The 55,970-nt window shown below is 71.7% G+C and carries 57 protein-coding genes and 1 riboswitch (1 of these 58 running past the window's edge); of the genes, 21 read left to right on the forward strand and 36 right to left on the reverse strand.

What is annotated here, in order from left to right; genetic code table 11:
• Nucleotides 1-11: 11 nt before the first annotated feature.
• Together RR49_RS07435 and RR49_RS07440 are read right to left on the reverse strand one after the other, a co-directional pair.
• Nucleotides 12-734 (reverse strand): SDR family NAD(P)-dependent oxidoreductase, encoded by a 723-nt coding sequence (locus RR49_RS07435; RefSeq protein ID WP_045247450.1) that lies wholly within the window; start codon nt 732-734, stop codon nt 12-14.
• Complete coding sequence (locus tag RR49_RS07440) at nt 731-1,441, reverse strand: SDR family NAD(P)-dependent oxidoreductase (RefSeq protein ID WP_045247451.1); 711 nt, start codon at nt 1,439-1,441, stop codon at nt 731-733. Before RR49_RS07440 ends, RR49_RS07435 begins: the two co-directional genes overlap by 4 nt.
• Nucleotides 1,442-1,553: 112 nt before the next feature.
• Between RR49_RS07440 and RR49_RS07445 the strand changes: the two genes are divergently transcribed.
• Nucleotides 1,554-2,492, forward strand: a complete 939-nt coding sequence (locus RR49_RS07445) for a LysR family transcriptional regulator (RefSeq protein WP_045247452.1) — start codon at nt 1,554-1,556, stop codon at nt 2,490-2,492.
• Nucleotides 2,493-2,555: 63 nt separating this feature from the next.
• Here the strand turns inward: RR49_RS07445 and rlmN are convergent, their stop codons facing one another.
• The gene (rlmN, locus tag RR49_RS07450; protein ID WP_045247453.1) at nt 2,556-3,797 is read right to left on the reverse strand and encodes a dual-specificity RNA methyltransferase RlmN; all 1,242 of its coding nucleotides are present in this window, start codon (nt 3,795-3,797) and stop codon (nt 2,556-2,558) included.
• Nucleotides 3,798-3,847: 50 nt separating this feature from the next.
• Between rlmN and RR49_RS07455 the strand changes: the two genes are divergently transcribed.
• Both RR49_RS07455 and RR49_RS07460 read left to right on the forward strand, forming a co-directional pair.
• On the forward strand, nt 3,848-4,483 hold the full coding sequence (locus RR49_RS07455) for a LysE family translocator (protein WP_045247454.1): 636 nt from the start codon (nt 3,848-3,850) through the stop codon (nt 4,481-4,483).
• A gap of 42 nt (nt 4,484-4,525) precedes the next feature.
• The gene (locus tag RR49_RS07460; protein WP_045247455.1) at nt 4,526-5,362 is read left to right on the forward strand and encodes a Cof-type HAD-IIB family hydrolase; all 837 of its coding nucleotides are present in this window, start codon (nt 4,526-4,528) and stop codon (nt 5,360-5,362) included.
• A gap of 66 nt (nt 5,363-5,428) precedes the next feature.
• Here RR49_RS07460 and RR49_RS07465 read toward each other — a convergent pair whose 3' ends face one another.
• From RR49_RS07465 to RR49_RS07490, 6 genes are all read right to left on the reverse strand, one after another.
• On the reverse strand, nt 5,429-6,268 hold the full coding sequence (locus RR49_RS07465) for an SDR family oxidoreductase (protein ID WP_045247456.1): 840 nt from the start codon (nt 6,266-6,268) through the stop codon (nt 5,429-5,431).
• Between the two features lie 26 nt (nt 6,269-6,294).
• Nucleotides 6,295-7,065: an enoyl-CoA hydratase/isomerase family protein gene (locus RR49_RS07470; protein WP_045247457.1), complete on the reverse strand. Its 771-nt coding sequence runs from the start codon at nt 7,063-7,065 to the stop codon at nt 6,295-6,297.
• A complete protein-coding gene (locus tag RR49_RS07475) occupies nt 7,062-7,823 on the reverse strand; it encodes an SDR family NAD(P)-dependent oxidoreductase (protein WP_045247458.1) in 762 nt (253 codons plus the stop codon). The genes RR49_RS07470 and RR49_RS07475 overlap by 4 nt, the downstream gene beginning before the upstream one ends.
• 166 nt (nt 7,824-7,989) lie before the next feature.
• Nucleotides 7,990-9,501 carry a glycerol kinase GlpK gene (glpK, locus tag RR49_RS07480; RefSeq protein ID WP_045247459.1) on the reverse strand — a complete coding sequence of 504 codons (1,512 nt, stop codon included), beginning with the start codon at nt 9,499-9,501 and terminating at the stop codon, nt 7,990-7,992.
• Nucleotides 9,502-9,542: 41 nt separating this feature from the next.
• The gene (locus RR49_RS07485; RefSeq protein ID WP_045247460.1) at nt 9,543-10,298 is read right to left on the reverse strand and encodes an MIP/aquaporin family protein; all 756 of its coding nucleotides are present in this window, start codon (nt 10,296-10,298) and stop codon (nt 9,543-9,545) included.
• A 118-nt stretch (nt 10,299-10,416) separates the two neighbouring features.
• Nucleotides 10,417-12,138 (reverse strand): glycerol-3-phosphate dehydrogenase/oxidase, encoded by a 1,722-nt coding sequence (locus RR49_RS07490; RefSeq protein ID WP_425411860.1) that lies wholly within the window; start codon nt 12,136-12,138, stop codon nt 10,417-10,419.
• Nucleotides 12,139-12,266: 128 nt separating this feature from the next.
• Between RR49_RS07490 and RR49_RS07495 the strand changes: the two genes are divergently transcribed.
• The gene (locus RR49_RS07495) at nt 12,267-13,241 is read left to right on the forward strand and encodes a sugar-binding transcriptional regulator (protein WP_048809066.1); all 975 of its coding nucleotides are present in this window, start codon (nt 12,267-12,269) and stop codon (nt 13,239-13,241) included.
• A gap of 4 nt (nt 13,242-13,245) precedes the next feature.
• Here the strand turns inward: RR49_RS07495 and RR49_RS07500 are convergent, their stop codons facing one another.
• The 3 genes from RR49_RS07500 to RR49_RS07510 all read right to left on the reverse strand — a co-directional run bounded on the left by RR49_RS07500 (nt 13,246) and on the right by RR49_RS07510 (nt 16,141).
• Nucleotides 13,246-14,031 (reverse strand): energy-coupling factor transporter transmembrane component T family protein, encoded by a 786-nt coding sequence (locus tag RR49_RS07500; protein ID WP_045247463.1) that lies wholly within the window; start codon nt 14,029-14,031, stop codon nt 13,246-13,248.
• On the reverse strand, nt 14,028-15,524 hold the full coding sequence (locus tag RR49_RS07505; protein ID WP_048809067.1) for an ABC transporter ATP-binding protein: 1,497 nt from the start codon (nt 15,522-15,524) through the stop codon (nt 14,028-14,030). The genes RR49_RS07500 and RR49_RS07505 overlap by 4 nt, the downstream gene beginning before the upstream one ends.
• The gene (locus RR49_RS07510) at nt 15,521-16,141 is read right to left on the reverse strand and encodes an ECF transporter S component (protein ID WP_045247464.1); all 621 of its coding nucleotides are present in this window, start codon (nt 16,139-16,141) and stop codon (nt 15,521-15,523) included. Before RR49_RS07510 ends, RR49_RS07505 begins: the two co-directional genes overlap by 4 nt.
• A riboswitch (TPP riboswitch) is annotated at nt 16,136-16,245 on the reverse strand. It overlaps the preceding gene by 6 nt.
• Nucleotides 16,246-16,281: 36 nt before the next feature.
• On the opposite strand from RR49_RS07510, the gene RR49_RS07515 reads away from it, so the two are divergent.
• Complete coding sequence (locus RR49_RS07515; protein ID WP_052672024.1) at nt 16,282-17,832, forward strand: hypothetical protein; 1,551 nt, start codon at nt 16,282-16,284, stop codon at nt 17,830-17,832.
• 12 nt (nt 17,833-17,844) lie between these two features.
• Here RR49_RS07515 and RR49_RS07520 read toward each other — a convergent pair whose 3' ends face one another.
• Genes RR49_RS07520 through RR49_RS07535 form a run of 4 tightly spaced genes read right to left on the reverse strand, consistent with a single transcriptional unit; the run spans nt 17,845 to nt 21,168 of the window.
• Entirely contained in the window at nt 17,845-18,780 is a 936-nt protein-coding gene (locus RR49_RS07520) for a J domain-containing protein (protein ID WP_045247465.1), read from the reverse strand.
• Entirely contained in the window at nt 18,777-19,289 is a 513-nt protein-coding gene (locus RR49_RS07525) for a hypothetical protein (RefSeq protein ID WP_045247466.1), read from the reverse strand. Before RR49_RS07525 ends, RR49_RS07520 begins: the two co-directional genes overlap by 4 nt.
• Nucleotides 19,286-20,104, reverse strand: a complete 819-nt coding sequence (locus RR49_RS07530) for an LssY C-terminal domain-containing protein (RefSeq protein ID WP_045247467.1) — start codon at nt 20,102-20,104, stop codon at nt 19,286-19,288. Before RR49_RS07530 ends, RR49_RS07525 begins: the two co-directional genes overlap by 4 nt.
• A complete protein-coding gene (locus RR49_RS07535) occupies nt 20,101-21,168 on the reverse strand; it encodes an enoyl-CoA hydratase/isomerase family protein (RefSeq protein WP_048809069.1) in 1,068 nt (355 codons plus the stop codon). The genes RR49_RS07530 and RR49_RS07535 overlap by 4 nt, the downstream gene beginning before the upstream one ends.
• A 92-nt stretch (nt 21,169-21,260) precedes the next feature.
• Between RR49_RS07535 and RR49_RS07540 the strand changes: the two genes are divergently transcribed.
• Complete coding sequence (locus RR49_RS07540; RefSeq protein ID WP_048809070.1) at nt 21,261-22,460, forward strand: ABC transporter ATP-binding protein; 1,200 nt, start codon at nt 21,261-21,263, stop codon at nt 22,458-22,460.
• Nucleotides 22,457-23,263: an ABC transporter permease gene (locus RR49_RS07545; RefSeq protein WP_045247468.1), complete on the forward strand. Its 807-nt coding sequence runs from the start codon at nt 22,457-22,459 to the stop codon at nt 23,261-23,263. The genes RR49_RS07540 and RR49_RS07545 overlap by 4 nt, the downstream gene beginning before the upstream one ends.
• 9 nt (nt 23,264-23,272) lie before the next feature.
• Here RR49_RS07545 and RR49_RS07550 read toward each other — a convergent pair whose 3' ends face one another.
• Nucleotides 23,273-23,671 (reverse strand): hypothetical protein, encoded by a 399-nt coding sequence (locus RR49_RS07550; protein ID WP_045247469.1) that lies wholly within the window; start codon nt 23,669-23,671, stop codon nt 23,273-23,275.
• 104 nt (nt 23,672-23,775) lie between these two features.
• On the opposite strand from RR49_RS07550, the gene cofG reads away from it, so the two are divergent.
• From cofG to RR49_RS07600, 10 genes are all read left to right on the forward strand, one after another.
• Nucleotides 23,776-26,151, forward strand: coding sequence for a 7,8-didemethyl-8-hydroxy-5-deazariboflavin synthase CofG (gene cofG / locus RR49_RS07555; protein ID WP_084603842.1), 2,376 nt, complete (start codon nt 23,776-23,778; stop codon nt 26,149-26,151).
• Nucleotides 26,148-27,674 carry a flavin-containing monooxygenase gene (locus tag RR49_RS07560; protein ID WP_048809072.1) on the forward strand — a complete coding sequence of 509 codons (1,527 nt, stop codon included), beginning with the start codon at nt 26,148-26,150 and terminating at the stop codon, nt 27,672-27,674. Before cofG ends, RR49_RS07560 begins: the two co-directional genes overlap by 4 nt.
• Entirely contained in the window at nt 27,671-28,684 is a 1,014-nt protein-coding gene (gene fgd / locus RR49_RS07565) for a glucose-6-phosphate dehydrogenase (coenzyme-F420) (protein ID WP_045247470.1), read from the forward strand. The genes RR49_RS07560 and fgd overlap by 4 nt, the downstream gene beginning before the upstream one ends.
• The gene (gene cofC, locus RR49_RS07570) at nt 28,681-29,301 is read left to right on the forward strand and encodes a 2-phospho-L-lactate guanylyltransferase (RefSeq protein ID WP_048809073.1); all 621 of its coding nucleotides are present in this window, start codon (nt 28,681-28,683) and stop codon (nt 29,299-29,301) included. Before fgd ends, cofC begins: the two co-directional genes overlap by 4 nt.
• Before the next feature lie 108 nt (nt 29,302-29,409).
• The gene (locus RR49_RS07575; protein WP_045247471.1) at nt 29,410-29,655 is read left to right on the forward strand and encodes a hypothetical protein; all 246 of its coding nucleotides are present in this window, start codon (nt 29,410-29,412) and stop codon (nt 29,653-29,655) included.
• A gap of 13 nt (nt 29,656-29,668) precedes the next feature.
• Nucleotides 29,669-29,962, forward strand: a complete 294-nt coding sequence (locus RR49_RS07580) for a hypothetical protein (protein WP_045247472.1) — start codon at nt 29,669-29,671, stop codon at nt 29,960-29,962.
• Between the two features lie 87 nt (nt 29,963-30,049).
• Nucleotides 30,050-30,454 carry a YbaB/EbfC family nucleoid-associated protein gene (locus RR49_RS07585; protein WP_052672025.1) on the forward strand — a complete coding sequence of 135 codons (405 nt, stop codon included), beginning with the start codon at nt 30,050-30,052 and terminating at the stop codon, nt 30,452-30,454.
• A 10-nt stretch (nt 30,455-30,464) separates the two neighbouring features.
• Nucleotides 30,465-30,782: a hypothetical protein gene (locus tag RR49_RS07590; protein WP_045247473.1), complete on the forward strand. Its 318-nt coding sequence runs from the start codon at nt 30,465-30,467 to the stop codon at nt 30,780-30,782.
• Nucleotides 30,783-30,789: 7 nt separating this feature from the next.
• A complete protein-coding gene (locus tag RR49_RS07595) occupies nt 30,790-32,166 on the forward strand; it encodes an ADP-ribosyltransferase (RefSeq protein ID WP_045247474.1) in 1,377 nt (458 codons plus the stop codon).
• Entirely contained in the window at nt 32,163-33,035 is an 873-nt protein-coding gene (locus RR49_RS07600) for a hypothetical protein (protein ID WP_045247475.1), read from the forward strand. Before RR49_RS07595 ends, RR49_RS07600 begins: the two co-directional genes overlap by 4 nt.
• A 37-nt stretch (nt 33,036-33,072) precedes the next feature.
• On the opposite strand, the gene RR49_RS07605 is transcribed toward RR49_RS07600, so the two are convergent.
• Nucleotides 33,073-33,741, reverse strand: coding sequence for a MarR family winged helix-turn-helix transcriptional regulator (locus RR49_RS07605; protein ID WP_245610969.1), 669 nt, complete (start codon nt 33,739-33,741; stop codon nt 33,073-33,075).
• A 192-nt stretch (nt 33,742-33,933) separates the two neighbouring features.
• On the opposite strand from RR49_RS07605, the gene RR49_RS15705 reads away from it, so the two are divergent.
• Nucleotides 33,934-34,083, forward strand: coding sequence for a hypothetical protein (locus tag RR49_RS15705; RefSeq protein WP_048809076.1), 150 nt, complete (start codon nt 33,934-33,936; stop codon nt 34,081-34,083).
• A gap of 368 nt (nt 34,084-34,451) precedes the next feature.
• On the opposite strand, the gene cofD is transcribed toward RR49_RS15705, so the two are convergent.
• The 11 genes from cofD to hemE all read right to left on the reverse strand — a co-directional run bounded on the left by cofD (nt 34,452) and on the right by hemE (nt 44,073).
• Nucleotides 34,452-35,414 carry a 2-phospho-L-lactate transferase gene (gene cofD / locus RR49_RS07610; protein ID WP_045247476.1) on the reverse strand — a complete coding sequence of 321 codons (963 nt, stop codon included), beginning with the start codon at nt 35,412-35,414 and terminating at the stop codon, nt 34,452-34,454.
• Nucleotides 35,411-36,739 carry a glutamate-1-semialdehyde 2,1-aminomutase gene (locus tag RR49_RS07615; protein WP_045247477.1) on the reverse strand — a complete coding sequence of 443 codons (1,329 nt, stop codon included), beginning with the start codon at nt 36,737-36,739 and terminating at the stop codon, nt 35,411-35,413. Before RR49_RS07615 ends, cofD begins: the two co-directional genes overlap by 4 nt.
• Before the next feature lie 17 nt (nt 36,740-36,756).
• Nucleotides 36,757-37,740, reverse strand: coding sequence for a porphobilinogen synthase (hemB, locus tag RR49_RS07620; protein ID WP_045247478.1), 984 nt, complete (start codon nt 37,738-37,740; stop codon nt 36,757-36,759).
• On the reverse strand, nt 37,737-38,540 hold the full coding sequence (locus tag RR49_RS07625) for a uroporphyrinogen-III synthase (protein ID WP_045247479.1): 804 nt from the start codon (nt 38,538-38,540) through the stop codon (nt 37,737-37,739). The genes hemB and RR49_RS07625 overlap by 4 nt, the downstream gene beginning before the upstream one ends.
• Nucleotides 38,541-38,550: 10 nt before the next feature.
• Complete coding sequence (gene hemC, locus RR49_RS07630) at nt 38,551-39,537, reverse strand: hydroxymethylbilane synthase (protein ID WP_045247480.1); 987 nt, start codon at nt 39,535-39,537, stop codon at nt 38,551-38,553.
• Nucleotides 39,538-39,550: 13 nt separating this feature from the next.
• A complete protein-coding gene (gene hemQ / locus RR49_RS07635; RefSeq protein WP_045247481.1) occupies nt 39,551-40,237 on the reverse strand; it encodes a hydrogen peroxide-dependent heme synthase in 687 nt (228 codons plus the stop codon).
• Between the two features lie 64 nt (nt 40,238-40,301).
• Entirely contained in the window at nt 40,302-40,574 is a 273-nt protein-coding gene (locus RR49_RS07640) for a hypothetical protein (RefSeq protein ID WP_045247482.1), read from the reverse strand.
• On the reverse strand, nt 40,567-40,971 hold the full coding sequence (locus RR49_RS07645) for a phage holin family protein (protein ID WP_045247483.1): 405 nt from the start codon (nt 40,969-40,971) through the stop codon (nt 40,567-40,569). Before RR49_RS07645 ends, RR49_RS07640 begins: the two co-directional genes overlap by 8 nt.
• Nucleotide 40,972: 1 nt before the next feature.
• A complete protein-coding gene (locus RR49_RS07650) occupies nt 40,973-41,398 on the reverse strand; it encodes a hypothetical protein (protein ID WP_045247484.1) in 426 nt (141 codons plus the stop codon).
• A 120-nt stretch (nt 41,399-41,518) separates the two neighbouring features.
• Nucleotides 41,519-42,997: a protoporphyrinogen oxidase gene (gene hemG, locus RR49_RS07655; RefSeq protein ID WP_045247485.1), complete on the reverse strand. Its 1,479-nt coding sequence runs from the start codon at nt 42,995-42,997 to the stop codon at nt 41,519-41,521.
• A complete protein-coding gene (gene hemE, locus RR49_RS07660; RefSeq protein ID WP_045247486.1) occupies nt 42,994-44,073 on the reverse strand; it encodes a uroporphyrinogen decarboxylase in 1,080 nt (359 codons plus the stop codon). The genes hemG and hemE overlap by 4 nt, the downstream gene beginning before the upstream one ends.
• 58 nt (nt 44,074-44,131) lie before the next feature.
• Here hemE and RR49_RS07665 point away from each other — a divergent pair, with 58 nt between their 5' ends.
• Together RR49_RS07665 and RR49_RS07670 are read left to right on the forward strand one after the other, a co-directional pair.
• Nucleotides 44,132-45,439: a glutamyl-tRNA reductase gene (locus tag RR49_RS07665; protein WP_045247487.1), complete on the forward strand. Its 1,308-nt coding sequence runs from the start codon at nt 44,132-44,134 to the stop codon at nt 45,437-45,439.
• On the forward strand, nt 45,436-46,002 hold the full coding sequence (locus RR49_RS07670) for an HhH-GPD-type base excision DNA repair protein (protein ID WP_045247488.1): 567 nt from the start codon (nt 45,436-45,438) through the stop codon (nt 46,000-46,002). The genes RR49_RS07665 and RR49_RS07670 overlap by 4 nt, the downstream gene beginning before the upstream one ends.
• Before the next feature lie 110 nt (nt 46,003-46,112).
• Here RR49_RS07670 and RR49_RS07675 read toward each other — a convergent pair whose 3' ends face one another.
• From RR49_RS07675 to RR49_RS07685, 3 genes are all read right to left on the reverse strand, one after another.
• On the reverse strand, nt 46,113-48,638 hold the full coding sequence (locus tag RR49_RS07675) for an ATP-dependent Clp protease ATP-binding subunit (RefSeq protein WP_045247489.1): 2,526 nt from the start codon (nt 48,636-48,638) through the stop codon (nt 46,113-46,115).
• A gap of 100 nt (nt 48,639-48,738) precedes the next feature.
• Nucleotides 48,739-50,205, reverse strand: coding sequence for a cardiolipin synthase (cls, locus tag RR49_RS07680; protein WP_045247490.1), 1,467 nt, complete (start codon nt 50,203-50,205; stop codon nt 48,739-48,741).
• A 93-nt stretch (nt 50,206-50,298) separates the two neighbouring features.
• Nucleotides 50,299-50,484 carry a hypothetical protein gene (locus RR49_RS07685; protein ID WP_045247491.1) on the reverse strand — a complete coding sequence of 62 codons (186 nt, stop codon included), beginning with the start codon at nt 50,482-50,484 and terminating at the stop codon, nt 50,299-50,301.
• A 135-nt stretch (nt 50,485-50,619) separates the two neighbouring features.
• On the opposite strand from RR49_RS07685, the gene RR49_RS07690 reads away from it, so the two are divergent.
• Nucleotides 50,620-51,663, forward strand: a complete 1,044-nt coding sequence (locus tag RR49_RS07690) for a DUF4192 family protein (RefSeq protein ID WP_045247492.1) — start codon at nt 50,620-50,622, stop codon at nt 51,661-51,663.
• Here RR49_RS07690 and lysS read toward each other — a convergent pair.
• The 4 genes in view from lysS to RR49_RS07710 are tightly spaced (at most 32 nt apart) and all read right to left on the reverse strand, a layout consistent with a single transcriptional unit that may run on beyond the window.
• Nucleotides 51,656-53,179, reverse strand: coding sequence for a lysine--tRNA ligase (gene lysS / locus RR49_RS07695; protein WP_045247493.1), 1,524 nt, complete (start codon nt 53,177-53,179; stop codon nt 51,656-51,658). The two genes, RR49_RS07690 and lysS, sit on opposite strands and share 8 nt — an antisense overlap.
• Nucleotides 53,180-53,211: 32 nt before the next feature.
• The gene (locus RR49_RS07700) at nt 53,212-53,883 is read right to left on the reverse strand and encodes a formylglycine-generating enzyme family protein (RefSeq protein WP_045247494.1); all 672 of its coding nucleotides are present in this window, start codon (nt 53,881-53,883) and stop codon (nt 53,212-53,214) included.
• Nucleotides 53,884-53,886: 3 nt separating this feature from the next.
• Nucleotides 53,887-54,636, reverse strand: a complete 750-nt coding sequence (locus tag RR49_RS07705) for a DUF2520 domain-containing protein (RefSeq protein ID WP_045247495.1) — start codon at nt 54,634-54,636, stop codon at nt 53,887-53,889.
• Nucleotides 54,633-55,970, reverse strand: the 3' portion of a protein-coding gene (locus RR49_RS07710) for a PH domain-containing protein (protein ID WP_048809078.1). Its footprint extends 294 nt past the window's final position; the window shows 1,338 of its 1,632 coding nt (coding positions 295-1,632); the start codon falls outside the window, past its right edge; it ends in the stop codon at nt 54,633-54,635. Before RR49_RS07710 ends, RR49_RS07705 begins: the two co-directional genes overlap by 4 nt.

Raw genomic sequence — 55,970 nt, forward strand, 5'->3', positions numbered from 1 at the left:
CTTCCAGGGGGTCAGTGGGCGGTGAGTCCGCCGTCGATGGCGTAGACCGCACCGGTCACGAACGAGGCGTCGTCCGAGAGCAGGTAGTCCACGAGGGGGGAGATCTCCTCCGGGCGCGCGCGACGGCCGAGCGGGGTCGCGTCGCTCGTGCCGCCGGCAGGTTCGTCGTCGTTCATCGCGGTGGCGACGCCGCCGGGGCAGATGACGTTGACGCGCACCTCGGGGGCGAGCTCGATCGCGGTGGCCCGAGTGAGTCCGATGAGCGCGGACTTCGTGGTCGCGTAGCCGGCGTAGCCCGCCGAGCCGACGAGCGCGGCCGTCGACGACACATTGACGATCGCGCCGCGGGACTCGCGCAGCAGCGGCGCGAACGCGCGCGTGCCGAGCAGGGGGCCGAGCACGTTGACCCGCTGCTGCAGATCCCAGTCGGCGACGGTGACGTCGGCGAGCGCCGCGTACCGCAGCACGCCCGCGTTGTTGACGAGACCGACGACGGATGCCGCGGCCCCCAGCTCGTCTGCGAGTTGCTGCCAGGACGTCTCGCTGGTGACATCCAGATGGCGGTACTCGGCGTCGAGGCCGTCGGCGCGCAGCTCGGCGGCGGCCGCCTCGCCGGCCTCATCGAGCACGTCGGCGAGGATGACCCGCACCCCGCGCCGCGCAAGGCGGGCCGCGTGGGCGGCGCCCTGGCCGCGCGCGGCGCCGGTGATCACGACCGTCCCGGCGGAGCTCATCGGATCACGTCTCCACCCGAGAGCACCACGGTCTCGCCGGTCATGAACGCGACCGATGCCGGGTCGACGAGGATGCGCACCCACGCGGAGATCTCCTCCGGGCGGGCGACGCGACCCAGCGGGATCGACGCGGCCGCGGCATCCATTCGTCCGGTTGCGGCGTTGCCGGGGGTGGCCACCCAGCCGGGGGCGATGCCGTTGACCCGAATGCCGGCGCCGGCGAGCTCGAGGGCGAGCGACTTGGTGAGCATCGTGACGGCCGCCTTCGAGGCCCCGTACAGCAGCTGGCCGCGGGAGACCTCGTAGGCATCGACCGAGGCGAAGTTCACGATCGCCGAGCCGTCACCGAGGTAGGGCCGAGCGGCGGCGATCACGTTGAGCACACCGAGCACGTTGATGTCGAAGATGCGACGGTAGGTCGCCTCATCGTAGGTGTCGAGGGTCGTGGGCGGGTAGATGCCGGCGATGTTCGCGATCGCGTCGATGCGGGAGCCGGGGGCGAGGGCTGCGGCGAGCGCCGCCTCGAGGGCGTCGCGGTCGCGCACATCGGCGACGAGTGGCACGAGCGCATCGGCGGGTCCGGTTGCAGGCGCGGTGATGTCGACAGCGAGCACGTGCCATCCGTCGGCGAGGAACGCCTCCACGGTGGTCAGCCCCATCCCGCTCGAGGAGCCGGTGATGAGGATGGTGCGGGGCGAGGCGGACATCGGCGGGGGACCTTTCGTCGGGGGTGTGAAGACAGTGCACCAGCAGACGAAAGACAGGGCAAGCCTGACTATCTTTTGATAGATATAGGCAGAGCCTTGAGAAGGAGATCCCATGGGACTGCCCACCGTGCGCCAGCTGGAGTACTTCGTGACCGCCGCGCGCCTCGGCACGTTCGCGGCCGCGGCCGCCGCGCATCACGTCGCACAGCCGAGCCTGTCTGAGCAGATCACCGTGCTCGAAAAGTCGCTTGACCTGGCCCTCTTCACCCGAACCTCACGTCGCCTGCTGCTCACCGACGCCGGCAAACAACTGCTGCCTCTCGCCGAACGCGCGGTCGCGAACGTGACCGAGGTCGCCGACATGAGCCGCCGGGTGAAATCGGTCGACCAGGGCACCGTGTCCTTCGGCACCTTCAACAGCGCACATCTCTATCTGCTGACCGACCTCATCAGGGAGTTCCGCACCCGGTTCCCCGGCGTGCGAATCCGAGTGACCGGTCTCAATTCCGCCGAGGTCGCCGACGCCGTCCGCGACGGCCACCTCGAAGCGGGGCTCGTGCAGCTGCCGATCGACGACCGCGAGCTGACCGTCACCCCGAGCGTCTTCGTCGACCAGGCCGTGTACGTCACCGTCGACCCCGACAACGCCCGCGGGCCGATCGACATCACGACGCTCGCCCAGCGCCGCCTCATCCTCTCTGAAGCACGGTGGTCGAACGACGATCCGCTGCGCGTCTCTCTGCTCGAGCGGGCGCAGAGCGCTGGCGTGACGGTCGAGCCGATCGTCGAGGTCGAGTTCCAGACGCACGCGCTCGAGCTCGCCGCCCAGGGCGTCGGCGACTCGCTGGTGTCGTTCCACGTCGGCCGATCGATGATCGCTCGGCGCGGGATGTTCTGGGCGCCACTCGACCCGCCCGTGGTCGAGCACTACGCGTTCGTGACGCGCCGGTCGGGGGCGATCTCGCCCGCGACCCGGGAGTTCATGCGGCTCGCGCAGCGCATCCTCGCCCGCGTCGAGCAGACGGCGCCATCGGTCGACCCACCCGCCTGAGCGGTGCCCCGGCACGGACATGCCGCCCGAGACGCGGCCTCCTCGCGCGCGGCGACGAGCGCGTCAGGCGACAGGCGCGCCCGCTGCGGCGGCCTCGTCCTCGGCGGTCGCGACAAGCTGCCCGCAGGCGCCGTCGATCTCCTTGCCTCGGGTGTCGCGCAGGGTCGTCGGCACCCCGGCGTCGTTGAGGCGGCGCACGAACTCGTCCTGCACGTCGCGCTCCGACGAGGTCCACACCGAACCGGGGGTGGGATTCAGCGGGATCGGGTTGACGTGCACCCAGCCGCGCCCGCGCTGGTTGAGCTTCTCCGCCAGCAGGTCCGCCCGCCACGCGTGGTCGTTCATGTCCTTGATGAGGGCGTACTCGATCGACACCCGCCGACCGGTCTTCTCGTAGTAGGCGTAGGCGGCGTCGAGCGCCTCGTCGACCTTCCACCGCGAGTTCACCGGGATGAGCTCGTCGCGCAGGTGGTCGTCGGGCGCGTGCAGCGACAGCGCGAACGTGACCGGGATGTTCTCGTCGGCGAGCTTGCGGATCGCGGGGACGAGACCCACCGTCGAGACGGTGATGCCGCGGGCGCTCATACCGAGACCGTGGTCCTTGTCGACCATCACCCGCACGGCCTGCATGAGGCGCGCGTAGTTGGCGAGCGGCTCCCCCATGCCCATGAACACGATGTTCGTCACGCGCTCATCGGGGTGGGCGGCCGTGCCGAAGCCGCCGTCCCGGATGAGCCGGTTCGCCCGCACGACCTGCTCGATAATCTCGGCGGCCGACATGTTGCGGGTGAGGCCCGCCTGCCCGGTCGCGCAGAACGGGCAGTTCATGCCGCACCCGGCCTGACTCGACACGCACAGGGTGATGCGGCCCGGATACCGCATCAGCACCGACTCGACGAGCGCACCGTCGTGCAGCTTCCACAGGAACTTGATCGTGTCGCCGCGGTCGGTCTCGAGGCGTCGCACCTCGGTCAGCAGGGGCGGGAGGAGTCCGGCGACGAGCTCGTCGCGGCCGGTCGCCGGCAGGTCGGTCATCGCCGCGGCATCCGAGGTGTAATGCCCGAAGTAGTGCTTCTCGAGCTGCTTCGCCCGGAACCCCGGAAGACCCAGCTCCACCGCCTTCACGACGCGCTCGGCCGGGGTGAGGTCGGCGAGGTGCACCGGCGGCTTGCCCCGCTTGGGGCTGGCGAACTGCAGCAGGGGGCGACCGGTGGCATCCTTCTTCTGCTGCCAGCCCTCGGTGCGCGGCCGCACCTGGCGCACGCCCGACGTCGCGGCGGGCTCGTTTGCGGCTGCGGGGGTCATGGTTCCAGGGTAGGGCGTCGGGCGGATGCCGCGGCCATTACGCTGTGCGGGTGGTTCCCGCCGACAGCCTCGTGGCGTTCGTCATCGCGGCGGCCGTCATCATCGTGGTGCCGGGCCCCGGGGTGCTGTTCATCATCGGACGCTCGCTCGCGCTCGGTCGCGTCGGCGGCCTCGTGAGCGTGCTCGGCGGCGCGCTCGGCCAGGTTCCTCTCGTCGTCCTCGTCGCGTTCGGCGTGGGAACGATCGTGGCCTCGTCGCCGCCGCTGTTCCTCGCGGTGCGCATCGCGGGCTCCGCCTACCTCGTCTACCTCGGCGTGCAGGCGATCCGTCATCGGCGGCGGCAGGCGTCGACGGATGCCGCGACCCTCCCGCCCGCGTCGCGGTGGCGGCAGCTCGGCGAGGGCTTCGTCGTCGGCGTCACGAACCCCAAGACCATCGCCTTCTTCGTCGCCGTACTGCCGCAGTTCGTCGCGCCGGCGGCGGGATCGGTGCAGCTGCAGCTGCTCGAGCTCGGTCTCGTGTTCGTCGCGATGGCGGTGCTCTCGGATGCCGTCTGGGCGCTGGTGGCCGCCGGGGCGCGCGCCTGGTTCGGACGCTCGCCCCGCCGCATCCAGACGTTGACGGCGACCGGCGGCGCCATCATCATCGTGCTCGGCGTCGCCCTGCTGTTCGTCGGAGGCCACTGACCGCGCCCGTAGGCTGGGAGCACGACCCCCTGGAGCCCCACAGTGACCGCATCGCGCCTCGTCTTCCTCGACATCGACGGGACCATCCTCGATCACGACCAGCGGTTCTCGCCGCGCGTGGCGGAGGCCGTGCACACGGCCCGCGGAAACGGCCACGTCGTGCTCATCTGCTCGGGCCGTTCGCCGGTCGAGATCTCGCATCGCATCCACGCGATCGGCTTCGACGGGGTCATCTCCGCCGGCGGCGGGTTCACCGAGTTCCAGGGCGAGCTGGTGGCCTCCCACACCCTCCCCGAGGACGCCGTGCAGCAGCTCATCGAGTTCTACTCGCGGCACGAGGTCGAGTTCACGCTGCAGGCGTTCGAGAACGTGTACCCGAGCGCGGGGCTGTTCGACCGCATTCGCCCGATCCTGCACGCGCGGGCGGGCGGCGACACCGAGGCCGAGCGCGCCGACCTCGCCCGTCTTGCCGACCGCTTCTCCCGCAGCGGCGCCGCACCCCTCACCGGCATCGCGAAGTCGACGTTCTTCGGCGTCGAGGCGACGACCTACGCGACCGTGCGCGACGGACTCGGTGACCGCTTCCACGTGATCACCGGCACCGTGCCCTACCTCGGCGAGGCCGGCGGCGAGGTCACCTACCCCGGCATCGACAAGGGCGCGAGCATCGTCGAGCTCGCCGAGCGCCTCGGTGTGCCGCTCGAGCGCACGATCGCGATCGGCGACGGGTCGAACGACATCGAGATGCTGGGTGTCGCCGGCGTCGGCATCGCGATGGGCAACGCGGATGCCGCGGTCAAAGCCGCCGCCGATGAGATCACCGCGAGCGTCGACGACGGCGGCGTGTACGCCGCGTTCGCCCGCCACGGGCTCGTCTGAGTTCGACGGTCAGGCGGCATCCGATCGCCGGCGGCCGCCCCGCGCAGGGACGACCGTCGGCGGCGATCAGTCGAGGAAGATGTCGGGGAACAGGTCGCTGTCGGGGGTTCCGGGTACCGCAGCGTAGGCCGAGAAGTCGGTGATGCCGGCGTCCTCGAGCACGTCCTCGACGATGAGGGTCTGCCCGGTGTACTCGCGCGACGGCTGCAGCAGCACCTCGTAGGCGGCGTCGGCGTAGATCTCCGGGGTGCGGCTGACCTTCATCATGCGGTCACCGCCGAGCGCGAACTGCACCGCGGCGGTCGCGATCGTCGTGCGGGGCCACAGCGTGTTCGCCGCGATGCCCGACGAGGCGAACTCCGCGGCGAGCCCGAGGGTGACCATCGTCATCCCGTACTTCGCGAGCGTGTACCCGGTGTGCGCGCCGAGCCACTTCGACGAGAGGTTCAGCGGCGGCGACAGCGACAGGATGTGCGGGTTCGGCGCGTCCTTGAGCACGGGAAGCGCGGCCCGCGACAGCAGGAACGTGCCGCGCACGTTCACCCCCTGCATCAGGTCGTACTTCTTGGTCGCGAGGTCGAGCGAGCCCGACAGGTCGATCACGCTCGCATTGTTGACGACGATGTCGATGCCGCCGAACTCACCCTGGGTCTTCAGCACCGCCTCGGTGATGTCGTCCTCGTTGCGCACGTCGCCGACGATCGGCAGGGCGCGTCCGCCCGCCGCCTCGATCGCGGCGGCCGCAGTGTGCACAGTGCCCGCGAGCTTCGGGTGCGGGGTGTCGGTCTTCGCGATCAGCGCGATGTTCGCGCCGTCGCGCGCCGCGCGCAGGGCGATCGCCAGGCCGATGCCGCGGCTTCCGCCGGACATCAGGATGGTCTTGCCGGCAAGGGATGCCTCGGTCATGTCTCTCCTCGTCGAGTGATGGGGCGTCAGCGCCGGGTTGCCGCCGCGGCGAACGCGGCGATGCGCGCCTGCGCCTCGGGGGTGTCGAAGGCGGCGCCGATCGACGCGGCCTCGTCGGCGACGGCATCGGCGAACGGCCGCCGCGTGCCCGCACGCACGAGACGCTTGGCCTGGCCATACGCGCCGGCGGCTCCCGCGATCCACTCGCGGGCCACCTCGACCGCGCGCGCCTGCACGCGGTCGGGCTCGACGACTTCGGCGACGAGCCCCCAGTCGAGGGCTTCCTCGGCGGGCAGCAGCCGCTCCTGCAGCACGAGCTGCAGCGCGCGACGCTCCCCCACGGCGCGGGCGAGCTGCGCCGTGACCGACAGATCGGGGGTGAGGCCCATGCTGGCGTAGCGGCTGCCGATCTTCGAGTTCTGTCCGACGATCGCGTAGTCGCTGGCGAGCAGGATGCCGAGCCCGCCGCCCGCCGTCGTGCCGTGCGCCGCGGCGACCACGGGCACGCTCGACTCGGTGAGCGAGAGGATGCCGCGCGAGATCACGTGCGCGAGTTCCTCGAGCGCGCGGGCCGAGCCGATGCCCGAGGCCATGGCGAGCACGTCTCCGCCCGCGCAGAAGGCGGGGCCGGCGGCATCCACCACGATCGCCTTCACATCGGGGCGCGCCGTCGCGTCGGCGGTCGCGTCGGCCCAGGCGTAGGCGAGCGCGTCGTCGAACGCGTTGAGCCGCTCGGGGCGGTTGAGGGTGAGCCGGGCGAGGCCGTCCTCGACGGAATAGAGCAGCGGGTCGCTCATCGCGGCGCCATCCGGATCGCCCCGTCGAGACGGATCGTCTCGCCGTTGAGGTAGCCGTTGCGCACGATCTCGGCGACGAGCGACGCGTACTCCGCGGGCTTGCCGAGGCGCTGCGGATAGGGCACTTGCTGACCGAGGGAGTCCTGCGCGGGCTGCGGGAGACCCGCGAGCATCGGCGTCTCCATGATGCCGGGAGCGATCGTCGTCACCCGGATGGCGTAGCGAGCGAGCTCGCGCGAGATCGGCAGGGTCATGGCGTGCACGCCGCCCTTCGACGCCGAGTACGCGGGCTGGCCGATCTGGCCGTCGAACGCCGCGACGCTCGCGGTGTTGACGATCACGCCGCGGTCGCCCGAGGCGGTCGGCTCGCTCACCGCGATCGCGGCCGAGGCCTGCGCGATGACGTTGTAGGTGCCGATGAGGTTCACGCGGACGATGCGCTCGAACGCCGCCAGCGGGCTCGGCGTGCCGTCGCGCTCGAGCACCTTCGCGGGCGGGGCGATGCCCGCGCAGTTGACGACGACCCGCAGCGGACCGGCCGCGACGGCGAGCTGCACGGCGGCCGCGACCGCTTCCGGGTCGGTGACGTCGGCGGGGGCGAACGACCCGCCGAGCTCCGCGGCGCGCTCCGCACCGGGAGACGACGGCAGGTCGACGATGGTGACGGTGGCGCCGAGCTCGGTCAGGCGCTGCGCGGTGGCGAAGCCCAGTCCGCTCGCGCCGCCGGTGACGAGCGCGCTCGCTCCGGTGATGTCCATGTGTTCTCCTTCGAACCGCCTGGGCGAGGGCCCGCGGCATCCGTCGTCAGCCTAGTCGCGGAATCGAGTCTCGACCAGCGTGGGACTCAGTATCACGCTGGATGCCGCGGCAACGACGAGGGCGCGGGCGGCCGAAGCCGCCCGCGCCCCGCGGTGACGTGTGCGCTCAGCGCACGTCGGCGTCGACCCAGTCCATCGACTTGGTGACGGCCTTCTTCCACAGACGCAGCTGACGGTCGCGTTCGTCGGCGTCGAGCTTCGGCTCCCAGCGTCGGTCCTCCTGCCAGTTGGCACGCAGGTCGTCGAGGTTCGACCAGAAGCCGACCGCGAGACCGGCCGCGTAGGCGGCACCGAGCGCGGTGGTCTCGGCCACGACCGGGCGCACCACCGGCACACCGAGGATGTCGGCCTGGAACTGCATGAGCGTGTTGTTCGCGATCATGCCGCCGTCGACCTTCAGCTCGGTCAGGTCCACACCGGAGTCGGCGTTGACCGCGTCGAGCACCTCGCGGGTCTGGAAGGCCGTGGCCTCCAGCGCCGCGCGGGCGATGTGACCCTTGTTGACATAGCGGGTCAGACCCACCAGCGCACCGCGGGCGTCCGGACGCCAGTACGGCGCGAACAGACCCGAGAACGCCGGCACGAAGTAGACGCCGCCGTTGTCCTCGACCGACTTCGCCAGCTCCTCCACCTCGGGAGCGCTGGAGATGAGGCCCAGGTTGTCGCGCAGCCACTGGATGAGCGACCCGGTGACGGCGATCGATCCCTCGAGCGCGTAGTGCGCGGGCTGGTCGCCGAGCTTGTAGCCGAGGGTCGTGAGCAGGCCGTTCTTCGAGTGGACGATCTCCTCGCCCGTCTGGAAGATGAGGAAGTTGCCCGTGCCGTAGGTGTTCTTGCTCTCACCCGGATCGAACGCCGCCTGGCCGAAGGTCGCGGCCTGCTGGTCGCCGAGGATGCCCGAGACCGGGGTCTCGCGCAGCAGCGACGAGTCCTCGACCGTGCCGTACACCTCGGAGGACGAACGGATCTCCGGCAGCATCGACAGCGGCACGCCGAAGTCGGCGAGGATGTCCTCGCGCCACGACAGCGTCTTCAGGTCCATGAACAGCGTGCGGCTGGCGTTGGTGACGTCGGTCGCGTGCACGCCGCCGTCGGGGCCGCCGGTGATGTTCCAGAGCACCCAGGTGTCGGTCGTGCCGAAGAGGAGGTCGCCCGCCTCGGCGCGCTCGCGGGCACCTTCGACGTTGTCGAGGATCCACTTGATCTTCGTGCCCGAGAAGTAGGTCGCCAGCGGCAGGCCGACGATCTCCTTGTAGCGCTCGGTGTCGCCCTTTGCCAGCTCGTCGACGATCGACTGCGTGCGGGTGTCCTGCCACACGATCGCGTTGTAGACGGGCTCGCCGGTGTTCTTGTCCCACACGACGGCGGTCTCGCGCTGGTTGGTGATGCCGACGGCGGCGATGTCGTGACGGGTCAGGTCGGCCTTCGCGAGCGCGATGCCGATGACCTCCTGCACGTTCTGCCAGATCTCGACGGGGTTGTGCTCGACCCATCCCGCCTTGGGGAAGATCTGCTCGTGCTCCTTCTGACCGGTGGCGATGATGCTGCCGGCCTTGTCGAAGATGATCGCGCGCGAGGAGGTGGTCCCCTGGTCGATCGCGATGACGTAGGTGCTCATAGTGGTGTGACTTCCTTGTCTGTGTCGAAGGATGGGATCGATCAGTGGCCGAGGTGCAGGAGCACGGGGGCCGCGAAGGCGGCGATGGCACCACCGATGAGCGGTCCGACGACCGGGACCCACGAGTAGGCCCAGTCGCTCGAGCCCTTGCCCTTGATCGGCAGCAGCGCGTGCGCGATGCGGGGGCCGAGGTCACGGGCGGGGTTGATGGCGTATCCGGTCGGGCCGCCGAGCGAGGCGCCGATGCCGACCACGAGGAGGGCGACCGGAACGGCCGTCAGCGGGCCGAGGCCACCGGGGACACCGATCTGGATGTCGCCGTAGTCGGCGAAGGCGAAGATCACGAAGACCAGCACGAAGGTGGCGATGATCTCGGTGACCAGGTTCCAGAAGTACGAGCGGATCGCGGGGCCGGTCGAGAAGACTCCGAGCTTCGCCGCCGGGTCGGGCTCGGCATCGAAGTGGTCGCGGTAGGCGAGCCAGGTGAGCACCGCACCGATGAACGCACCGAGGAACTGGCCGCCGACGGCGGTGCCGAACTCTGCACCGTCGATCTTGCCGGCGATGAGCAGACCGAACGAGACGGCCGGGTTCAGCTGCGCACCGGAGTACGCCGAGGCGAGCACACCCGCGAACACCGCGAGGCCCCAGCCCCAGTTGATCATGAGCGTGCCGCCACCGAAGCCCTTGTTCTTCGCCAGGATGACGTTGGCGACGACACCGCAACCGAGCAGGATGAGCATCCCCGTGCCCACCACCTCGGAGAGGAAGTACAACCCCAGGTTGACTGATGACATGTCGACGTTGACCTTTCGTTTTCTCCGGTACGACGCCTCTGCCTCGACGGCGCCGGCCCGGCTCTATGAGTGACCTGAGTGATGTGTCCGCCGGTGTCAGGTCGCACCGGAGCTGGTGTCAGGCGGCGTGGAAGGCGACGCCTGATCGGGTGACGTCGATGCGGTGGGCCTCGGAGAGCGTGCGCACGGTCTCGGCGACCTGCGACTGCACCTCCTCGTCGCTCCAGTGCATCGACTCCTGGATGCTGCGGCCGATCTCGTCGAGCGCGGCGAGGGTGAGACCCCCGACGAACGCGATCGAGGTGCGGCGCAGCAGCAGATCGAGAAGGCTGACCACGTCTTCGGATGCCGCGAGGTGCGCGAGCTCGGAAGCGGTGTAGCCGGGAACCTGACCCAGGTCGGCCTCGCCGACCGGAAGTGCAGCGAGCAGCGGCGCGGCCTTGGTGCCGTAGCGCTCGAGCATGCGGTCGACGAAGGCCGCGTCGTGCCCTGCCGCGTGGTCGATGATCCACGAGCGACGCTCTCCGTCGGAGCGGGGATAGCCCTTGCCGCCGCCGATCTGCAGGGTGGCGGTGGAGGCGGTGCGCGTGACGCCGAGGATGGTGGTGACATCCGTGCTCACGTGCTCGGAGAGCGCACGGAAGGTCGTCCACTTGCCGCCGACGAGGCTGAGCACCGGGGTGCCGCCCAGGGCGCCCTTCTCGATGCGGTAGTCACGGGAGACGAAGCCGGGGGCGAGGTCGTCGTGACGCGGGAGCGGGCGGATGCCGGAGAACGTGTAGACGATCTGCGAGCGGTCGACCGCGATGCCGGGGAAGACGTGACCGACGAGGTCGAAGAAGTAGTCCACCTCGTCGTCGGTGCACACCACGGGCTTGCTCGGGTCTGCGTTGATGTCGGTGGTGCCGACCATCACGCGATCCTTGAGCGGGTAGATCAGCACGATGCGGCCGTCGGAGTGCTCGAAGAAGATCTCGTTGCCCCGCGTGGCCGCGAGCAGCTCGGGGTTGTCGAGCACGATGTGCGAGCCCTTCGTCCCTCCCATGAAGCGGGTCGGGGTGCCGAGGGCGTCGTTGGTGAGGTCGGTCCAGGGGCCGCTCGTGTTGACGATGACCTTGGCGGTGAAGGAGAAGCGCTCGCCCGAGACGGTGTCGCGCAGCACGACCGACGAGCCGTCGGAGGCGGCGGCTTCGAGATAGTTCGCCGCCCGTGCACGGTCGCCGCCGACCTCACGGCCGTCCTGCAGCACGTCGTACGCCAGACGCTCGGGGTCGTGCATCGAGGCGTCGTAGTAGGTCGCGGTGTAGGCGACGTCGGGGTTCATGTCGGGGAACTCGCGCAGCGACGACGCGCGGCGGGCGAAGCGGTGACGTGGAACCGTCCCGCCGTCGCGGGAGAAGGTGTCGTAGATCATGAGCCCGACCTTGATCAGCAGGGCGCCGCGCTCGCTGGGCTTGCCGGTGCCGTGCGTGACGAGCAGACGGAAGGGGGCGGAGAGGATGCCCGCGAAGGTGCGGAAGATCGGGATGGTGGTCTGCAGCGGCCGCACGTAGTGGGGAGCGGTCTTCAGCAGGCGGTTGCGCTCGGTGACGGCCTCCTTCACGAGGCGGAACTCGCCGTTCTCGAGGTAACGCACGCCACCGTGCACCATGTGGCTCGAGGCGGACGAGGCACCCGAGACGAAGTCGCCACGCTCGACGAGCGCGACATCCACGCCCTGCAGGGCCAGGTCGCGGAACGTGGCGAGACCGTTGATCCCGCCACCGATGATGAGCACGTCTGCCGTCGGGCGCTCGCGAAGGGCGGCGACGGACGAACGTAGGGGGGTCGGCTCTGACACGCTCACGGTGAAACTCCTCATTGACAGACACCCTCAGAGTGGACCCGTTCGCACGTTCGTGCAACCAAAGTGCAAGAATGTGCATCCCGGGGAATCGACTGCACATTCGTGCGAAGAGGATGGTCGCAATGTCAGAGGATGCGAACGCCACGCGCTCGCGCGACGCCCTGCGGGCCGCACAGCTCTATTACCTGCAGGACCGCAACATGGACGCGATCGCGAACGAGATGAAGATCTCGCGCTCCTCCATCTCGCGCCTGCTCGCGTACGCGCGCGAGAGCGGACTCGTCGAGATCACCGTGCACTCCCCACAGGAGGCGGCGAGCCACCTGACCCAGCGGCTCGGCGAGCGCTATGGCGTCACCGTGCACGTCGTGCCCACCCGGCCACGGGTGACCGAGGCCGAGCGGCTCGAACGCACCGCGATGTCGGCGGCGCGGATCCTCGCGATGATGGCCGACTCGAATATGGTCATCGGCGCCGCCTGGGGCGCCACCCTCTCAGCCATCGCCCGCAACCTGCCGCGCAAGGCGCTGCACAACAGCCACGTCGTGCAGATGAACGGGGCGGCGAACGTCGAGACATCCGGCATCGGCTACGCCGGGGAGATCCTGGACCGCTTCGGGCGCGCGTTCGATGCGCGGGTGCACTACTTCCCCGTTCCCGCCCTCTTCGACGACCCCATGACCAAGCAGGCGATGTGGCGGGAGCGCTCGGTGCGCTCCGTGCTCGACGTGCAGGCGCGGGTCGGGCTGTTCGTGTTCGGCCTCGGCTCCCCCAAGGCCGACGTCCCCTCCCACGTCTACGCCGGCGGCTACTTCACCGCCGACGACATGCACACCCTCGCGCGCTACGACGTGGTGGGCGACTGCGCGACGGTGTTCTACCGCGGCGACGGCACCCCCGACGGCATCCCTCTGAACGGTCGCTCGAGCGGCCCCGACTTCGAAGCCGTCAAGCGCATCCCGCATCGCCTGTGCGTCGTGTCGAGCGAGTCGAAGCTCGATGCACTGCGCGGCGCACTGCGCGCCGGGATCATCACCGATCTCGTCGTGGAGGAGACCGTCGCGCGGCGGCTCTCGGCGACCGTCGACGCCCCCTGACGGCTCAGAGGGTCAGCACGAACCGCCACGATCCGGTGGCGAGGGCGATGCCGACGGATACCGCGGCCACCGCGAGCCCCAGCAGCACCAGCACCGCGTCGCCCGCCGTCAGCCGCGACGTGCGCGCCCACGTGCGGGTGACGGGCGCGTCGAAGCCGCGCGCCTCCATCGCGGTCGCGAGATCGGAACCCCGCCGGATCGCCAGCACGAACACCGCGAAGGCCTGACCGAGGAAGCGGCGCACCCGCCCGTTGTCGGCGATCCCTCTCGCGCGACGTGCACGGGCGAGCTCGTTCCAGTCGTCGATGAGCAGGCCCACGAGCCGCATGCCCGCGAGCGCGCCGATGACGAACCGGGCCGGAAGATTCGCGAGCTTGGCGAGCGCGTCGGCGAGATCGGTGGGGTCGGTGGTCGCGAACAGCACGACACTCGGCACCGCGATCGCGAGCACGCGCAGTGCGATGGCGGCCGCCAGCAGCAGCGACCCGTCGGAGACGTGCACGAGTCCCCACTGCAGGTAGGTCTCGCCGCCGGCGCGACCGTACAGCACCGTGGCGGCCGCGGCGATCAGGGCCGACACCACGATCGGCCACAGCCGCAGCCACAGGCCGCGCGCCGACAGCCGGGCGAACGGCAGCAGCACGAGCACGGCGGCGAGCGCCACCGCGGCCGACACCGGATCGATCGACAGCAGCAGCGGCACCCCGACGACGGTCGCGGCGACGAGCTTCGCGAGGGCGTTGCGACGGCCGAGCACCCCGGTGCGCTCGTCGAGGGTGGCGAGGCTCATCCGACACCTCCGGGGGCGGATGCCGCGGCCCCGAGCGCCACCACATCGTCGGCGAGCTGCGCGACGAGGGCCTCGTCGTGGGTGACGGTGACGATCGCGGTGCCCGCGGCACGCAGGTCGCCGAGCAGCCGCACGAGCTGCTCCCAGGTGCGGGCGTCCTGCCCGAAGGTCGGCTCGTCGAGGACGAGCACGCGGGGGCGGGTCGCGAGGGCGGCGGCGACCGTGAGCCGCCGCTTCTCGCCACCGGAGAGGGTGAACGGGTTCACGGCGGCGAGACGCGACATCCCCATCTCCTCCAGCAGCGGGTCCACGCGGGCGGCGACCTCTGCCGGGGGCAGCCGCAGGGCGCGCGGGCCGATCTGGAGCTCACCGCGCACGGTGCGGGCGGCGAGCTGGTGGTCGGGGCTCTGGAAGACGGTGCCGATGCGGGTGAGCAGCTCCCGCGAGCGCCAACGCAGCGGATCGGGGCCGATCGTCGCCCGGCCCGCGGCGCGCAGCTCGTCGGAGGCCACCACGGCACCGGCCGCGGGGGCGAGCAGCCCCGCGACGGTCAGCGCCAGCGTCGACTTGCCGACGCCGTTCGGGCCCGTCACGGCCAGCACGCGTCCGGCCCGGGCGGCGAGCGCGATGCCCGACGCCGCCACGACCGCCTCGCGCGCCCCGAACGGGCGCCGACCCACGGCGAGGCCGTGCGTCGACAGCAGCGCGGGGGACGCGGCATCCGCCGCCGCGGTCAGCGCCGGATGGGGATGCCGCCCGGGAACCCACACCCCGGCCTCGGCGAGCACGTCGCCATGGGTGCGGAACACCGTGTCGGGCGCGCCGTCGGCGAGCACGCCACCGCCGGCCGCCAGCACGACGACCCGGTCGACGTGCGCCGCCCACACGTCGACGCGATGCTCGACGACGACCAGGGTCGCCCCCGTCGCGGCGACCGCGGCGATCACCGCGTCGCGCACCTCGACGACGCCGGCGGGATCGAGGTTCGCGGTCGGCTCGTCGAGGAGCAGCAACCCCGGGCGCATCGCGAGCGCCCCCGCCAGCGCGAGACGCTGCTTCTGGCCACCCGAGAGAGCGGATGTCGCGTGCTCGAGCCCCACGCGCAGCCCGACCGCGTCGAGCGCGTCGCCGACGCGCGGCCAGATCTCGTCGGCAGCGACCCCCAGGTTCTCGCAGCCGAACGCGACGTCGTCGCCCACCCGGGCGAGCACGACCTGACTGTCGGGGTCCTGCAGCACGAGACCGGCGACGCCGCGGGCGCGTGATGCCGGCCGGTCGCCGACGGTCAGTTCGCCGCGCTCCTCGCCGTCCTCGTCGCCGCCGAGGACACCCGCGAGGCCGCGCAGCAGCGTGCTCTTGCCGGCGCCGCTCGCGCCCAGCAGCAGCACCCGTTCGCCGGGGGCGATGTCGAGGTCGAGCCCGTCGACGGCGAACCGTCCGCGTCCGGAGTGGCGCCAGCCCCACCCCCGGGCGCGGACGGCCGCAGCGCTCACGCGTCGGAGGCGGTGCCGCGCACCTCGCGTCCGGCGGCGAACCGGTCGAGGGCACCGGTCGCGGCGAGGCCGCGCACGATCAGCCACGACACGAGTCCGGCGAGCACGATGCCCGAGATCACCGCCGAGACGGCGTAGATCGTTCGGGGGCCCAGGTCGTAGGCGGCGACCGACGAGAACGTCGTGTCCATGAACGCGACCGCGACTCCCGCGAGCGCGCCGGAGAAGAGGGCGACCGGCAGGTTCCAGCGGCGGTAGCGCACGATCGCGAACGCGAGCTCCGCTCCGATGCCCTGCACGATGCCCCAGATCAGGACGGTGTAGCCCCACTGGGTGCCGACCGCCATCGAGACGACGGCGGCGACGACCTCGGCATAGAGCGCGGCGCCGGGCTTGCGGATCACGAGACCGCCCAGCACGCCGGCGAACAGCCAGCCGCCGGCGAGAAGTCCCTCGAGACCCGGCAGGAACGCCAGTGCGGTGCTCAGCGGGGTCCACGCCTGTCCCCAGGCCCAGAAGACGACGCCCGCCGCGACGCCGATGACGCTGGCCACGACGATGTCGACGACCCGCCAACGCAGACGCACACCGGTGGCGGATGCAATGGTGGAATGCACGAAATACTCCCTTCCTGCGCTGGCATGACCCAGATCAGGTTCGACGGTCGAAGCGCGATCCGCTTCCTCTCAGCCCGGCACACCGGACTCCCGTGGTTGACATCGCGAGTATAGCCACGCGGACGCGCTATTTTCGTGGGATGACCTCGACTCCGCCGCCCGGTTCTCGGCGCGCTCGACGCCAGCAGGGCTCCACCGGCGAGATCGAGGTCGCGACCGCCGAGACCGGCGACATCCCGATCCTTCTCGACGGGCCGCTCGCCCCCGAGGCCACCGCGCTGCCCACCGTCCCGCGCGACGGGCTCGCCGTTCCCAGCATCGTGCCGGTCATCGTCGAGGAACCGCACATCGAGGCGCTCACCTGGGTCTCGCCGGCGCAGGTGGCTGCACGTACCCGCGGGCGAGAGCTCACCATCGGCTCCGCGCCGGTCACCGAGGCGCCCGTGGGTGACGTCGACCTCATCGCGGCACCCCGGCGACGCCGCCGCCGGCCGAAGATCGCCGTCATCGCGCCGATCGTGACGGCCGTGGCCGCCGTGGCGGCGTATGTGATCGCCGCGCTCGTCTGGCCCCTCAGCGCGATCCCCCCGACCGTCACTCCGGCGACGCTCACGGGGGCGGCGGCCCCGGCCGCGGCGGTCCCGTGGCCCGCGGTCGGCGCCGGAGCGGTGGGCGTGCAGGGCATCGGCTCCGGGCTCGCGTCGACCTCGACCCCGCAGGAGATCGCGAGCATCTCGAAGGTCGTCACCTCGCTCATGATCCTGGAGAAGAGCCCGGTCTCCAGCTCCGACCAGGGCCCCTCCTACACGTTCACGTCAGCCGACCGCCGCACGTATCAGTCGTACCTCGCGAGCGGCGAGTCGGCGCTCGCGGTGCCGGTGGGGAGCTCTCTCACCCAGTACCAGCTCCTGCAGGGCATCCTCATCGGGTCGGCCGGCAACTACGTCGCCAAGCTCGCCTCGCAGTACTGGCCGTCGAACGACGCGTTCGCGACCGCCGCCACGGCGTTCCTCACCGCGCACAGCATCTCCGGCATCACGCTGAAGGAGCCCACCGGCATCAACCCGGCGAACACGGCGACCCCGAGCGCGCTGATCCAGCTCGGCGAGCTGGCGATGGCCAACCCGACCATCGCGGACATCGTGCGCCAGACGTCGGTCACGCTGCCGGGCGCCGGCGTGGTCGAGAACACGAACGACCTCCTCGCCGACGCCGGGGTGGTGGGTATCAAGACCGGCTCGTTGAGCGCGTACAGCCTGCTGGTCGCGAAGGACGTCACGATCGACGGGGTGACGGTGCGCCTGTACGCCGCGGCCCTCGAGCAGACCTCCCACGCGAATCGGGATGCCGCGGCCCGCGCCCTGCTCACAGAGCTCCAGGCCGACGTGGTCGCCTCCCCCGCGCTGACGTCCGGCACGACCGTCGCAACGGTCACCACCGTGTGGGGCGCCACGACCTCGCTCGTCACGTCCGGCGATCTGGCGGTGCTCGGCTGGAACGGCTCGATCCCGTCGGTCGCGGCGCAGTTCGACCTCGGTGCGGCGCGCGATGCCGGTGACACCGTGGGAACGGTGACGGCGAACGGACCGCTGAACACCTCGACGGCGAAAGTCACGCTCAGCGCGCCCCTCGTCGACCCGTCGCCCTGGTGGCGACTCACGCACCCCCTGCAGCTGCTCGGCGCCCGCTGAGCCGGCGCGCCGTCAGACGAACTCGACGCGCTGCTGCAGGCGCGAGCGCACGTCGAACACCTCGGTGCCGCCGATCGGACGGGCACCGGTCACCCCCCGGCGCAGCACCGTCGCGAGCGCGCTGCGGGTCGTGACCACCACGAGCAGTCCGCGCACCTTGCCGAGCTCGGTGATCGCCTGCGCGACCTGATCGTCGGGGACGACCACGATCGCGCCGGTGAAGCGCACCCCCGCCTGCCGCGCGACCGTGCGGATGCGGCCTATCAGCTCGGTGATGGGAGCACCCGCGATGTGCGCCCCGACGATCTCCCCGCGCCGCAGCCCGATCGGGTCGCCGAAGTCCTCGGAGAGCAGCCCATACAGCCCGCTCGGACCCAGCACGATGTGGTCGAGCTTCGCGTCGGGGTCGACGCCGCGCTTGTCGGCGGCCACGTCGTGCCACACGGTGTAGCCCATGCCGAGGTCGGCGACGATGCGTGCGGTGGCCTCCTCGGCGAGCGCGTCGGCCAGCAGGTGCCGGATGTCGCGGGGCGCCGCCCGCACGAGGTCGGCGGCGTAGGGGTCGGCGATCTCCGCCCCGCGCCCGACCCACTCCCGGATGAGCGTGAGGTACCGCTCCCGTCGCCACCCGCCCGGCTGGCCGAACGCTCGGGCGCGGGGACGCGTGTCGGGGCGCGTCTGCGTGGAACGCGAAGCGGTGGCATCCGTCTCATCGTCGGAGGAGAACGAGCGGCCGCGGTCGAAGACGGCGCGCGCCTCGGGGGTGCCGATCAGCTCCCAGGCGCGCTGCACCCGGATGAACACGGCGGCGTCGCCGCCGGTGTCGGGATGGGTCTCGCGCATCCGGGCGCGGTAGGCGCGCCGCAGCTCGTCGTCGGTGGCGGATGCCGCAACGCCGAGCACCTCGTAGGGGGACGCCCCCAGGGGGCCGGCGAAGGGATCGGTCATCGGCGCTCCGTCCGGCGGGCGTAGGCGGCCGCCGCGCGGGACGACAGGGCGAGCAGGACGAGGATGTCGAGGGCGAGCGTCGTGAGCGAGCCGTCGAGGGTCAGCTGCTGTCCCTGGGCCCACCACGACACGAACGCGGACACGATGGAGATCGTTGAGACGATGAGCACGAGCACCCGCGCCCAGTTGCGCCCGAGATAGATGAACAGGGCGAGCACGAGGTCGACGACGACGAAGAAGCCGCCGCTGACGAGAGCGACCGTCAGAAGCACGCCGCTCTCGGCGGCGAGGCTGCCCGCATCCGACGCGCCTTCGAGGGTGGCGAGCACCTCGGGCCAGTCGAGCACGAGCGACGCGAGCACCACGATGCCGCCGATGGCGCGCAGCAGCACGAGCAGGGCGCCGGCGACCGTCGCGCCGGGCCGCGGCATCCCGGGGTCGTACGGCGTCGGCTGCGCGAGGCGGGCGGGGGCCTCGAAGGCGGCGCGCTTGTGGGGCGTCTCGCTCATGCCGCCACTCGCGTGACGTCGATGATCGGCAGGTTCCCGTCGGTGCGGATGGTGTCGCCGCCGCCGTTGCGTGAGTGGTAGCCCGTCGAGAAGTCGGCGAGCACATCGACGCGGATCTCGGGATGCGACCGGGTGAGGGTGGCGACGATGTGATCGCGTTCGATGTCGGTGTCGGCGTCGATCCGGTGGGTGATCTGCAGTGTGAACAGCGAGAGCCCGACGGAGGTGTCGAAGGTGCCCGCGGCGAGCCAGTCGACCCGCGCACCGCCGGGCAGCAGCCAGCCGTCGGGGCAGCGCCAGAACCGCACGTGGTGACGCTGGGCGGGGTTGCCGTCGACCTCCTGCTGGTAGGCGAAGTCCTGCTGGCGACCGAAGAGGAACAGGGGACTGACCGGCGCCTCACCGTAGCTGCGTCGCTTGAGGGTCGACGCGACGATGCGCCACGAGGAGCGAAGCGTCACCGGGTCGGCCTTCGTCCACCCGGCCGCGGTCAGCGCTCGTTCGATCGCGTCGCCGTCCCCGCGCAGCGCGAGGTTGACCGGGTCTCCGAGCAGGCCGTCGCTCGTGCGGGTGCGTCCGATGAAGTAGTCGGGCACGTAGATCGTGGTGAGGATGCGGTGCAGCCGCGGCAGCACGAGGTAGGCCAGCAGCGCCCAGAACACGATGCCGCCGGCGATGCCCCACCAGCCGAGTCGCAGCGACTCCTCGGCGCTCAGCACGGCGAGCCACACGGCCGCGACCCCCGCGAAGACGAAGAAGAACCAGTCGAACGCGATGCCGATCGAGTAGGCGCGACGGTGCGGGCGCGTACTCATGACCAGAGCGGCACGGCCGGTTCGTACGAGAATGCGGCGGCGATCGTGTCGGGCGTGACGCCGTCGTGGGTGGCGGGGTTCCAGTGCGGATCGCGGTCCTTGTCGACCAGCTGGGCACGGATGCCCTCGACCATGTCGGGCTGGGTGTGTGCGAACCAGAGCACGAGGCGGTACTCCTGCTCGAGCACGGCGCGCAGCGTCGGCAGCTCCCGCGCCCGGCGCACCGCCTCGAGCGTGACGGCGAGAGCAGTGGGCGCCGCGTGGGTGAGCCGGTCGGCGAGGGCGGATGCCTCGGGCTCTCCGACGGCGCGCAGCTTCGCGATGATGCCGGGCACCGTGTCGGCGTCGAAGGTCGCGTCGATCCAGGGCTGCTTCGCGGCGAGCTCGGATGCCTCGGGCGTCTCGTCGAACAGCAGCACGAGCTCGGCGGGTCCGGAGGGGTCTGCCCGCGTGACGAGGGCGTCGCGGATCGCGTCGAGGTGCGCGGAGGGGACGAAGTGGTCGGCGAAGCCCGCGTGGATCGCATCGGAGGCGCTCATCGTGTCGCCGGTGAGGGCGAGGTATTCGCCGAGCCGGCCGGGTGCGCGGGACAGCAGGTAGCTGCCGCCGACGTCGGGGGTGAATCCGATGCGGGTCTCGGGCATCGCGAGCCGGGATCGCTCGGTGACGATGCGCACGGCGGCGTGGCCGGCGAGACCGATGCCGCCGCCCATGGTGATGCCGTCGGCGAAGGCGACGATGGGGGCGGGGTATTCGTCGATCGCGGCGTTGAGGGCGTACTCCTCCCGGAAGAACACCCCCACCTCGTCGGCCCTGCCCGCGACGATCGAGGCGTAGAGGGCGCGAACGTCGCCGCCCGCGCAGAGGCCGCGATCACCGGCGCCGTCGAGCAGCACGGTGTCGATGTCGGCGTCACCCCGCCAGGCGTCGAGCGCCGCCCGGAGGGCACGGATCATGGGCACGTCGAGCGCGTTGATCGCCGCAGGGCGGTCGAGGGTGAGGCGGCCGAGCGAGTGCTCGGTGCGCACCACGACGCCGGCATCGGTGGGGTGCACGTCGGTCACGGGGCAACGTTACCGCCCGATGACGGCGCAAATCCCGGGTCGATCGGCGGTTGTCCGCCAAGATGGAACCACCACGGACCGAGGAGGAGCCGATGCCGGACGGCCAGGTGCTCGAATTCACCGACCTGCGCAAGAGCTTCGGCCGCGTCGATGCGGTCGCGGGCCTGACCGCGCGCGTCGAGCCCGGCGTGGTGACCGGCTTCCTCGGCCCGAACGGGGCGGGCAAGACCACGACGCTGCGCATGCTGCTCGGTCTGGTGCGCCCGACATCGGGCACCGCCCGCATCGGCGGACGCCTCTACGGTGAGCTGACCGATCCGCTGCGCAGCGTCGGCGCGGTGCTCGAGGCATCCTCCTTCCACCCGGGTCGCTCGGGCGCGAACCATCTGAAGGTCTACGCCCAGGCGGCGGGAATCCCCACCTCCCGCGTCGACGAGGTGCTGGCGCTCGTCGGCATGTCGGATGCGGCGGGCCGCAGGGTCGGCGGGTACTCGCTCGGCATGCGGCAGCGCCTCGGTCTCGCCTACGCCCTGCTGGGAGACCCCGGAGTGCTGATCCTCGATGAGCCGACGAACGGCCTCGACCCCGAGGGCATCAAGTGGATGCGCACGCTGCTGCAGCATCTGGCCCGCGAGGGTCGTACGGTGCTCATGTCATCGCACCTGCTCTCCGAGGTGCAGCAGACAGCCGACGCCCTGCTCATCGTCGCCAAGGGGCGACTGGTCTACCAGGGTGCCATCGAGGACATCGTCGGCCCCGACGAGGTGTCGACGGTGGTGGATGCCCCCGACCGCGCCGCCCTCGCGGCAGCCCTCACCGCGGGCGGCTTCACCTACGACCTCCTGCGCACGGGCTTCACGGTTCTCCACGCCGATGCCGTCGAGGTCGGCGCAGCCGCCGCGGCGGCCGGTGTCGCCCTGTCGTCGCTCGTGCGCCGCGGGCCGAACATCGAAGAGGCGTTCCTCGAGCTGGTCTCCGGCGACCGCGTGCATGCGTCCGCCGCCGGCATCCTCGCCCCCGCGGCGGACGCCGCCGCACCCGATGAGCCGGCCACCACCGCGTCGGCCGCACCCGATGTGACATCCGCGGCAGGTGTGCCCGACGGCTCGAGCACGACGGAGCTCGAGGGCGCGACAGAGGGCGCGGACGAGGTCGAGGGTCCGGCAGAGGTCGTCGACCTCGCCGACGTCCCGGTCGCCAACGCAGGGAGCGATGCGGCCGAGGAGCACCCGGATGACGCCGAGCCCGCCGCATCCGATACCGACCGCCACGACGAAAGCGAGCAGCGATGAGCCTCGCCCGTGCCACCCGATCCGAGCTGACGAAGCTCTACTCCACCGCGATCTGGTGGATCCTCGCGATCGTGCTCGTCGTCTACGTCGGGTTCGTGTCCACGTTCCTCGGATTCGTCCTGTCCTCATCGAGCACGGGCAGTGCGCTCAGCGAGTCGAGCAGTGAGGTTCCGGCGACGCTGTACAGCCTGGCCTCGTCGATCGGCTACGTCTTCCCGCTGCTGATCGGCACGCTCATCGTCACCGGCGAGTTCCGCCACAAGACGCTCACGCCGACGTTCCTGGCGACCCCCGCGCGCGGCACTGTGCTGTGGGCGAAGCTGCTGGCCTCGACGACCCTCGGACTGCTCTACGGCGTGCTCGCGCTTCTCGTGACCGTCGGACCGATCGCGGGTCTGCTCGCCGCCCACGGTCTGCCTACCGGTCTCGGCTCGTCCGACACCTGGGCGCTCGTCGGACGCATCCTGCTCGTGTTCGTGCTGTGGACCTGGGTGGGCCTGGGCCTCGGCACCCTCATCCGCAACCAGGTCGCCGCGATCGTCGTCGTGCTCGCGTTCACCCAGTTCATCGAGCCGCTGCTGCGCCTCGGCACGATGTTCGTCTCGTGGCTGCAGGATGTCGGGCGCTTCCTGCCCGGCGCGGCAGCCGACCAGCTGGTGGGCTCGTCCGTGCTGACGCTCGGTCAGGGCGGAGCGTCTCCCGACCCGCTCACCTGGTACGCGGCGGCCATCGTGCTGGCCGCCTACGCATTCGCGCTGCTCCTGCTCGGCCACATCTTCAGCTGGCGACGCGACGTCGCCTGAGCGGGCGCGTCAGCCGGCGTCGGGCGCGAGCTCGGCGACATCCGTCGGCTCGTCGCCGCCGTCGAGCCGCAGGGCGCGCAGCAGTGCCACGCCGTGCCGCGTAGTGAGGATGATGCGCGAGAACTCCGCCGACTCGTCGAGGTCGATGACCACACCGGGGCGCTTCGCCCGGATGACGGCGAAGTCGTCACCGACGCCGGTGCGCCACGTTCCCGCGGCGGTGACGCCCGGCACGTAGGTCGAGCGCCCGCGGGTGCCCCGCAGCCACGTCCACGGGTCGTCGGTGAGCTGAGCCCGGGTGATCGACGAGCGTTCGACGACGATATTCCGCTTGCGGAATGCCGTGAGCCGCTCGGCGCCCGACAGCACGATCTCGAGCTGAGCCGAGTCGAGCAGCAGGGTCACCATGCGCCTAGTCTGCCAGGGCGTCGCAGCGGTCGCGGCGGCGTTTGCTTACATCCCGGCAACGATCCGACAACCCCGACGCCTTCTGCGGGTGGAAGACTGAACCGGTGAGTCTGGCCGATCATCCGGCGCCGGCGTCCGCCGTGCGCATCCCCGAGGCGATCGCCGCCGCCCGCGCGGGCCGCGACCTCGACGTCGCCGACGCCGAAGCGCTGCTGGGTGCCGTCGGCGACGATCTCGAGGCGCTGCTGGCCGCGGCATCCGCTCTGCGCGACGAGGGGCTCACCGCAGCCGGCCGCCCGGGCGTCATCACCTACTCGCGCAAGGTGTTCATCCCGCTCACGACCCTCTGCCGCGACCGCTGTCACTACTGCATCTTCGTCGACACCCCCTCACAGCTGCGACTGCTGCGCAAGCCCGTCTACATGACGCCCGAGCAGGTGCTCACCGTCGCCCGCCAGGGCGCGGCCCTCGGATGCAAAGAGGCCCTGCTCACCCTCGGCGACCGCCCCGAGGACCGCTGGCCCGAGGCGCGCGCCTGGCTCGACGAGCACGGCTACACCTCGACGCTCGACTACGTCGCCGCGATGGCTCGGCTCATCACCGCCGAGACCGGGCTGCTCGCCCACGCGAACCCCGGCGTGATGTCGGCGGACGAGCTGCGGATGCTGCGCCCCACCGCCCCCTCGATGGGGATGATGCTCGAGACGACCTCGCGCCGGCTGTTCGAGGAGCCCGGGCAGGTGCACTACGGCTCGCCCGACAAGGACCCCGACGTGCGACTGGCGGTGATCGAGGACGCCGGCCGCGAGCGGGTGCCGTTCACGACGGGCATCCTCGTCGGCATCGGTGAGACCGTGCACGATCGGGCGGAGTCGCTCATCGCGCTCCGCGATGCGCACCGCCGCCACGGTCACGTGCAGGAGGTGATCGTGCAGAACTTCCGCGCGAAGCCGCGCACCGCGATGCGGGCCGCGCCCGACGCGTCCCTGCTCGAGTACGTCGCGGCGGTCGCGACCGCGCGCCTCGTGCTCGGGCCGCGCATGCGCGTGCAGGTGCCGCCGAACCTGTCGGACGAGACGGAGTTCGAGCTTCTCGTGCGCGCCGGCGCCGACGACTGGGGCGGGGTGTCGCCGCTCACCGCCGACCACGTCAACCCCGAGCGCCCCTGGCCGCACCTCGACGACCTCGCCCGTCGCACCGCCGAGCTCGGCTTCACCCTGCGCGAGCGGCTCACCGCGCACCCCGAGTTCGTGCGCGATCCCGACGGCTGGATCGACCCCGATCTCCGACCCGCGGTCGCGAGGCTCGCCGACCCCGACTCGGGGCTCGCCGGTGACGCGGCGCCCGCACTCCGCCGCGGCGGCGCCCCGGCGGCATCACGGCGCAGCGGCGGCGACCTCGCCCGACTCGCGGAGGCCGCGGCATCCGCCCCCGGAGACCTCGACGACGGCGACTGGGTGCGCCTGCTGACCGCGACCGGGTCCGGCCTCGACACCCTCACCGCGACCGCCGACGACGTGCGGCGCTATACGGTCGGCGAGACGGTCAGCATCGTCGTGAACCGCAATCTCACCTCCACCGGGTTCCGGGCGGTCGCGACCGGCGAGCCCGGCACGTTCACGCTCGACGACGTCGCGGCGATCACCACCGACGCGTGGGACCTCGGCGCGACGGAGATCTGCGTGCAGGGGCGGGTGGCGGCATCCGAAGATCCCCGCGCCTATCTCGACATCGCCCGCACCGTGCACGAGACGGCGCCCCGCCTGCACCTGCACGCCTACCGCCCGCAGGACGTCTGGGATCTCGCCGACCGCGGCGGGCTCGGTCTCGACGGTGCCCTGGCGGCACTCCGGGACGCGGGCGTGCGCAGCGTGCCCGGCACCGGCGTCAAGGTGCTGAGCGAGCGGGCGCGACGGGCGGCGTTCGACGGCGACCTCGAGATCGACCGGTGGGAGACGGGCATCCGCGCCGCGCACGCGCACGGCTTCCGCTCGACGTCGGTGCTGTTCTACGGCCACGTCGAGACCGCCAGCGAGCGCGTCGCGCATCTGCGTCGCCTGCGCGAGCTGCAGGCGGATGCCGCGGCCGCCGGCAGCGGCGGCGGCTTCACCGAGTTCGTGCCGATCCCGCTTCCCGCGCCGCTCGGCGGCGTGCCGCTCGTCGCCGGCCGCGCCCCGATCGACGAGCACCGCGCGATGGTCGCGGTCTCGCGCCTGCTGCTGACGGGCAGTATCCCCCACGTACAGGTGCCCTGGACGCGGCTCGGGACCGCGGCGACCGCCGTGCTGCTGCGCTCGGGCGGTGACGACCTCGGCGGCACTCTGCTGGATGGACGCGTGCGCCCCGATGCCGGCGTCGAGCAGGGGCTCGAGCTGCCGATCCCCGAGGCCGCGCGGCTCGCCGCGTCGCTGCTGCGACCGTTCCGGCAGCGAACGACCGACTACCGCGAGCCCGACGCCGAGCGGAAGGCGGCCCGGTGACGGCGACGCGGGTGCTCATCGTCGGCGCAGGCTTCTCGGGGCTCGCCGCCGCGTTCGCGCTGCGCGAGGAGGGGCATGACGTCACCGTCATCGAGCGGGCGGCGAGCGCCGGCGGTACGTGGCGGGACAACGTCTATCCCGGCATCGCGTGCGACGTGCCGTCGCGGCTCTACCAGCTGCGCTCGCACCTGAGCGGCGCGTGGACGCGCGAGTTCGCGCCGGGTGAGGAGATCCGCACCTACCTCGAGCGGGTCGCCGCCGAGCTCGGCGACGCCCTGCGCTACGACACCCCGATGACGGCCGCGACCTGGGACGCGGGCGCGTCGCTGTGGCGGGTCTCGACCGGCGGCGCCTCGCCGGCGCAGCTCGAGGCGGACGCCCTCGTGCTCGCGTGCGGCCGGCTGACCGAGCCGCGCATCCCCGAGATCGAGGGACTCGCGAGCTTCCCCGGGCCGATCTTCCACTCGGCCCGCTGGCGCGACGACGTCGACCTCACCAGAGCCCGCGTCGCGGTCATCGGCTCCGGCGCGAGCGCCGTGCAGCTCGCCCCCGAGATCGCGAGACGCGGCGCCCGGGTGACCCTCTTCCAGCGCACGCCCGCGTGGATCGTCCCGCGCGGCGGGCGCACCTACGACGCCGACGAGCGGGCGGCCCTCGATGCCGACCCCGACGCGGTGCAGGCCGCGTACGACGCGCTCTACCGCGAAGGGGAGGAACGCTTCGCGTCGCGGTCGGGGGATGCCGCGGCATCCGCGCGCGCCCACGCGACCGCCCTCGACCACCTCGCCGCGCAAGTGCCCGACGAGACGCTGCGGGCGGCGCTGACGCCGGCGTACGCGTTCGGCTGCACCCGTGTGCTGCTCTCGGACGACTTCTACCCGTCGATCGCGTCGGGTCTCGTCGACCTCGAGCCGTCGGCGCTCACCGAGGTCTCGGGCACGACGCTGACCGCCGCGAGCGGACGACGCATGGAGGCCGACGTCATCGTGCTGGCGACCGGATTCGCCGCCGCCGAGCAGCCCTATGCCGAGCTCGTCACCGGTGAGCACGGCACCCTTGCGGCTCACTGGGCGACCGGCATGACCTCGTTCGCCTCGACGGTGGTCACCGGCTTCCCGAACCTGTTCGTGCTCAACGGCCCGAACGCCTCGCTCGGGCACAACTCCTCGGTGCTCATGGCCGAGCAGCAGGCCCGGTACGCCGCCCGCGCCCTGCGCGAGCACCCTGCCGTGCGGCGGGTGCGCCCCGAGGCCGAGACCGCCTACACCGCCGCGATCGACGCCGCCGCCGCCGCGACGCCGTGGCTGACCGGCGGATGCCGCAACTGGTACGTCGATCCGCGGTCTGGCCGCCTGACGCTGCTGTGGCCGGCGCCCGTCGACGCGTTCCGGCGCGTGCTCGACGGCGCGACCGGCGCCGAGTTCGAGCCGCCGCACGAGCTCGTCGGCGCCGCCGGCGACGGTGCGGCATCCGTCATCGACTCGACCCCCGACTCCGACACGTCCACGATGGGAGCATCATGACCATTCCCCTGCGCCTCGGCTACAAGGCCTCCGCCGAGCAGTTCGGCCCCGGCCAGCTCGCCGACTTCGCCGTGCTCGCCGAAGAGGTCGGCTTCGACTCGGTGTTCATCAGCGACCACTTCCAGCCGTGGATGCACGAGGGCGGCCACGCACCGGCGGCGATCCCGTGGCTCGGCGCCGTGGGGGCCCGCACCTCGCGGGTGCTGCTGGGCACCTCCGTGCTCACCCCCACGTTCCGCTACCACCCGGCGGTCATCGCGCAGGCATTCGCGACGTTGGGGCTGCTGAACCCTGGCCGCATCGTGCTCGGCGTCGGCACCGGCGAGGCGCTCAACGAGGTGACCCTCGGCCTCGACTGGCCCGAGCCGCCCGAGCGCTTCCAGCGCCTCAAGGAGTCGATCACGCTCATCCGCGAGCTGTGGTCGGGCGAGCGCGTCACGTTCGACGGGCAGTTCTACTCGGTGACCGACGCCACCGTCTACGACCGTCCCGACGAGCTCGTGCCGATCTACATCGGCGCCGCCGGTCCCGCCGCCACGAAGCTCGCGGGCCGCATCGCCGACGGCTTCATCACCACGAGCGGCAAGGAACCGGCCCTCTACGTCGACACCCTGCTGCCCGCGCTCGAAGAGGGCATCACGAAGGCCGGCCGCAGCGACGACGACGTCGACACCCTCATCGAGGTGAAGGTGTCGCTCGCCGACGACCGCGAGACCGCGCTCGAGAAGACCCGCTTCTGGGCACCGCTCGCGCTCTCCCCCGAGGAGAAGCGCGACGTGCACGACCCGATCGAGATGCAGCGCCGCGCCGCCGAGCTGCCGATCGAACGGGCCGCCTCGCGGTTCATCGTGTCGACCGACCCCGACGAGCACGTCGAGCAGATCTCGCGCTACGTCGAGCTCGGCTTCCGTCACCTCGTGTTCCACGACCCGGGCGTCGACCAGGAGACCTTCCTGCGCACCTACGGCACCGAGATCCTGCCGCGCCTGCGCGCCCGTTTCGGAGCGTGACCGCCGCCCCGCCGCCGCTGTTCACCGTCGTCGTGCCCGTGAAGCCGACGTCGGTGGGCAAGTCGCGCCTGCGCGTCGCCGACCGCGCCGCCCTCGCCCGCGCGATCGCGCTCGACACGATCGCCGCGGCCGCCGCGGCGCGCCGGGTCGCCGAGGTGATCGTGGTGACCGACGACGCGGAGCTTCGCGCGTCGGCGGCGTCCGGCCGCGTGCGCGTGATCGACGAGGGCGAGGGACGGGGGTTGGATGCCGCGATCGCACGCGGCGTGGCGGCCGCCGCCACCGCCCACCGCGCGGCGCTCCTCGGCGACCTGCCGGCGCTGCGCTCAGGCGATCTCGACGCGGCGCTGGCGGCCGCGGCATCCGTCGACCGCGCCGTCGTCGCCGACGCGGAGGGCACCGGATCGACGCTCGTCACCGCGGGCGCGGGGGTGCCGTGGGCGAGTGCGTTCGGCGACGGCTCGTTCGCTCGCCATGTGGCCCTCGGGTGCGCGGTGCTGCCGGTGTCGGATGCCTCGACCCTCCGCCGCGACGTCGACACCGCCGCCCAGCTGGCTGTCGCCGCGACCCTCGGAGTCGGTCCCCGAACACACGCCGTCCTGGTGGCCGCCGGCTGAATCTCATGGCACGACGGCGACGTCGTGCACAAGATGCTTGGCGCCGGCCGACGACGCCCCTACTATGGGCCCACCGAGCACCTCCCGCAACGACGCATGGAGACTTCGATGACCGGACCCGTCATTCGCGCCACCATCCCCTACGCCCTGGGCGCCCTCGTGGTCGTCGCGATCATCGCGATGGTCGCCGCCAACCTCCTGTTCGACGGCACCAGCGCCGCGCGTGTCCTGACCTTCGTCGTCTGGAGCTTCCTCGCGTGCGTCGCCGTGGGCATCGCGTTCCGCGTCGCGACGGCACGGCACCGCAGCATGACGGCGCGGCCGGTGGCACGGCGCGACGACGCGACGCTCTGAGATCCCCGCGCCCATGACCTTCGCGCAGCCCGTCGTCGACACCGTCGACGACGGGCTGCGCGCCTACGTCTGGGGCGCGACCGCGACGGGTATCGGCCGACATCCCGAGCGCATCACCGACCTCGAGCTGCGGCGCCGCACCGTCGCGATCGTGACCGAGCTCGACACCGTCGCCCTCGACTCCCCCACGAGGGACGTCCCGGACTGGGTCGCCAGGGAGGTGGACGACGTCGTGGCGCGGCACCCCGAGATCGGTGCCGACGGAGCCGACGCGCTGCGATCACTGCTCGCCTGGATGGTGCGCTGACAGACGCCGACCCGGCCTCGGGCGGCGCCTCGCCCGCCTGTGGACAAGACCCGTCACCCACCCGACCCCGGTCGTAACCTGACGCGCGTGAGTGACTTCTTCTCCGCCGATCTCGATGCGGATCTGGCCATCGCGACGGTCGAGCAGCAGATCGCCGACGCGCAGGAGCGTGCCGAGCGGGCGGCGGAGCTGAGGCGGCAGATCGACGCCGTGCGCGGGGTCGCGACGTCACCGCGACGCGAGGTCACCGTCACGGTGGATGCCGCGGGCCGCCTCGCCGCCGTAGAGCTCACCGACGCGGCATCCCATCTGCCGTCGCGCGACCTCGGCCGGCTCATCGTGCACACCGCGAACGAGGCGCAGCGGCGGGCCGGCGAGAAGGCTCTGGAGCTGGCGAGCGAGGCCTTCGGCGCCGATTCACCCACCGTCGCCCACCTGCGGGGCGAGCTCGACCGCCCGGCGCCGTCGGCCGACACGACGATCGCCATCTGAGGGCGGCACGATGGCTGAACGCATCGCGATCGACGCGGACCTCATCTCCTCGCACGCCGCGCGCGTCGATAAGGTGGCCGCCGACGTGCGGGTGGCCGCCGACGCGAGCCGCGCGACGAACATGGGCGGCGGCGCTTTCGGAGTGCTCTGCGCCTTCCTCGTGCCACCGGCCACGCTCGCGTCGTCCATGGCCGGTTCCGCGATCGCCGCCGCGGAGGGGATGCTGACCCGCAGCGCCCGCGAGGTGCGCGGGGTGGCCACCGACATGGCCGACTTCGAGGACGACGTGGTGCGTGCGGTGCAGTCGATCGAGAAGGCGCTGGGGTGAGGCATCCATGACCGACAACCCGCTGGTCGCGACGAGGGTCGAGACCGCGACCGCGTTCAGCGGCGCGGGCCTGTTGGACTCGGGGTCGCAGCTCGTCTCGGCGATCGAATCGGGCAACTGGGTCGAGGGGGGAATGGCTGCGTTCTCGACGGCGGTCGACACGGTCGCGACGGTGTCGGATCCGCTCGGGTCGCTCATCGCCGCCGGACTCGGCTGGCTCATCGATCACTTCGAGCCGCTGAAGGGCTGGTTCAACGACCTCACCGGCGACGCCGGAGAGGTGCAGGCGTTCGCGGCGACGTGGACGAACATCCAGTCGCAGCTGCAGCAGTCCGGGGACGAGCTGACCCGGGTGCTGGGCGACCTCGACGAGCTGGCGGGCGAGGCGATGGACGCCTACCGGAGGTTCCAGACGGATGCCGCGCAGCACCTGCACGGCGCGGCGACGTGGGCGGGTGCCATGGCGACGGGGCTGCAGGTCGCCGCCACCATCGTTCAGGTCGTGCACGACATCGTGCGGGACGTGCTGTCGCAGCTCGTCGGCTCCGCGATCTCCTGGGCCGCGGAGGCGGTGGTCACCGTGGGGCTGGCGACCCCGTGGATCGTCGAACAGGTCGCGACGCGCGTCGCCTCGTGGACCGCGAAGATCGGCTCGAAGCTCACCGCGCTGCTCCGCTCGATCAAGACCCTCGCGACGCTGCTGGAGAAGCTTCGGTCGCTGCTCTCCCACGCCGACGAGCTGTTCGCCTCGGTGCTGAAGGGCGGCAGGAGCGCCGTGAGCCGGGTGCTGGGTCACGAGGGGGACGCGGTGAGCCTGACATCCGTGCGCCGCTTCGCCGACGACGACGAGGCTGTCGCGTACGGTCGGCAGGCCTGGGCCGGTTTGTCCGACGAGCTGACCCCGGCTCAGCGGGAGTCGGTGTTCGATTACACCCGCGAAGCACCCGGACCGAGCGGGATCACCTACGCCGAGATCAACGGCGCGCTGCGCAAGGGCCCGCCGTATCCGGCTGAGCTCGAGGGTCACATCCGCGCGATCGACGAGACGCTCGCCCGCCGACCGCTGACCGAGACGATCGAAGTGACACGCGGAACGGGCGTCTCGCACTGGCCCTTCACACCCAAGGCCGCCGCCGGCAACACGCTGACCGAGGATTCGTTCCTCTCGACCTCCCTCGGCGGACCCGCGCAGAGCTTCGCCGACAAGGACGCGATCCTTCACCTCACCGTGCCCCCGGGCACACCCGCGGGATGGGTCGAGGAGATGTCGCAGTTCGGCGGATCGGAGCGAGAGCTTCTTCTCGGGCGCGGCCTAGAGTGGAGGGCGACCTCATCGGAGCTCGTCAACGGCCAATGGCACGTCTACGCGGAGGTGGTGAAATGAGCTGGAAAGACGACGACGTCCACTTCCGCGTCGTCAGCGGACCACCGACGTACGCGCATCATTCCGACGGCCCGGTGATCGCGGCCCCTGTTCGTCGCGGCGACGACCTTCGCGGCTACCTCGTCACGTCGGCCGATCCGGCCGGCGGCGTGCTCGTCCTTCTGGCGGGTTACGACGACGAGGATTACGTCAACATCCACTCCGATCATTGGTGGCGGATCCTCGCTGACGGCGCGGCCAATGGCATCCCGGCACACGAGCTGTTCGACTCGCTCGTGGGTACCGCCGGTCCGGAGCGCTCCGGGGCAGTCGGCACGGATATCGTCACGTTCCCGAATACGGCCGCCGTCTCGGACGCGCTCAACCCCCCTCGGCCCGACCGGAACTCGCGCGGCGGTGCAGCCCGTGGCCGTGCGGCGTCGCCGGAGGTCGCTCGCACCGCCGTCACGCGCGAGCAGATCGACGCCGTGCTGCGCGGGGTCGCCCCGTCGACCCCGGAGATCGACGCCCGTATCGCCGCCCTCGACGGTGCCGTTCGGGTGCGCCCCGCGCCCGAGACGGTCGTGGTCGCCCTTCCGTACGACGCCGACGCACTTCCGGCGGGCGCCGCCCCGGGCGCGCGCGTGCACGAGCCCACGTTCCTGGTCGGGACGTTCCTCACCCGGGAGACCGTCCCGACGGGACCCACGATGCTGCACCTCACCATTCCCGCGGGCACCCCGGCGCTCTACACCCCCCCTGCGCCGGCCGAGGCGGGAGCGGGCGCGCTCCTCCTCGCGCGCGGCCTCGACTGGGAGATCACGGAACTCGGTGCCGCCACCGTGTCGGGACGAGTCGTGTCCGTGCCTCCAAGCGGCGACGCCGGCTGAGTCACGGCGCCGCGCCGCGCGGGCCGAACGGGAAGCGTCAGCCGTCGACGCGACTGATCAGGTCGACGATCCGGTCGATCACCACGGTCGCCGTCCGCGCTTGCTCGGCCGTCAGAGTGTCGATGGCGGCGACGATCGCGGCATGGTGTCGCGCGATGGCGTGATCAACGTGTGCCATACCGGCAGTGGTCGGCACGATGTAGTGCGCGCGCCGGTCCGAGGGGTGGTCCTCTCGCGCCGTGTACCCCTTTGACACCAGCCTGTCGACGATGTTCGTCACGTTGGCCCCGGACGTACCGAGCATGATCGTGAGATCCTTCGGACTCACCATGCGCTCGTCCCGCGAGGCCTGCACGAGGTATCGAAGTGCCTTGAGGTCCGTGTGCGAGAGCCCGGATGTCTCGAGCGCACGAGCTTCCTGCATCTGCTCCGCTCGGCGGTAGCGAAGAAGGGCCGCACTCAGTTCCCGCCCGGCCTGGCTCGATGGCTCGTCAGCGTAGAGATGCTCGCCCTCGTGGCGCACGATCGTTTCAGGCATCGACGTCGTCTCGTACGCGAGCAGCATCGATTGCGGCGACCGCGAGAACGAATGTCGCGTGGTCTCCCAGCGATTGGCCGAACTCACCATATGCGCGATATCGGCAATCCACGAGTTCGATCGTCCCGAAGAACTCGCCAGAGCGACTGCCTGACCAGAACGATTCATCGACGTGATGCCACGTCGCCTCGTCAACACGGGACTCGGCCATCTCGACAGTGGTCATTCTGTTCCCCTTCGACTCAGCGGGCAATTTTGCTCTGAGGTATTGAACACCATGTTGATGTTACAGGTCAATTGCATTTCACAACTTTGACCACTTACTACGTTACTCATACTCTAGACGCGAAGGAGAAACCCATGACCGCCTACCTCACACGCGCATCCGTCCAGCGCGTCACCCTCGCGCCGCGCATGCGTCTCATCGGTTTCGGCGGATGGAGCGACCTCGCCGCAATGAGACGGCACCAGGCTCGCCTCGCCGATCGTCAGCAACGGTTCGCGGCGTGAGCCCCGTCACCGACCCGGAGTGGACGAGCATCACTCTTGCGCCGACCGAGCCGATCGACATCGAAGCACTCATCGTTCACGAGGCCGGTCGGCGTTCGAGCGCCACCAACTGGTAGGGGAGCATCGGCGGTTCCGTTGCCACGCGTGTGCTCGTTCTGAGCGCACTGCCACGAGCTCGCGTCAGCCCGCCCGTCACCACCTACCGATCGCGTCCGTGTGGGTGACCGTAACTCCGGAAAGTCGGGGCGGCGCGCTGCATCCGAGCCACTCAACAGGCACAACTCCGGACTTATGGCACGCCTGAGCTGCGTGGCACGCGACGTGCCGCGGCCGATCAACTCCGGCGCTCGTCTCGCGGCGAGCGGGGTTCAGCGGGCGGCCGCGGCCAGCGCGGCGTCGGCGATCGCGGCCGAGGCCGCGACATCCGTCATCCACAGCGGCGCGACGACCGGGGTGATCCCGACCGCGGCGACGGCCGGCGCGAGCGCCGCGTCCTCCTCGGCGAGCAGCCACGCGTCGAGCACGCCGCCGGCGGTGCGACTGCCGTAGTGGGCGGCCACCGCGTCGGCCGCGGTGTCGACGCCGATCGCGGTGAGGCACACGTCGGCCATGCCGCGCACGACCGCACCGCCGATGATCGGCGAGACGCCGACGACCCGAGCGGATGTCGCAGCGAGGGCGTCCCGCACCCCGGGAACGGCGAGGATCGGGCCGATCGAGACGACCGGGTTCGACGGCGCGAGCAGCACGACGTCGGCGGCGGCGATCGCCTCGACGACGCCGGGTGCGGGAACGGCGCCGACCAGCCCGGGATTCTCGAATGCGCGGGGAGCGAGCGTCGCGCGGTGCCGGGTCCACCACTCCTGGAAGTGCAGCACCTCGCCCGACTCGAGCCGCACCCACGTGTCGGCCTCGCTGTCTGTCATCGGCAGCAGGGTCACGCCCAGCGGCCAGCGGGCCGACAGACGGGCGACAACCTCGGTGACGGAGAGACCGTCGCGCAGCCATCCGGTGCGCGCGAGGTGGGTGCCGAGATCGAGGTCGCCGAGCGTGAACCACGGCCAGCCGGCGCCCCACGCCTGCAGCTCGGCGTTGACCCGCTCGGTGTCGCCGGCGCGTCCCCACCCGCGGACGGTGTCGTTCTGGCCGCCGAGCGCATAGAGCACCGAGTCGATGTCGGGCTGCAGGCGCACGCCGCTCAGCCACAGGTCGTCGCCGGTGTTCACGACGACGGTCGCCGCGGGATCGCCGCGACGGGCGAGCGCCTCGCGCACACCGAGGGTGAACTTCGAGCCGCCGACCCCGCCGGCGAGCACGACGACCCGGGTCACGCGGGGGCCTGCGCGGATGCCGCGGCGCGCGCCGCGCCCGGAAGCGCCGACGTGATCACGGCGAGCGCGTCGTCGTCGTGCGCCGCGGTGAGGAACCAGGCCTCGTAGACGCTCGGCGGCAGCGCCACCCCGGCGTCGAGCATGGCGTGGAAGAACGCGGGGTAGCGCCACGCCTCCTGGGTGAGGGCCTGGGCGTACGACCGCGGTGCCTCGGGCAGGAACGCGACGCCGAACAGCGATCCCGCGCTCGGCACGGCGTGCACCACGCCCTCGGCGGCGAGCGCGTCGGCGAGGGCGGTCGCGACGACGGATGCTGCGGCATCCACCTTCTCGTAGACGGCGGGCGTCGCAAGGCGCAGGGTCGCGAGCCCCGCGGCCACCGAGAGCGGATTGCCGCTCAGAGTTCCCGCCTGGTAGACGGGGCCGACAGGCGCGAGCGCGTCGAGGACGTCGGCCCGGCCGCCGAGGGCGGCGAGTGGCATGCCGCCGCCGACGACCTTGCCGAACGTGATGATGTCGGGGAGGTAATGCTCGCCGGCGGCCTGCTGCAGGCCCCAGAAGCCGGCGGGGTGCACGCGGAATCCGGTGAGCACCTCGTCGAGGATGAGGAGCGCGCCGTGCGCGTGGGCGATGCCGGCGAGGGCGGCGTTGAAACCGGGCAGGGGCGCGACGACGCCCATGTTCGCGGCCGCCGCCTCGACGATCACGGCGGCGATGCGGTCGCCGTGCACGGCGAACACCTCGCGCACGGCGTCGAGGTCGTTGTAGTCGATCACGAGGGTCTGCGCGGCGATCGGTGCAGGCACGCCCGCGCTCCCCGGCAGCGCGAGCGTCGCGACACCGGACCCGGCGGCGGCGAGCAGGCCGTCGGAGTGGCCGTGGTAGTGCCCCGCGAACTTCACGAGCAGGTCGCGCCCGGTGACGCCGCGCGCGAGCCGGATCGCCGTCATCGTCGCCTCGGTGCCGGTCGACACCAGTCGCACCCGCTCGACAGGAACCGCCTCGCCGACCCGCACGCGAGCGGCGATGAGCTCGGCGAGCTCGACCTCGGCCTCCGTCGGCGCGCCGAACGAGAGACCCCGGGTCGCGGCCTCCCGCACCGCCTCGACGACCTCGGGATGCGCGTGGCCGAGCAGCGCCGGACCCCACGACGCGACGAGGTCGACATAGGGGGTGGCCGCGGCATCCGTCACCCGCGGCCCCGCCGCCGACGAGACGAACCGGGGCGCACCGCCCACCGAGCCGTAGGCCCGCACCGGAGAGTTCACCCCGCCGGGGATGACGCCGCGGGCGCGCGTGAACAGATCGTCGTTGCGGTCGGACACCGCACCTCCCGGATGGATCAGAGGGACTCGCGCAGCCAGCCGGCCGCCTCGAGCGCCCAGTACGACAGCACCGCGTCGGCACCGGCGCGCCGGATCGACAGCAGCGACTCGGAGATCGCGCCACGACGGTCGATCCAGCCGTGCGCGGCGGCGGCCTCGATCATCGCGTACTCGCCCGACACCTGGTAGGCCCACACCGGCACATCGACCGAGGCACGCACCTCGGCGAGCACGTCGAGGTAGGGCAGCGCGGGCTTGACCATGACGACGTCGGCGCCCTCCTCGGCGTCGACGATCGCCTCCCGCACACCCTCGCGCGCGTTCGCCGGGTCGAGCTGGTAGGTGCGGCGGTCGCCGGTGAGCTGCGAGTCGACCGCCTCGCGGAACGGTCCGTAGAACGCCCCCGCGTACTTGGCCGAGTAGGCCAGCAGCAGGGTGTCGGTGAAGCCCTCCGCGTCGAGCGCAGCGCGCACGTGCGCGACCTGGCCGTCCATCATGCCCGACAGGCCCAGCATCGCCGACCCCGCCCGCGCCTGCGCGAGACCCATCGCCGCGTAGCGCTCGAGGGTCGCATCGTTGTCGACCGACCCGTCTGCGGCGAGCACGCCGCAGTGGCCGTGGTCGGTGAACTCGTCGAGGCACAGGTCGGTCTGCACGACGAGCGCATCCCCGACCTCCGCGGCGACCGCGGCGGTCGCGACGTTCAGGATGCCGCGCTCGTCGTCCGCACCCGAGCCGAGCGCATCGCGCACGGCGGGCACGCCGAACAGCATCACGCCACCGAGACCGGCGGCCGCGGCATCCGTCGCCGCTCGCCGCAGCGAGTCGAGCGAGTGCTGCACGACCCCCGGCATCGAGCCGATCGGCTGCGGCTCGGCGATGCCTTCGCGCACGAACAGCGGCAGCACGAGCTGCGACGGCACCAGCGTCGTCTCGCGGGCGAGGCGGCGCACGGCGGGCGACTGGCGCAGGCGGCGCAGCCGGTGGGTGGGGAAGCTCACGGCTGGAACTCGTCGGCTGCGTGCGGCAGCACCAGGTGCGACACCGCCTCGATCAGCGCGTCGACGGTCTGGCGAGGGGCGACGACATCGACGTCGAGGCCCACCCTGCGGGCATCGGTCGCGGTGCGCGGACCGATCGCGGCGATGACGGTCGCATCGGGGATGTGCGGGAACTGCTCGTGCACCTGCTCGGCGACCGAGCCGCTCGTCACCAGGATCGCGTTGATGCGCCCGTTCTCGACGTCGCGCAGGATGCGCTCCGTGACCGGCACGCCGACGGTGCGGTACGCGACGACGCTGCGCACGCGGTGCCCCGCCTCGATGAGCTTCGAGGTGAGCACGGGCTTCGCGATCTCGCTCCGGAGGGTGAGGATGTCGCGGGGCTCCGGCTCGAGCCCGATGAGCTGGGCGGCCATTCCGGCGGCCGAGTTGTCGCGGTCGGGCACGAGGTCGACCCGGTAGCCGACGGCCTGGAGCGCGGCGGCGGTCGTCTCACCGACGGCGGCGACCTTGGTGCGGGCGGGGATCTCTGCGCGATAGGCGACGAGCACATCGACCGTGGTGGCGCTCGTCATCGTGAGCCAGTCGAACGCGCCGTCGGCGAGATCGCGCAGCGCCTGCTCAAGGGTCGCCTGATCGTTGGTGGGCGCGAAGTTGATGAGCGGCGCGACGACGGGAACAGCGCCCTGCGATCGCAGCGTGGCAGCGACGCCGTCGCCCCACGGTCCCCCGCGGGGGACGAGAACGCGCCAGCCCGTCAGGGGCTTGGCGGCTTCTGTCCGCGCGGGATCTTCGTGCATGGGGACGCTTTCAGGTGGCGAGGCCGGCGGCCCCGCGATCGAGGAGGTCTCGCGCGATCACGGTACCGGTGCGCTCGGCGCGCGCCACGGGATCCGCGCGATCGGCAGCATCTGCACCATCGCCGCTGCCCTTCTCGCCAGCATACCCGCTGATCAGGGGAATCGCCCGGTCGTCCCCGATGCGGTCGCCCCCGCCGGGGGCGTAGACCACTGTGCGCACTCGCAGTTCATGGCCGTCGAACTCGGCGTGCACGCCGACCGGCGCCTGGCATCCGGAGTCGAGACCGGCGAGCACGGCGCGCTCCGCGGTGATCTCCACGCGGGCCCGACGATCGTCGAGCGCCGCGACGGCATCGGCGAGGTCGGCGGACGCGTCCTCGCGGATCTCAACCGCGAGGACACCCTGCCCGGGCGCGGTCGGCCACTCCGCCAGTCCGAGCGGCTCGAGGTGCAGATCATGGAGCGACCCGCCGAGTCGGGCGAGCCCCGCCGCGGCGAGGATCACGGCATCGAGTTCGCCGAGGCGCACCCGACCGATGCGCGAGTCGATGTTCCCGCGGATGTCGCGAACCTCGACCCACGGGTTGCGGCGGCGCACCTGGGCGATGCGGCGGGGGGAGCCCGTCCCGACGACCGAACCGGGCGCGAGCTCGTGCAGCGGCACTCCCGTGCGGGTGACGACAACGTCGCGGGGATCCTCGCGCGGCGGTGTGGCGGCGATCACGAGTCCGGGGGCGGGCGCGGTCGGGAGGTCCTTCAGCGAGTGCACGAGAACGTCGCACTCGCCGGCCAGCAGTGCCTCCCGCAGCCGGGTCGCGAAGACGCCGCGACCGCCGAGCTCCGACAGCGAGGCCCGCGAGACATCCCCTTCGGAGGTGATGAGAACGAGCTCGACGGGCCGGCCGGATGCCGCGGCGAGCGCGTCGGCGACCTGCTGCGACTGTGCGGTCGCCAGGGCGCTGCGGCGGGTGCCGAGGCGGATCGGAGCGTCGCTCACGCGTGCGCCGACATCACGCGAGCACCTCGGGGATGGCCGAGGTCGGGATGCGCCGGCCGGTGTAGAACGGCACCTCTTCTCGCACATGGCGGCGCGCTTCGGTGTAGCGGAGGTCTCGCATCATGTCGGTGAGGTCGCTGAGCACATCGGACTCCATGGGCAGCAGCCACTCGTAGTCGCCGAGAGCGAAGCTGGCGACCGTGTTCGCGGTGACCCCTCGGAACGCGGCGCCCTTGCGGCCGTGCTCGACGAGCATCTCGCGGCGCTCCTCCTCGGGAAGGAGGTACCACTCGTAGCTGCGCACGAAGGGGTAGAGGCACAGCCAGTCCTTCGCGGCGATGCCGCGCAGGAACCCGGGCACGTGGGCCTTGTTGAACTCGGCGTCCCGGTGCACGCCCATCGCGTTCCAGACCGGCACCAGCGGGCGCAGCAGCTCGGAGCGGCGGAGGCGCCGCAGGTCGCGCTGCAGGTCCTCGGCCGAGGGGCCGTGCAGCCAGATCATCAGGTCGGCGTCGGCGCGAAGCCCGCTCACGTCGTAGAAGCCGCGCACGGTCGTGCCGCCGGCCTCGATGTGCGAGACGAGCTCCGCGAGCTCGGTGTCGTCCAGCTCGGTGACGGCGTTGTGCGGGTCGCGGGCGAGGACCGCCCACAGGGTGTACTGCGTGTCGGACGCGACGGCGTCGGACTGGTCGATCGTCATGGCTCCAGTCTCCCCCGCCCGGACGCGAGGTCAAACCACGGCGACCGTGCGAAAGCCCGGAGGTTCAGCGCACGTACGTCCGGACGGCGAGCCAGACGACGCCGCCGATGGCGGCGGCCGCGGCCACGGTCGCGGCGATCGCACCCGCGGGGTTCTTGCGTGCGAAGTCGCGATAGCGCGAGATGCGCGCCTCCGTCGCCTTCTCGAACCTGCGCGGCACGTTCACCTTGTGCTCGATGGCGGCCAGGGCCGCCTTCAACTCGGCTCGGGCGGCCTCGACCGGGTCGTCGATGCCGAGCGGCACGGCGGTTCGGGGCACGGGAACCTGCTCAGTCATCGGCGGCCTCCTTCACGGCGCGGACGTCTGCGGCAATGGATGACACGGGGTTGCCCTTGCCGATGCGCCGGAATCTCAGGAACCCGAGCAGCGCGAGCACCGCGGTGATCACGAGCATCGCCCCGAACACCACCAGCGCCGAGAGCCACACGGGCCACCACGACGAGAGTCCCGCGATGACGAAGGCGGCGAACACCGGGATCGACCAGAAGAGCACGAAGAGCGCCGCGATCACCCACACGGCGCCGAACCCGGCGTTCTTGGCGAGCGAGCCGAGCCAGGTCTTGACGGCGTTCAGCTCGGCGACGATCAGGTTACGGATGAGCTGGGGAAGCTCGCCGACGAGCGTGAACAGGCTCTCGTCGTTCAGGTCGCGGAACCCGCGGGGCGTGGTCATCTCACTCCTCGGTGGCGGGCTTCTTGGCGCGCGACGACGTGCTGCGGGTCGTCGTGCTCTTCGCCGCGGTCGTGCGCTTGGCCGCCGTGGTGGCGGCCTTCGCGGACGTCTCCGCGGCGTCTGCGACATCCTTCGCGGAGTCCTTGGCCGCCTTCACCGCGGCGTCGAGCTTCTGACCGGGGGTCGACGTGGACGACGAGGTGACGGCCTTGCCGACCTTCACGACGCCGTTCCATGCGGCCTTGGGCAGCGCGGCGAGCGCCGACTTGCCGAACGCCTCGGCACGGGCGACCTGCGCCTGCACGGGATCGAGCTCCCACACCTTGAGAGCCTGTGCCTTGATCTGCTCGTAGCGCTCGCGTCCGGCACGGGTGCCGAGCACGTAGCCCGCGGCCAGTCCGATGACGAGTCCAACCTTGCCCCTCATGGGGATCTCCTCACGCTCGATTCACGGTTCTTGCAGTGCTGGGATGACCCCAGGCTATCGCTGTATTCCGTTTCCGGCATCCACTTGACAGCGCGGGCGCCACACGGGGCCGATCGGCTCTCACGGAGCGGCCGGCGGCTCCCCCGTCGGACCCCACAGCACCTGTCGACGCACCCGGTCCGCCTCGGCCTTGGCGTCGGGAACCACCTGCGCGAGCCCGGTTCCGGCAACCCATGCGCCCACCACACCGAGGCGCGGCACGGCCTGGATCGACGCCCGGGCCGCGGCCACCCGCTCCGGGCGTCCGAGCACCGAGCCCGGCTGCGCCTGCACGTAGCGCTGCCGGTCCGACCCCCGCAGCGCGTCGAGGGTGAGCGGCACCCCGAGCAGAGCGGATGCCTCGGACAGCGCGAGGGCCGCGGCATCCTCATCGCTGAGGTTCTCGGTCGCTGGTGCCTCATCCTGCGCGCCGAACGACAGCCGGATCACGTGCACGCCGGGGCCCGCCGCGTCGGCGACCCAGGGCCACTTCGCGGTGGAGTGCGTGAGCGCCTTGGCGGCGTGCGACCCGGGGACGGTGAGCACGCCGGTGCCGCGGGGGGCGGCGTCGAGGGCGGGGGCGTCGACGACGAGGGTGATGACTTCGACCACGGGGGCCGAGCCTGACACCTCGGGCGCGAGGGTCGGGACGAGGGGGGCGGCGAGGCGGCGGGACTCGTGCTCGCCGACCGCGAGGACCACGGCGTCCGCGGTGAGCGTCTCGGCGTCGTCGCCGTCGAGGACCACCCGGAAGGTGCCTGCGCTCTCACCGCGCTCGATGCTCGCGACGGACGCGTCCGTGCGCACCTCGACGCCGAGCTCGCGCAGGCGCGCGACGAGCGCGTCGGCGAGACGGCCCATCCCGCCCACCAGGCCGCCGACCGCTGCCCCCGGCGACGTCGTGCGCCCCCCGACGAGCTCCGCGACCGCTCCGCTCAGCGACCCCGTTCGGGTGAGGGCCGTGTTGAGGCCGGGCGCGGCGAGATCCACGTCGATGTCATCGGGATGCGACGAGTAGACGCCGCTCGTCACGGGTGCGACGAGACGGTCGAGCACCTTCGTACCCATACGGGTGCGCACGAGGTGCCCGAGGCTGCGGTCGTGGCCGATCGTGAGCGGCGGCCGCAGGCGGTCGAGGTAGGCGCGCCAGGCGCCGCCCCACCCGATCACGCGGCGCACCGACTCGTCCCACGGGTTCGCGGGGATTCCCAGCAGCCCACCCTTCGGGATCGGCGCCGCACCCACTCCGGGGATCCCGGCGATCCACGCGCCGCCGGGACGAGGGTCGACGACCTCTCCCGACAGCCCGAGGTCGTCGATGAGCTGACGTACGTGACCTCCGCGGGTGGCGAAGCTCTCGGCACCGACGTCGAGGGGCAGGCCGGCGACGTCGCGGGTACGCAGCACTCCGCCCGTGTGCGACGACGCCTCGAGCACCGTCACGGCGATGCCGACCTTGGCGCATTCCATGGCGGCGACGAGGCCGCTCGCGCCGCCGCCGACGACGACGACACGGGAGCGCGCCGCGGCATCCGCGATGCCGGCGACGTGCTCCGTCACTCGATCCCGCCGATCTCGTGCGCGAGCTCGACGATGCGCGTCAGCACGGTCGGGTCGGTCTCGGGCGGAACGCCGTGACCGAGGTTCAGCACGTGGGCGCGCGCCGCTCGACCGCGGGCGACGACCTCGCGCACGTGCGCCTCGACGACCTCCCACGGTGCCTGGAGCAGGGCCGGGTCGATGTTGCCCTGCACCGAGACATCCGTGCCGAGCACCTCGACGGCCTCGTCGAGGTGGGTACGCCAGTCGACACCCACGGTGTCCGCGATGCCGCCGAGCCGCATGTCGGCGAGAAGGTGGCCGGTGCCGACACCGAAGTGGATGCGCGGCACGCCCGCCCCCTCGAGCGCCCGGCGCGAATGAGGGGCGATGAACGTCGTGTAGTCGCTGCGGGAGAGCGACCCGGCCCACGAGTCGAACAGCTGCACGGCCGACGCCCCCGCGGCGATCTGCACGCCGAGGAACGCCGCCGAGACCTCGGCGAGCCACCCGGCCAGCCGATGCCACGAGGTCGGGTCGGCGTGCATCATGGCGCGGGCGCGCAGGTGCTCCTTCGACGGGCCGCCCTCGACGAGGTAGGCGGCGAGCGTGAAGGGGGCGCCCGCGAAGCCGATCAGCGGGGTGTCACCGAGCTCCGTGGTGACGATGCGCACCGCCTCGGCGACCGGAGTGGCGGCTGCCGCGACCGCGGCGGGCTCGATGGCCGTGAGCCGGTCGACGTCGGCGGCGGTGCGTACGGGCGAGGCGAACACGGGGCCGCGACCCGGCTCGATCTCGACGTCCACGCCCGCGAGCTTCAGCGGCACCACGATGTCGCTGAAGAAGATGCCGGCGTCGACGCCGTGGCGGCGCACCGGCTGCAGGGTGATCTCTGCGGCGAGGTCAGGGGTGAGGCAGGCGTCGAGCATGCGGGTTCCGACGCGCAGCTCGCGGTACTCGGGCAGTGAGCGGCCGGCCTGACGCATGAACCACACGGGCAGGCGATCGGTGCGCTGCCCGATGATCGCGCGGACGAGAGCGGATGCCGCGGGTCCCGCGACAGCGGCGGGATCGGTGGCGGCGGCGGGTCGGGTCATCCTGACAGTTTCCCATCACCGCCCATACCCCGCCTGGGAGCGGACGTAGACTTGCCGGGTGCTGCTGTGCCTGAGCGCGAGTCACAAGACCGCGTCGTTCGACCTCCTGGAGAGACTCAGCGTCCACACCGACAGCGTCGCCCGGTCGATCGCCGAGCACAGCGAGTGCGTGCAGGGGGCTGTGGTCGTCGCCACCTGCAACCGGTTCGAGGCCTACGTCGACATGGACGAGCCGGTGACCGCGGCATCCGCTCTGGGTGTCGAGGCGGCGCTGCTCGCCGTCGAGGCCGCCACGGGCGTCGCCGCGCACGAGCTCGACGGGGCGTATGAGCTCTACACCGGCGACGGCGTCGCCGAGCATCTGTTCTCGGTCGCCTCGGGGCTCGAGTCCGTCGTCGTCGGCGAGGGCGAGATCGCCGGGCAGGTGCGCCGCGCCCTGGCCGACGCGCACCGCGACGGCACCACGTCGACCGAGCTCGAGCGGCTGTTCCAGCGCGCCAGCGAGACGCAGCGCGACGTGAAGAACGGCACCGCGATCGGCCGCGCCGGACGCTCCCTCGTGCGGCTCGGACTCGAGCTCGCCGACAGCCGCATCGCCGACTGGTCGGCGCTCGACGTGCTGCTGGTCGGCACGGGCGCCTACGCGGCCGCGACGCTCGCGGCCCTGCGCGATCAAGGCGCCGAGCGCATCACCGTCTTCTCCCCCTCCGGTCGCGCCGAGCGCTTCGCGCTCAAGCACGGCATCGCGCAGACGTCCGACCTCGCCGTGCGCGCCCGCCGTGCGGATCTCGTGATCACCTGCACGAGTGCCGACGGATACGTCGTCACCCCGGCGGTGCTCGGTGCCGAGGTCGTGGATGCCACGGCCCCCGCGTGCCCCGTCGCGCACGAGCGCACCACGCGGCGCATGGTGATCGACCTCGGCCTGCCCCGCAATGTCGACCCGGCCGTCGCGCAGCTGGCCGACACCGACCTGCTCGACCTCGAGACGATCCGGCTGCACGCCCCTCTCGAGGAGCTGCAGGCCACCGACACCGCTCGCGCGCTCGTGCAGGACGCCGCCCGCCGCTTCACGGTGGCCGGCGAACGGCGCAGCGTGACCCCCGCGGTGGTCGCGCTGCGCGCTCACGTGTTCGAACTGCTCGAGGCCGAGATCGCCCGGGCCCGCGCGCGCGGAGACGACGGCCGCGCCGAGCAGTCGTTGCGCCATCTCGTGGGCGTGCTGCTGCACACCCCGACGATCCGCGCCCATGAGCTGGCCGATGCCGGCCACGCCGACGACTACGTCGCCGGACTCGAGGCGCTGTTCGGCATCGTCCCGGCCGCCGAGGCAACCGCGATCGACGACGAGGCGAAGCTCGCGTGAGTCTGCATCTCACCGGCGACGCCGCCGCCGACACCCTCCTCACCGAGCAGCCGCTGGCCCTGCTGATCGGCATGCTGCTCGACCAGCAGATCGCGATGGAGACGGCGTTCGCCGGGCCCCGCAAGATCGTCGACCGGGTCGGCACCCTGGATGCCGCGGCCCTCGCCGGGTACGACCCGGAGGAGTTCCTGGCGGCGTTCCGTCAGACGCCGGCCGTGCACCGCTTCCCCGGTTCGATGGCGGCCCGCGTGCAGGAGCTGTGCGGCATCGTGTCCCGCGACTGGGGCGGCGATGCGTCCGCCCTCTGGACCCGTGACGACCCCGACGGCGCCGAGGTGCTGCGGCGCCTGCGCACCCTCCCCGGGTTCGGCGAGCAGAAGGCGAAGATCTTCCTCGCGCTGCTCGGCAAGCAGTACGGCTTCATGGGCGCGGGGTGGCGTGAGGCATCCGCCCCCTACGGCGAGGAGGGGTCGCTGCGCTCCGTCGCCGACATCGTCTCGCCCGAGACGCTCGCGAAGGTGCGCGAGCACAAGAAGGCCATGAAGGCGGCCGCGAAGGGCTGAGCACCCATGTGAGGCTCGTCTCGCTCGATGCGAACGGCCGACCACCTCCGGCGCCCCGACACGACGAAGGGGGCGGATGCCGCGGCATCCGCCCCCTTCGTGTCGTTCGGTCAGTCGGCGGTCGCCGCGATCTCCGGCGTCGCCGCGATCTCGCCGGCCGCACCCACACCGACCGCAACCTTCTCACCGCGGGCCTTGTGCTCGAACACGAACTCGCCGTTCGGGGCGTCGACCGTCACGTGATCGCCGGAGACGAGCTCGCCGTGCAGGATCTGCTCGCTGAGGCGGTCCTCGATCTCACGCTGCATCGCACGACGCAGCGGACGGGCGCCCAGCGTCGGGTCGAAGCCGATCTCGATCAGCTTGTCCTTGGCCGCGTCGGTGAGCTCCACCGTCATGTCGCGGTCGAGCAGACGCTCGCCGAGACGCTTGGTGAACAGCCCCACGATCTGGCGCAGCTCGTCCTTGTTGAGCTGCGGGAACACGATGATGTCGTCGACGCGGTTGAGGAACTCGGGCTTGAAGTGCCGCTTGAGCTCCTCGTCGACCTTGCCCTTCATGCGCTCGTAGGTCGTCTGGCTGTTGCCCTCCACCTGGAAGCCCACCGGGCCACCGGCGATCGCCGACGAGCCGAGGTTCGTCGTCATGATGATCACGGTGTTCTTGAAGTCGACCACGCGCCCCTGACCGTCGGTGAGACGACCCTCTTCGAGGATCTGCAGCAGCGAGTTGAAGATGTCGGGGTGCGCCTTCTCGATCTCGTCGAACAGCACCACCGAGAACGGCTTGCGGCGCACCTTCTCGGTGAGCTGGCCGCCCTCCTCGAAGCCGACGAAGCCGGGAGGGGCACCGAACAGCCGCGAGACGGTGTGCTTCTCACCGAACTCGCTCATGTCGAGCGAGATCAGGGCGCCCTCGTCGTCGAACAGGAACTCGGCGAGCGCCTTGGCCAGCTCGGTCTTGCCGACACCGGTGGGTCCGGCGAAGATGAACGATCCCGACGGACGCTTGGGGTCCTTCAGGCCGGCGCGCTGACGACGGATCGTCTTCGCGAGGGCGGCGATCGCCTCCTCCTGGCCGATGACGCGCTGGTGCAGCGCCTTCTCCATGAAGACGAGACGGCTCGACTCCTCCTCGGTCAGCTTGAAGACCGGGATGCCGGTCGCCTGGGCCAGCACCTCGGCGATGAGTCCCTCATCGACGACGGCGGTGGTGGCGACATCGCCGTTCTTCCACTGCTTCTCGAGACGCAGGCGCTCGGCGAGCAGCGACTTCTCCTCGTCGCGGAGGGCCGCGGCGCGCTCGAAGTCCTGGTCTTCGCTGGCCTGCTCCTTGTCCTCACGGACCTTGGCGATCTTGTCGTCGAACTCGCGCAGTTCGGGCGGGCTCGACAGGATCGACAGGCGCAGGCGCGCCCCCGCCTCGTCGATCAGGTCGATCGCCTTGTCGGGCAGGAAGCGGTCGCTGATGTAGCGGTCGGCGAGGTTGGCCGCCGCGACGATCGCGCCGTCGGTGATCTGCACCTTGTGGTGCGCCTCGTAGCGGTCGCGCAGGCCCTTCAGAATGTTGATCGCGTGGGGCAGGCTCGGCTCGGCGACCTGGATCGGCTGGAAGCGGCGCTCGAGCGCGGCATCCTTCTCGAAGTGCTTGCGGTACTCGTCGAGGGTCGTCGCACCGATCGTCTGCAGCTCGCCGCGAGCGAGCAGCGGCTTCAGAATGGATGCCGCGTCGATCGCACCCTCGGCGGCTCCCGCCCCGACCAGCGTGTGGATCTCGTCGATGAAGACGATGATGTCGCCGCGGGTGCGGATCTCCTTGGTGACCTTCTTCAGGCGCTCCTCGAAGTCTCCGCGGTATCGGGACCCGGCGATGAGGGAGCCGAGGTCGAGCGAGTAGACCTGCTTGTCCTTCAGCGTCTCGGGCACGACGCCCTTGACGATCGCCTGGGCGAGGCCCTCGACGACGGCGGTCTTGCCGACGCCGGGCTCACCGATCAGCACGGGGTTGTTCTTGGAGCGGCGCGACAGGATCTGCATGACGCGCTCGATCTCCTTCTCGCGCCCGATGACCGGGTCGAGCTTGTTGTCGCGCGCGGCCTGGGTGAGGTTGCGGCCGAACTGGTCGAGCACGGCCGATCCGCCCTGGGCGGCGGCCTGGGACTCGTTGGCGGCGCCCGAGACGGCCGCGGGCTCCTTGCCCTGGTAGCCGCTGAGCAGCTGGATGACCTGCTGGCGCACCTTGTTCAGGTCGGCGCCGAGCTTGACGAGCACCTGCGCGGCGACACCCTCACCCTCGCGGATCAGGCCGAGGAGGATGTGCTCGGTGCCGATGTAGTTGTGGCCGAGCTGCAGCGCCTCGCGCAGCGACAGCTCGAGCACCTTCTTGGCGCGCGGCGTGAACGGGATGTGCCCCGTCGGCTGCTGCTGACCCTGGCCGATGATGTCCTGCACCTGCTCGCGCACGGCGTCGAGCGAGATGCCGAGCGACTCGAGGGCCTTGGCGGCGACGCCCTCGCCCTCGTGGATGAGGCCCAGCAGGATGTGCTCTGTGCCGATGTAGTTGTGGTTGAGCATCTTCGCCTCTTCCTGGGCGAGCACAACCACACGACGGGCTCGGTCGGTGAATCTCTCGAACATCGTTGACTCCTCCGGCGCACTTCTGGCGCTGTACAACGAGGGTAACGACGGGGCGGATGCCGCGGCCGTTTGTTCGCTCGCGGCGGAGAGTGCCCGGGAGCTACTGCAGCGCCGAGGTGAGGCGCGCGAGGTTGTCGAGCACGGTGGAGCGCAGGGGCTGCCGCATCCATTCCTCGAGGGTGAGCTCACGGCTGAGATCGCGGTACATGTCCTCGACCGCGCGGAGGTCGGTGACGAACTCCTCGCCCCGCACGAGCAGGGAGATCTCGAGGTTCAGACCGAACGAGCGCATGTCCATGTTGCTCGATCCGATGACCGCGACCTCGTCGTCGATCGTGAGCGACTTGGAGTGGAGGATGAAGGGTTTGCGGTACATCCAGATCTGCACGCCCGCGCGCAGCAGCGCCTCGTAATAGCTGCGCTGCGCGTGGTACACCATCGCCTGGTCGCCCTCCTCGGAGACGAAGAGCTCCACGTGCACGCCGCGCTGACAGGCTGTGGTGATGGCCAGCAGCAACGACTCGTCGGGCACGAAGTAGGGGCTGACGATGATGATGCGCTCGCGCGCCGCGAACAGCAGTGCGAGGAACATCTTGAGGTTGTTCTGGAACTCGAACCCCGGCCCCGACGGCACCACCTGGCAGTCGAGGGTGCCGGCGTCGCTGAGGGTGAGCCCGTCGAGCTCGAGGTAGTCGGCGAGCACCTCGTCGGTCTCGGAGTACCAGTCGCTGAGGAACACGGCGTCGATGGATGCCACGGCCGGCCCCTCGACCCGCACCATCAGGTCGACCCAGTGGAGGCCCCGACGGATGTTCTTGCGCAGGTTGTAGGTCGAGTCGGTCACGTTCTGCGATCCCGTGTAGGCGACCCGCCCGTCGACGACGAGGAGCTTGCGGTGGTTGCGCAGGTCGGGCCGCTGGTACTTGCCCTTCAGCGGCTTGACCTCGAGCATCAGATGCCAGATCGCACCCATCTCGGTGAGGCGGCGCAGGGTGCGGCGGTAGTAGGGCTTGCCGCGGTTGGCCCAGTGGTCCAGCAGCACCCGCACGACCACGCCCCGGGAGCGCGCCTCTTCGAGCGCCGCGAAGAAGTTCTCGGTCGAGGCATCCGACTGGAAGATGTAGAACTCGACGTGCACGAACTTCTCGGCCGTGCGGATCTCCGCCGCCATCTCGTCGAGGCTCGTCTGGTAGTCGGAGGTGAGGCGGGCCGCGTTGCCGCCCGAGATCGGCAGGGCGCCGAGGTTGCGGTTGAGCCGCACGACCGCGCGCATCCACTCGGGCGGGTCGGGTCGGGTGCGGCCGAAGTCGAGACCGGTGCTCTGCTCGCGGATGTAGTCGTTGATCGCCTGCTGCTTGCGGCGGCGCTTGCGCGGCAGGCGCGGGTTGCCGATGAGCAGGAACAGCAGCACGCCGACGATCGGGATGAAGTAGATCGCGAGCAGCCACGCCATGGCCGCGGTGGGGCGGCGGTTGCGCGGGACGACGATGATCGCGGTGACGCGCACGGTGAGGTCGACGAGGAACGTCAGCACGACCCACCATGTCGGGTCGAAGATGAACGTCATCAGGCCCTCCCAGTGGCACCAGCGTAGTGGGCGGCGGCGACAGCTCCGCCGTCATGAAGCGGCGGCGAGCCGGCTACCCGGCGGGACGGGAGCTCAGCTGTCGGCGGGGGTGACCGGCGGCAGGCCGCGCTTCGCGCGCTCCTCCGCCTCGATGCGCGCGTAGACCTTGCGCTCGGTGCGGTCCATGCGCACGATCCCCCGCAGGATGACGAAGAAGATGAAGGACACCACGATGGTCGGGCCGATCGACCAGACGATGGCGAGCCAGTAGTTGTCCACGGGGTCATCGTACGCGCGCCGGGTGGGAGAACGCCGCCTCCTCCCGAACCGGGCGGATGCCGCGGCATCCGGCCCGCTCTGCACAATCCGCGCCCGCGGCGCCCGCCCCTCGGCGCACCCCGCGAAGGTCGAGAGATGACCGAGATCGTGCGGGCCGCGGGTGCGGCGCAGTTCCTCTCCTTCGTGCCGCGGCTGGCCGGCATCACGCCCGTGCGGAGCGTGGTCGCGGTGCCGTTCACCGGGCGGCGCACGATGGGTCTGATGCGGCTCGACCTGCCCGGCGCGGGACACGCCGGTGAACGGGCGTTCGCCGCGACCCTCGTCGGACTGCTGTGCCGCATCGAGGGGGCGACGGCCGCGGCGATCGTGATCTACGCGGACGAGGCGACGCGGGACGCGCCGCGCCGCCCGCTCGTGCGGGCGATCGAGCAGCGCATGGAAGCCGCGGGCCTGCCCGTGCACGACGCGCTGTGGGTCGGTGCCCGGCGCTGGGGCCGCTACGGCGACCCGTCTGTCGGCGGAGCGCGCGCCGAGGTGATGACGGGTGCGTACGAGGGCGGCCTCGCCGCCGACGCAGTTCCGCCCGACCTCGAACCGCCATTCGTCGACGCCGTGCGACACGAGCTCGGCCGACCGATGGCCGTTCCAGTTGCGCTGCGCGAGGATGTGCCCGCCTTCTTCGAGCGGATGCTCGCCGACGACGACCAGGATGCCGCGGCCACCGCAGCGCTCGTGTGGGCGCTGGATCGTCCGGCGCTGCGAGACGTGGGCCTGCTGACCTGGTGCGACGGCGTCGACCGCGGCGACCAGGCCGTGCGCGCGCAGCTCGACTGGGAGGCGGACGTGGCCTATCCGATGTCGCTCGCCCGGCGCATGTGGGGTGAGGGACCGCGCCCCGATCCGCCGCGGCTGCTGCGGGCGCTGGCGGTGGCCCGCCGGGCGGCGGCCGCCGCGCCGCCCGCGCACCGCGCCGGCGCGCTCGCGACCTGCGCGTGGCTGTCGTGGGCGCTCGGGCGCTCGAGCCACGCCGACGGCTACGTGCGCGCGGCGCGGGAGCACGAGGCATCCCACGGACTCGCCGACATCGTCGGACGCTTCGTGGCCGCCGGGCACCTGCCCGACTGGGCGTTCCGCGGGCGCGCCGAACGCGCCCTCGCGGCCCAGGAGCCGGTTACTTGACGAGTGGGAAGAGGATCGTCTCGCGGATGCCGAGACCGGTGATCGCCATCAGCAGACGGTCGATGCCCATGCCCATGCCGCCCATCGGGGGCATGCCGTGCTCCATCGCCCGCAGGAACTCCTCGTCGATGCGCATCGCCTCATCGTCGCCGCGGGCGGCGAGCTTCGCCTGCTCGACGAACCGCTCCCGCTGGATGACCGGGTCGATGAGCTCGGAGTATCCCGTCGCGAGCTCGAAGCCGCGCACGTACAGATCCCACTTCTCGACGACCCCGGCGATCGACCGGTGCTCGCGCACGAGGGGGCTGGTGTCGAGCGGGAAGTCCATCACGAAGGTCGGCCGGGTGAGCCCGCCCTTCACGAAGTGCTCCCACAGCTCCTCGACCCATTTGCCGTGCGTCTCGTGCGCGGGAGCGTCGACACCGGTGGCGGCACCGATCGCGCGCAGGTCGTCGAGCGACGTCGCGGGGGTGACCTCGCGACCCGCGGCGGCCGACAGCGAGTCGTACATCGAGATGCGGTCCCACTCGCCGCCGAGGTCGTAGACGGTGCCGTCGGCCCAGGTGACCGTGGTGGAGCCCGCCACGGCGACGGCCGCGTTCTGGATGAGCTCCTGGGTGAGGTCGGCGATGCCGTTGTAGTCGGTGTAGGACTGGTAGGCCTCGAGCATCGCAAACTCGGGGCTGTGGGTCGAGTCGGCGCCCTCGTTGCGGAAGTTGCGGTTGATCTCGAACACCCGGTCGAGCCCGCCGACGACGGCGCGCTTGAGGAAGAGCTCGGGCGCGATGCGCAGGTAGAGCTCGGTGTCGAACGCGTTCGAGTGCGTCACGAACGGGCGGGCGCTCGCGCCGCCGTGCTGCACCTGCAGCATCGGGGTCTCGACCTCGATGAACTCGTGCGCCGAGAAGGTCTGCCGCAGGCTGGCATTCACTGTCGAGCGGGCGCGCACGGTGTGGCGGGCCTGGTCGCGCACGATGAGGTCGAGGAAGCGCGACCGCACGCGGGTCTCCTCGCTCAGCTCGGAGTGCAGGTTCGGCAGCGGCAGCAGCGCCTTCGCGGCGATTGCCCAGTCGGTGACCATGATCGACAGTTCACCGCGGCGGCTGGAGATGACCTCGCCCGAGACGAAGACGTGATCGCCGAGATCGACGAGCTCCTTCCAGCGCTGCAGCGCATCCTCGCCGACCGAGGCCAGCGACACCATCGCCTGGATGCGGCTGCCGTCGCCCGACTGCAGCGACGCGAAGCAGAGCTTGCCGGTGTTGCGGCTGAAGACCACGCGGCCCGCGACACCCGCGACCACGCCCGTCTGCGTGTCGGGCTCGAGCTCGCCGAACCGGGCGCGCAGCGCGGGGATGGTGTCGGTCACCGGAACCGTGACGGGATAGGCGCCGCCCGCGGCATCCGCTCGTTCGGCGATGAGCCGCTCACGCTTGGCGAGACGCACCGCTTTCTGCTCGAAGACATCGTCGTCGAACTCATCGGCGGGCGCGGGCTGAGCGTGCTGCTCGGTCATGACGGGGGCTCCTCGGAAAGTCGCCGCCAAGTCTATCGGCGGCGGCCGCGCCCCTCGGGGGCGGGCCCCGGGCCCCGAGCCGCGCGGAACCCGACATCATCGAATGCCGCGCTCGCGCGGGCGCCGCGACGCACGTCCGCGCGCACGTTCAGCGGCCCGTCGGTGAACCCGCCACCGCGGAACACGCGCCCCGCGCCCGGGTCCTCCGGGTCGAACGGATCCCAGCACCACTCCCACACGTTGCCGAGGGTGTCGAACAGCCCGTGGAGATTCGGATGCCTCCCGCCGACGTCCGCGGGGGCGCGCAAGCCGTCGGCGGCGGTGTACGCGACCTCGGCGAGCGGGCCGTACTGCGCCGCCGGAGACCCCGCGCGGCACGCGTACTCCCACTCGGTCTCGGTCGGAAGCCGGTAGCCGTCGGCGGTGCCGTCCCACCGCACCTCGTCGCCGTCGATCCGGTAGGCGGGGTCGAGCCCCTCCCACTCCGACGCCGCATTGCACCAGCGCACCGCCCGCTGCCAGCTCACCTCGACCGCGGGCCGGCGCGGATGCCGGGAAAGAACCCCGAGAAGCTCGGCGAGCTCCTCCTCGGTGACGGCGAACACCCCGATCTCGAACGGGGCCACCTCGACCGTCTCGCGGGCATGGCCCACCCGGCGTATCAGGGTGCCACCCTCGATCGCGGCGAGCTCGATGTCGCGCACGGGTCAGTCGCGATCGGCGTCGACCGGGGCGTCGTTGTGCTCGTCACCGGCGTCGCCTCGCACCTCGAGGGTCGGGGTGCGGTCGATCAGCGCCTGGTCGATGGTCGAGCGGACGAGTGCCGACAGGTATCGACCCGGGCTCTCGACGCCGACGGCGCTGAGCAGCCCGGTCGCCTGCCGCACGATCGAATCGGAGAACGCGGTCGCGGTGGCGATGGCCTCCGCGTAGGCGGGCCGGTCGGCCTCCGCGACGACCACGGGTTCGCAGCCGATCTCGACGGCGAGCGCCTGGGCGATCGGCAGCACGGCCGCCGGCGCCGTCACCGCCGCGTACGCGGCCGCGAGCTGCTTCAGGTCTATCGAGGTGCCGCTGAACGAGATCGCCGGGTGCACAGCCAGCGGGATCGCCCCCGACCGCGCCGCGGGAGTGAGCACCTCGATGCCGTAGGCGGGGTCCGTGTGCAGCACGAGCTGGCCGGGCTGCCAGGCGCCGACCTCGGCGAGTCCCGCGACGAGGCCGGGCAGCTCCTCGCGCGGCACCGCGATCACCACGAGCTCGGCGCGGCGCACCACGTCCTGCGTCTCAAGCACGGGAACCCCGGGCAGCACCGCGTCGACCCGATCGGGGTCGGAGCCCGCCGTGATGCCGATCACCGCGTGACCCGCCCCACCGAGCGCCGCACCGATCACGGGGCCGACCCGGCCCGCGCCGATGATCCCGACGCCCAGGCGTCCGTCCCGTGCCGTGCTCATGCGTGCGACTCCTCCCGCTCTGTCGCGGCCGCCACCGTATCAGGTGCCGCCGCGCGGGCGGCGACGTCACCGGCGAGGGATGCCGCGGCATCCGCGTCGATCGCGCCGAGCCGCGTGCGCACGTGCCCGCGCACCGTCACCACCCGCACCCGCGCGACACCGAACGCGCGGTCGATCGGCCCCTGTGCGAGCTCGACCCCCTGCGCACGACCGAGCGGGAACAGCGCCGCCGAGCGGGCGAGGAAACCGCGGCGGAAGGTCACCACGCGGGAACCGAGCGCGAACCCGTTGCGCCGCCACGCGAGGGGGCGCAACAGTCGGGCGCGCCGAGGGGTCGTCGTGAAGCCGCCGGCGGCGCGGGCGTGCGCGGCATCCGTCATCGTGTCGAGCTCGTGCGCGCTCAGCCACGGCAGCAGCAGGGCGACCACGCGCTTCGCATCGTCGAGGGTGCCCACCGGCATCACCCGCGCGAACGCCTCGGCGCGCTGCTCGCCGTGGCGGGTGCCCGAGATGCGGGTGACGGTGACCGTCCACCAGCCCGTTCCGCGCCACAGCACCGACTGCGAGATCGCGACCGCGTGCACGCGCCCCGGTGGAATCGTCTCGGTCACGGTGGTCAGGACGCCGTACGTCACCCGCACGCCGTGGGGCGTCGGCACGATCGCGTAGCGCAGCGCCCGCACCACGTGCCGCACGGCATATCCGCCGTAGCCGAGGATGAACGGCAGCGCGAGGAACAGCCCCGGCGGGAACCACAGCGCGCCCGCCACGATCACCGCTGTCGACCCGATCAGCCACCACACCGTGTCGTCGCTGAGCACCTGCGCCCCGATGAGGCGCAGCGGTGTGACGTGCACGACCGACTCGCCGCGGTCGGGCGCGGGCTCCGCCCCGAAGACCAGACCCGTCAGACCGTCGCCCACTGCCGCGCGCGCCGAGGCCAGGCGGCCGGCGTGCGGGCCGGAGCCCGCAGCATCCGTCTCGGCCCGCACGCCCGAGGCGAGGCGCAGGATGTCGCGGCGCACCGCCTCGGCCGACCGCGTCGACAGGTACGACAGCTCCACGTTGGAGTCGAGGCCGGCGCCCATCACCTCGAGCTTCGCCATGCCGACCAGGCGCGCGACGAGCGGGCGGGTGAGGTTCACGCCCTGCACGCGGTCGAGCGGGGCACGGCGGTGCGAGCGGAACAGCACGCCCCGGCGCACCTCGACGTCGGCGGCCGTGACCCGGAACGTGTGGAAACGCCACGACAGCGCGAACAGCCCGACGAGCAGCAGCGCGACGACGATCGCGCCGAGCAGCACGAGGAAGACCAGATTGTGGGCGAACACGTA

Origin of the sequence: Microbacterium ginsengisoli (genome assembly GCF_000956535.1) — a bacterium.
In the GTDB taxonomy this organism is placed as follows: domain Bacteria; phylum Actinomycetota; class Actinomycetes; order Actinomycetales; family Microbacteriaceae; genus Microbacterium; species Microbacterium ginsengisoli.

Bases quoted from the DNA above. Each gene is read 5' to 3' on its own strand.
- RR49_RS07435 (WP_045247450.1), bottom strand. From the start codon at position 734: ATGAGCTCCGCCGGGACGGTCGTGATCACCGGCGCCGCGCGCGGCCAG.
- RR49_RS07440 (WP_045247451.1), bottom strand. From the start codon at position 1,441: ATGTCCGCCTCGCCCCGCACCATCCTCATCACCGGCTCCTCGAGCGGG.
- RR49_RS07445 (WP_045247452.1), top strand. From the start codon at position 1,554: ATGGGACTGCCCACCGTGCGCCAGCTGGAGTACTTCGTGACCGCCGCG.
- rlmN (WP_045247453.1), bottom strand. From the start codon at position 3,797: ATGACCCCCGCAGCCGCAAACGAGCCCGCCGCGACGTCGGGCGTGCGC.
- RR49_RS07465 (WP_045247456.1), bottom strand. From the start codon at position 6,268: ATGACCGAGGCATCCCTTGCCGGCAAGACCATCCTGATGTCCGGCGGA.
- RR49_RS07470 (WP_045247457.1), bottom strand. From the start codon at position 7,065: ATGAGCGACCCGCTGCTCTATTCCGTCGAGGACGGCCTCGCCCGGCTC.
- RR49_RS07475 (WP_045247458.1), bottom strand. From the start codon at position 7,823: ATGGACATCACCGGAGCGAGCGCGCTCGTCACCGGCGGCGCGAGCGGA.
- glpK (WP_045247459.1), bottom strand. From the start codon at position 9,501: ATGAGCACCTACGTCATCGCGATCGACCAGGGGACCACCTCCTCGCGC.
- RR49_RS07485 (WP_045247460.1), bottom strand. From the start codon at position 10,298: ATGTCATCAGTCAACCTGGGGTTGTACTTCCTCTCCGAGGTGGTGGGC.
- RR49_RS07495 (WP_048809066.1), top strand. From the start codon at position 12,267: ATGTCAGAGGATGCGAACGCCACGCGCTCGCGCGACGCCCTGCGGGCC.
- RR49_RS07500 (WP_045247463.1), bottom strand. From the start codon at position 14,031: ATGAGCCTCGCCACCCTCGACGAGCGCACCGGGGTGCTCGGCCGTCGC.
- RR49_RS07515 (WP_052672024.1), top strand. From the start codon at position 16,282: ATGACCTCGACTCCGCCGCCCGGTTCTCGGCGCGCTCGACGCCAGCAG.
- RR49_RS07520 (WP_045247465.1), bottom strand. From the start codon at position 18,780: ATGACCGATCCCTTCGCCGGCCCCCTGGGGGCGTCCCCCTACGAGGTG.
- RR49_RS07525 (WP_045247466.1), bottom strand. From the start codon at position 19,289: ATGAGCGAGACGCCCCACAAGCGCGCCGCCTTCGAGGCCCCCGCCCGC.
- RR49_RS07530 (WP_045247467.1), bottom strand. From the start codon at position 20,104: ATGAGTACGCGCCCGCACCGTCGCGCCTACTCGATCGGCATCGCGTTC.
- RR49_RS07540 (WP_048809070.1), top strand. From the start codon at position 21,261: ATGCCGGACGGCCAGGTGCTCGAATTCACCGACCTGCGCAAGAGCTTC.
- RR49_RS07545 (WP_045247468.1), top strand. From the start codon at position 22,457: ATGAGCCTCGCCCGTGCCACCCGATCCGAGCTGACGAAGCTCTACTCC.
- RR49_RS07550 (WP_045247469.1), bottom strand. From the start codon at position 23,671: ATGGTGACCCTGCTGCTCGACTCGGCTCAGCTCGAGATCGTGCTGTCG.
- fgd (WP_045247470.1), top strand. From the start codon at position 27,671: ATGACCATTCCCCTGCGCCTCGGCTACAAGGCCTCCGCCGAGCAGTTC.
- RR49_RS07575 (WP_045247471.1), top strand. From the start codon at position 29,410: ATGACCGGACCCGTCATTCGCGCCACCATCCCCTACGCCCTGGGCGCC.
- RR49_RS07580 (WP_045247472.1), top strand. From the start codon at position 29,669: ATGACCTTCGCGCAGCCCGTCGTCGACACCGTCGACGACGGGCTGCGC.
- RR49_RS07590 (WP_045247473.1), top strand. From the start codon at position 30,465: ATGGCTGAACGCATCGCGATCGACGCGGACCTCATCTCCTCGCACGCC.
- RR49_RS07595 (WP_045247474.1), top strand. From the start codon at position 30,790: ATGACCGACAACCCGCTGGTCGCGACGAGGGTCGAGACCGCGACCGCG.
- RR49_RS07600 (WP_045247475.1), top strand. From the start codon at position 32,163: ATGAGCTGGAAAGACGACGACGTCCACTTCCGCGTCGTCAGCGGACCA.
- RR49_RS07605 (WP_245610969.1), bottom strand. From the start codon at position 33,741: ATGAATCGTTCTGGTCAGGCAGTCGCTCTGGCGAGTTCTTCGGGACGA.
- RR49_RS15705 (WP_048809076.1), top strand. From the start codon at position 33,934: ATGACCGCCTACCTCACACGCGCATCCGTCCAGCGCGTCACCCTCGCG.
- RR49_RS07625 (WP_045247479.1), bottom strand. From the start codon at position 38,540: ATGCACGAAGATCCCGCGCGGACAGAAGCCGCCAAGCCCCTGACGGGC.
- hemQ (WP_045247481.1), bottom strand. From the start codon at position 40,237: ATGACGATCGACCAGTCCGACGCCGTCGCGTCCGACACGCAGTACACC.
- RR49_RS07640 (WP_045247482.1), bottom strand. From the start codon at position 40,574: ATGACTGAGCAGGTTCCCGTGCCCCGAACCGCCGTGCCGCTCGGCATC.
- RR49_RS07645 (WP_045247483.1), bottom strand. From the start codon at position 40,971: ATGACCACGCCCCGCGGGTTCCGCGACCTGAACGACGAGAGCCTGTTC.
- RR49_RS07650 (WP_045247484.1), bottom strand. From the start codon at position 41,398: ATGAGGGGCAAGGTTGGACTCGTCATCGGACTGGCCGCGGGCTACGTG.
- hemE (WP_045247486.1), bottom strand. From the start codon at position 44,073: ATGACCCGACCCGCCGCCGCCACCGATCCCGCCGCTGTCGCGGGACCC.
- RR49_RS07675 (WP_045247489.1), bottom strand. From the start codon at position 48,638: ATGTTCGAGAGATTCACCGACCGAGCCCGTCGTGTGGTTGTGCTCGCC.
- cls (WP_045247490.1), bottom strand. From the start codon at position 50,205: ATGACGTTCATCTTCGACCCGACATGGTGGGTCGTGCTGACGTTCCTC.
- RR49_RS07690 (WP_045247492.1), top strand. From the start codon at position 50,620: ATGACCGAGATCGTGCGGGCCGCGGGTGCGGCGCAGTTCCTCTCCTTC.
- lysS (WP_045247493.1), bottom strand. From the start codon at position 53,179: ATGACCGAGCAGCACGCTCAGCCCGCGCCCGCCGATGAGTTCGACGAC.
- RR49_RS07705 (WP_045247495.1), bottom strand. From the start codon at position 54,636: ATGAGCACGGCACGGGACGGACGCCTGGGCGTCGGGATCATCGGCGCG.